The sequence below is a fragment of the Pseudomonas sp. WHRI 8519 genome (genome assembly GCF_040224055.2).
GTDB classification, from domain to species: Bacteria; Pseudomonadota; Gammaproteobacteria; order Pseudomonadales; family Pseudomonadaceae; genus Aquipseudomonas; species Aquipseudomonas putida_X.
Genome location: NZ_CP167996.1, coordinates 2,565,875 through 2,622,358, shown reverse-complemented (window position 1 = coordinate 2,622,358; position 56,484 = coordinate 2,565,875). Strand labels below are relative to the sequence as shown.

53 protein-coding genes and 1 pseudogene (2 of these 54 only partly in view) are annotated in these 56,484 nt (G+C 62.8%); 33 read left to right on the top strand and 21 right to left on the bottom strand.

Going from position 1 to position 56,484, the window contains the following annotated elements; genetic code table 11:
- The 3 genes in view from ABRP30_RS12035 to tssI are tightly spaced (at most 36 nt apart) and all read right to left on the bottom strand, a layout consistent with a single transcriptional unit that may run on beyond the window.
- Positions 1–185, bottom strand: partial view of a DUF1795 domain-containing protein gene (locus tag ABRP30_RS12035; RefSeq protein WP_349974186.1) — the 5' end (the start) only. It extends 283 nt beyond the left edge of the window; 185 of the gene's 468 nt are visible here — the first part of the coding sequence; the start codon lies at positions 183–185; its stop codon lies beyond the left edge, outside the window.
- Between the two features lie 36 nt (positions 186–221).
- Positions 222–812, bottom strand: a complete 591-nt coding sequence (locus tag ABRP30_RS12030; RefSeq protein WP_349974188.1) for a hypothetical protein — start codon at positions 810–812, stop codon at positions 222–224.
- Positions 813–822: 10 nt separating this feature from the next.
- On the bottom strand, positions 823–2,676 hold the full coding sequence (gene tssI, locus ABRP30_RS12025; protein WP_349974189.1) for a type VI secretion system Vgr family protein: 1,854 nt from the start codon (positions 2,674–2,676) through the stop codon (positions 823–825).
- A 211-nt stretch (positions 2,677–2,887) separates the two neighbouring features.
- On the opposite strand from tssI, the gene ABRP30_RS12020 reads away from it, so the two are divergent.
- On the top strand, positions 2,888–3,904 hold the full coding sequence (locus tag ABRP30_RS12020) for a hypothetical protein (RefSeq protein ID WP_241807112.1): 1,017 nt from the start codon (positions 2,888–2,890) through the stop codon (positions 3,902–3,904).
- 907 nt (positions 3,905–4,811) lie between these two features.
- On the opposite strand, the gene ABRP30_RS12015 is transcribed toward ABRP30_RS12020, so the two are convergent.
- Positions 4,812–5,435: a hypothetical protein gene (locus tag ABRP30_RS12015; protein WP_267823545.1), complete on the bottom strand. Its 624-nt coding sequence runs from the start codon at positions 5,433–5,435 to the stop codon at positions 4,812–4,814.
- 223 nt (positions 5,436–5,658) lie between these two features.
- Positions 5,659–6,774 (bottom strand): ADP-ribosylarginine hydrolase Tri1, encoded by a 1,116-nt coding sequence (tri1, locus tag ABRP30_RS12010; RefSeq protein WP_349974190.1) that lies wholly within the window; start codon positions 6,772–6,774, stop codon positions 5,659–5,661.
- Between the two features lie 130 nt (positions 6,775–6,904).
- On the opposite strand from tri1, the gene ABRP30_RS12005 reads away from it, so the two are divergent.
- The 20 genes from ABRP30_RS12005 to ABRP30_RS11910 all read left to right on the top strand — a co-directional run bounded on the left by ABRP30_RS12005 (position 6,905) and on the right by ABRP30_RS11910 (position 35,267).
- Positions 6,905–7,456, top strand: a complete 552-nt coding sequence (locus tag ABRP30_RS12005; protein ID WP_267823541.1) for a hypothetical protein — start codon at positions 6,905–6,907, stop codon at positions 7,454–7,456.
- A gap of 742 nt (positions 7,457–8,198) precedes the next feature.
- Positions 8,199–8,948: a hypothetical protein gene (locus ABRP30_RS12000; RefSeq protein ID WP_349974191.1), complete on the top strand. Its 750-nt coding sequence runs from the start codon at positions 8,199–8,201 to the stop codon at positions 8,946–8,948.
- Between the two features lie 61 nt (positions 8,949–9,009).
- Entirely contained in the window at positions 9,010–9,543 is a 534-nt protein-coding gene (gene tssB / locus ABRP30_RS11995) for a type VI secretion system contractile sheath small subunit (protein ID WP_012314370.1), read from the top strand.
- A 14-nt stretch (positions 9,544–9,557) separates the two neighbouring features.
- Positions 9,558–11,060, top strand: a complete 1,503-nt coding sequence (gene tssC, locus ABRP30_RS11990) for a type VI secretion system contractile sheath large subunit (protein WP_012314369.1) — start codon at positions 9,558–9,560, stop codon at positions 11,058–11,060.
- 26 nt (positions 11,061–11,086) lie between these two features.
- On the top strand, positions 11,087–11,569 hold the full coding sequence (gene tssE, locus ABRP30_RS11985; protein WP_012314368.1) for a type VI secretion system baseplate subunit TssE: 483 nt from the start codon (positions 11,087–11,089) through the stop codon (positions 11,567–11,569).
- Entirely contained in the window at positions 11,569–13,389 is a 1,821-nt protein-coding gene (gene tssF, locus ABRP30_RS11980) for a type VI secretion system baseplate subunit TssF (RefSeq protein ID WP_349974193.1), read from the top strand. Before tssE ends, tssF begins: the two co-directional genes overlap by 1 nt.
- Positions 13,353–14,423 carry a type VI secretion system baseplate subunit TssG gene (gene tssG / locus ABRP30_RS11975; protein ID WP_267823535.1) on the top strand — a complete coding sequence of 357 codons (1,071 nt, stop codon included), beginning with the start codon at positions 13,353–13,355 and terminating at the stop codon, positions 14,421–14,423. The genes tssF and tssG overlap by 37 nt, the downstream gene beginning before the upstream one ends.
- Entirely contained in the window at positions 14,420–17,017 is a 2,598-nt protein-coding gene (gene tssH, locus ABRP30_RS11970) for a type VI secretion system ATPase TssH (RefSeq protein ID WP_349974195.1), read from the top strand. The genes tssG and tssH overlap by 4 nt, the downstream gene beginning before the upstream one ends.
- Before the next feature lie 25 nt (positions 17,018–17,042).
- Positions 17,043–17,765, top strand: a complete 723-nt coding sequence (gene tssJ, locus ABRP30_RS11965) for a type VI secretion system lipoprotein TssJ (protein ID WP_349974196.1) — start codon at positions 17,043–17,045, stop codon at positions 17,763–17,765.
- Entirely contained in the window at positions 17,762–19,105 is a 1,344-nt protein-coding gene (gene tssK / locus ABRP30_RS11960) for a type VI secretion system baseplate subunit TssK (protein WP_267823529.1), read from the top strand. The genes tssJ and tssK overlap by 4 nt, the downstream gene beginning before the upstream one ends.
- On the top strand, positions 19,102–19,818 hold the full coding sequence (gene icmH, locus ABRP30_RS11955) for a type IVB secretion system protein IcmH/DotU (protein ID WP_241807102.1): 717 nt from the start codon (positions 19,102–19,104) through the stop codon (positions 19,816–19,818). The genes tssK and icmH overlap by 4 nt, the downstream gene beginning before the upstream one ends.
- A gap of 30 nt (positions 19,819–19,848) precedes the next feature.
- Positions 19,849–23,655, top strand: coding sequence for a type VI secretion protein IcmF/TssM N-terminal domain-containing protein (locus tag ABRP30_RS11950; protein WP_349974197.1), 3,807 nt, complete (start codon positions 19,849–19,851; stop codon positions 23,653–23,655).
- Entirely contained in the window at positions 23,652–24,560 is a 909-nt protein-coding gene (tagF, locus tag ABRP30_RS11945) for a type VI secretion system-associated protein TagF (protein WP_267823523.1), read from the top strand. The genes ABRP30_RS11950 and tagF overlap by 4 nt, the downstream gene beginning before the upstream one ends.
- Positions 24,557–27,052: a type VI secretion system membrane subunit TssM gene (tssM, locus tag ABRP30_RS11940; protein ID WP_349974198.1), complete on the top strand. Its 2,496-nt coding sequence runs from the start codon at positions 24,557–24,559 to the stop codon at positions 27,050–27,052. The genes tagF and tssM overlap by 4 nt, the downstream gene beginning before the upstream one ends.
- 143 nt (positions 27,053–27,195) lie before the next feature.
- A complete protein-coding gene (locus ABRP30_RS11935; protein WP_241807098.1) occupies positions 27,196–27,714 on the top strand; it encodes a type VI secretion system tube protein Hcp in 519 nt (172 codons plus the stop codon).
- A gap of 94 nt (positions 27,715–27,808) precedes the next feature.
- A complete protein-coding gene (tssA, locus tag ABRP30_RS11930) occupies positions 27,809–28,903 on the top strand; it encodes a type VI secretion system protein TssA (RefSeq protein ID WP_267823519.1) in 1,095 nt (364 codons plus the stop codon).
- Positions 28,904–28,966: 63 nt separating this feature from the next.
- Positions 28,967–31,483, top strand: a complete 2,517-nt coding sequence (uvrA, locus tag ABRP30_RS11925; RefSeq protein WP_349974199.1) for an excinuclease ABC subunit UvrA — start codon at positions 28,967–28,969, stop codon at positions 31,481–31,483.
- 243 nt (positions 31,484–31,726) lie between these two features.
- Positions 31,727–33,376 (top strand): MFS transporter, encoded by a 1,650-nt coding sequence (locus ABRP30_RS11920; RefSeq protein ID WP_241805707.1) that lies wholly within the window; start codon positions 31,727–31,729, stop codon positions 33,374–33,376.
- Positions 33,373–34,506: an HlyD family secretion protein gene (locus ABRP30_RS11915; protein WP_349974200.1), complete on the top strand. Its 1,134-nt coding sequence runs from the start codon at positions 33,373–33,375 to the stop codon at positions 34,504–34,506. Before ABRP30_RS11920 ends, ABRP30_RS11915 begins: the two co-directional genes overlap by 4 nt.
- Positions 34,507–34,634: 128 nt before the next feature.
- The gene (locus ABRP30_RS11910) at positions 34,635–35,267 is read left to right on the top strand and encodes a hypothetical protein (RefSeq protein WP_267823513.1); all 633 of its coding nucleotides are present in this window, start codon (positions 34,635–34,637) and stop codon (positions 35,265–35,267) included.
- A 35-nt stretch (positions 35,268–35,302) separates the two neighbouring features.
- Here ABRP30_RS11910 and ABRP30_RS11905 read toward each other — a convergent pair whose 3' ends face one another.
- Complete coding sequence (locus ABRP30_RS11905) at positions 35,303–36,178, bottom strand: AEC family transporter (RefSeq protein WP_241805710.1); 876 nt, start codon at positions 36,176–36,178, stop codon at positions 35,303–35,305.
- 438 nt (positions 36,179–36,616) lie between these two features.
- On the opposite strand from ABRP30_RS11905, the gene ABRP30_RS11900 reads away from it, so the two are divergent.
- The 5 genes from ABRP30_RS11900 to ABRP30_RS11880 all read left to right on the top strand — a co-directional run bounded on the left by ABRP30_RS11900 (position 36,617) and on the right by ABRP30_RS11880 (position 40,660).
- Positions 36,617–37,909 carry an MFS transporter gene (locus tag ABRP30_RS11900; RefSeq protein WP_267823511.1) on the top strand — a complete coding sequence of 431 codons (1,293 nt, stop codon included), beginning with the start codon at positions 36,617–36,619 and terminating at the stop codon, positions 37,907–37,909.
- A gap of 111 nt (positions 37,910–38,020) precedes the next feature.
- Positions 38,021–38,332, top strand: a complete 312-nt coding sequence (locus tag ABRP30_RS11895) for a hypothetical protein (RefSeq protein WP_267823509.1) — start codon at positions 38,021–38,023, stop codon at positions 38,330–38,332.
- Between the two features lie 48 nt (positions 38,333–38,380).
- Entirely contained in the window at positions 38,381–38,932 is a 552-nt protein-coding gene (locus ABRP30_RS11890) for a YbhB/YbcL family Raf kinase inhibitor-like protein (RefSeq protein ID WP_349974201.1), read from the top strand.
- A gap of 43 nt (positions 38,933–38,975) precedes the next feature.
- Positions 38,976–39,647 (top strand): class I SAM-dependent methyltransferase, encoded by a 672-nt coding sequence (locus tag ABRP30_RS11885; RefSeq protein ID WP_349974597.1) that lies wholly within the window; start codon positions 38,976–38,978, stop codon positions 39,645–39,647.
- A gap of 176 nt (positions 39,648–39,823) precedes the next feature.
- The gene (locus tag ABRP30_RS11880; RefSeq protein ID WP_012314347.1) at positions 39,824–40,660 is read left to right on the top strand and encodes a bifunctional allantoicase/(S)-ureidoglycine aminohydrolase; all 837 of its coding nucleotides are present in this window, start codon (positions 39,824–39,826) and stop codon (positions 40,658–40,660) included.
- 99 nt (positions 40,661–40,759) lie between these two features.
- On the opposite strand, the gene sodC is transcribed toward ABRP30_RS11880, so the two are convergent.
- On the bottom strand, positions 40,760–41,275 hold the full coding sequence (gene sodC / locus ABRP30_RS11875) for a superoxide dismutase [Cu-Zn] SodC (RefSeq protein ID WP_349974202.1): 516 nt from the start codon (positions 41,273–41,275) through the stop codon (positions 40,760–40,762).
- Positions 41,276–41,474: 199 nt separating this feature from the next.
- On the opposite strand from sodC, the gene ABRP30_RS11870 reads away from it, so the two are divergent.
- The 4 genes from ABRP30_RS11870 to ABRP30_RS11855 all read left to right on the top strand — a co-directional run bounded on the left by ABRP30_RS11870 (position 41,475) and on the right by ABRP30_RS11855 (position 44,850).
- The gene (locus tag ABRP30_RS11870; RefSeq protein WP_349974203.1) at positions 41,475–42,392 is read left to right on the top strand and encodes an AEC family transporter; all 918 of its coding nucleotides are present in this window, start codon (positions 41,475–41,477) and stop codon (positions 42,390–42,392) included.
- A 48-nt stretch (positions 42,393–42,440) separates the two neighbouring features.
- Positions 42,441–43,052 carry a cell wall hydrolase gene (locus ABRP30_RS11865; RefSeq protein ID WP_267823499.1) on the top strand — a complete coding sequence of 204 codons (612 nt, stop codon included), beginning with the start codon at positions 42,441–42,443 and terminating at the stop codon, positions 43,050–43,052.
- A 245-nt stretch (positions 43,053–43,297) separates the two neighbouring features.
- Positions 43,298–44,149 (top strand): CAP domain-containing protein, encoded by an 852-nt coding sequence (locus ABRP30_RS11860; RefSeq protein WP_241805719.1) that lies wholly within the window; start codon positions 43,298–43,300, stop codon positions 44,147–44,149.
- An 89-nt stretch (positions 44,150–44,238) separates the two neighbouring features.
- Positions 44,239–44,850, top strand: coding sequence for a LysE family translocator (locus ABRP30_RS11855; protein ID WP_267823497.1), 612 nt, complete (start codon positions 44,239–44,241; stop codon positions 44,848–44,850).
- 18 nt (positions 44,851–44,868) lie between these two features.
- Here ABRP30_RS11855 and ABRP30_RS11850 read toward each other — a convergent pair.
- Both ABRP30_RS11850 and ABRP30_RS11845 read right to left on the bottom strand, forming a co-directional pair.
- Positions 44,869–46,062 (bottom strand): annotated as a pseudogene (locus tag ABRP30_RS11850) (MFS transporter); the annotation flags it as partial.
- A 113-nt stretch (positions 46,063–46,175) separates the two neighbouring features.
- Positions 46,176–47,075: a LysR family transcriptional regulator gene (locus tag ABRP30_RS11845; RefSeq protein ID WP_349974204.1), complete on the bottom strand. Its 900-nt coding sequence runs from the start codon at positions 47,073–47,075 to the stop codon at positions 46,176–46,178.
- 117 nt (positions 47,076–47,192) lie between these two features.
- Between ABRP30_RS11845 and ABRP30_RS11840 the strand changes: the two genes are divergently transcribed.
- The 3 genes from ABRP30_RS11840 (at position 47,193) to ABRP30_RS11830 (ending at position 49,068) form a co-directional block, all read left to right on the top strand.
- On the top strand, positions 47,193–47,546 hold the full coding sequence (locus ABRP30_RS11840; protein WP_349974205.1) for a cupin: 354 nt from the start codon (positions 47,193–47,195) through the stop codon (positions 47,544–47,546).
- 41 nt (positions 47,547–47,587) lie between these two features.
- Positions 47,588–48,232, top strand: coding sequence for a DNA oxidative demethylase AlkB (gene alkB, locus ABRP30_RS11835; protein ID WP_349974206.1), 645 nt, complete (start codon positions 47,588–47,590; stop codon positions 48,230–48,232).
- A gap of 113 nt (positions 48,233–48,345) precedes the next feature.
- Positions 48,346–49,068 carry a hypothetical protein gene (locus tag ABRP30_RS11830; protein ID WP_349974207.1) on the top strand — a complete coding sequence of 241 codons (723 nt, stop codon included), beginning with the start codon at positions 48,346–48,348 and terminating at the stop codon, positions 49,066–49,068.
- Positions 49,069–49,157: 89 nt separating this feature from the next.
- On the opposite strand, the gene ABRP30_RS11825 is transcribed toward ABRP30_RS11830, so the two are convergent.
- The 12 genes in view from ABRP30_RS11825 to ABRP30_RS11770 are tightly spaced (at most 33 nt apart) and all read right to left on the bottom strand, a layout consistent with a single transcriptional unit that may run on beyond the window.
- Positions 49,158–50,009 (bottom strand): CsgG/HfaB family protein, encoded by an 852-nt coding sequence (locus tag ABRP30_RS11825; protein WP_241805726.1) that lies wholly within the window; start codon positions 50,007–50,009, stop codon positions 49,158–49,160.
- Positions 50,010–50,042: 33 nt separating this feature from the next.
- Complete coding sequence (locus tag ABRP30_RS11820) at positions 50,043–50,456, bottom strand: curli assembly protein CsgF (protein ID WP_267823484.1); 414 nt, start codon at positions 50,454–50,456, stop codon at positions 50,043–50,045.
- A complete protein-coding gene (gene csgE, locus ABRP30_RS11815) occupies positions 50,453–50,860 on the bottom strand; it encodes a curli production assembly/transport protein CsgE (protein ID WP_241805728.1) in 408 nt (135 codons plus the stop codon). The genes ABRP30_RS11820 and csgE overlap by 4 nt, the downstream gene beginning before the upstream one ends.
- Complete coding sequence (locus tag ABRP30_RS11810; RefSeq protein ID WP_267823480.1) at positions 50,857–51,384, bottom strand: type II secretion system protein; 528 nt, start codon at positions 51,382–51,384, stop codon at positions 50,857–50,859. Before ABRP30_RS11810 ends, csgE begins: the two co-directional genes overlap by 4 nt.
- A complete protein-coding gene (locus ABRP30_RS11805; protein ID WP_241805730.1) occupies positions 51,359–51,733 on the bottom strand; it encodes a type II secretion system protein in 375 nt (124 codons plus the stop codon). The genes ABRP30_RS11810 and ABRP30_RS11805 overlap by 26 nt, the downstream gene beginning before the upstream one ends.
- 5 nt (positions 51,734–51,738) lie before the next feature.
- Entirely contained in the window at positions 51,739–52,212 is a 474-nt protein-coding gene (locus ABRP30_RS11800; RefSeq protein WP_241805731.1) for a type II secretion system protein, read from the bottom strand.
- The gene (locus ABRP30_RS11795; RefSeq protein ID WP_349974209.1) at positions 52,209–54,086 is read right to left on the bottom strand and encodes a secretin N-terminal domain-containing protein; all 1,878 of its coding nucleotides are present in this window, start codon (positions 54,084–54,086) and stop codon (positions 52,209–52,211) included. The genes ABRP30_RS11800 and ABRP30_RS11795 overlap by 4 nt, the downstream gene beginning before the upstream one ends.
- Positions 54,083–54,580: a hypothetical protein gene (locus tag ABRP30_RS11790; RefSeq protein ID WP_349974210.1), complete on the bottom strand. Its 498-nt coding sequence runs from the start codon at positions 54,578–54,580 to the stop codon at positions 54,083–54,085. Before ABRP30_RS11790 ends, ABRP30_RS11795 begins: the two co-directional genes overlap by 4 nt.
- A complete protein-coding gene (gene pilO / locus ABRP30_RS11785; protein WP_349974211.1) occupies positions 54,580–55,143 on the bottom strand; it encodes a type 4a pilus biogenesis protein PilO in 564 nt (187 codons plus the stop codon). The genes ABRP30_RS11790 and pilO overlap by 1 nt, the downstream gene beginning before the upstream one ends.
- Positions 55,130–55,672 carry a PilN domain-containing protein gene (locus ABRP30_RS11780; protein WP_349974212.1) on the bottom strand — a complete coding sequence of 181 codons (543 nt, stop codon included), beginning with the start codon at positions 55,670–55,672 and terminating at the stop codon, positions 55,130–55,132. The genes pilO and ABRP30_RS11780 overlap by 14 nt, the downstream gene beginning before the upstream one ends.
- A 1-nt stretch (position 55,673) precedes the next feature.
- Entirely contained in the window at positions 55,674–56,468 is a 795-nt protein-coding gene (locus tag ABRP30_RS11775) for a hypothetical protein (RefSeq protein WP_349974213.1), read from the bottom strand.
- Positions 56,449–56,484, bottom strand: the end of a protein-coding gene (locus ABRP30_RS11770; protein WP_349974214.1) for a GspE/PulE family protein. It continues 1,644 nt past the right edge of the window; the window shows 36 of its 1,680 coding nt (coding positions 1,645–1,680); its start codon lies beyond the right edge, outside the window — the gene reads right to left on this strand; it ends in the stop codon at positions 56,449–56,451. Before ABRP30_RS11770 ends, ABRP30_RS11775 begins: the two co-directional genes overlap by 20 nt.

Here is a 56,484-nt window from a genome sequence, read left to right as displayed (position 1 = left end):
GACGAAAGCATTTTCACCTGCCGTTCGACGTAGGCTTTCAACGCCTCCCCCGGCAAAAGGTTGTCCCTGGAAACCGTGATACTCAAGGGAGCAGGAATACTGGCACCCAATACGAACATGTTGACGGTGCGGTCCTGAAAGCCCTCTGGCAACACGATGCCGCCTTCCTGCAGTTGATAGTCCATGTAATGAAAATTCCTGATAACGAAAAAGGTTGAGCCTCAGTTGCCGACAAGGCCTGCCAGCATGCTGTCAAACTGGATCAGCCAGAGGCTGAGCGCTGGCCTGGAGGGGTCGACCACACACGAGATGTCGACCCACTGCAATTTGTCCTGCCCTTCGACTGGGACCAGAGCCCCAACCAGCCTGCCGTGCCGTTGCTCTAGGCCGGCCGAAAAATGGAAATCCAGGACCTTGGCTGCATTGCCGGCAAGGCTGCAATCACGCTGCCGGATCACGCGCAATGTCGAGTTCGACTCACGCAGCGCCTGTATCGAGGCGTCGAACAATTGCTCCAAGGTTTGCTGCGCGGGCGCATCGCGGCGCCGTATTTTTAGCGAGACAGGTTCGCCTTCATGCTCGAGGGTGGTCTGGATGTCGCGAAAACGAAAGCCGGCCGGAAACTGCAGGTTGAAGCCACCGAAGGTAAACCCGCTGGCCACGTCCCGCAGCGCCACAGGTACCGGTTCGGGTTCCGGCTCAGGCTCCGGCTCGAGTACCGAGGATGCCTCTGCCAGTTTGGCCAGGCGCGCCTCCTCTTCCAGCGCTTCCCGCTTGGCGGAGATACGGTCGTAGATCGAGGGTTTGTACATGAGCCTGGCCTCAGTCGTTGATCCGCACCGGGGCGCCAGTGATCTTGGTGATGTCGGTACTGGTGGTGGTAATGACTTTGCCCTTGATCTGGATGCCTTCAGGGGTCAGCGTGATGCTGCTGTCGCCGACCTTCAGGATGATGTGCTGCTTGGCCGCCACCTGAATGAACTGGTTGTCGACCTGCAAGGTGTAGGAGCCCTCGGTCACTTTCACCACGGTGTCTTTCTTGACCGTTTCGTTGTGCGTACCGCCAACAGTGATCGTGCGGTTGTTCCCCACTTCATGTTTCTCATCCAGCTCGATCTCGGTGTCCATGTTCCGCTCGGCGTGCATGATGATCTGCTCGGCGCCGGCCTTGTCTTCAAAGCGGAAGAAGTTCGCGGTACCGCCGTCGCCCTTCATCGAACGGGTCAGGAAACCACTCTGGGTCTTGTTCGCTGGCAACGACCATGGGGGGGTGTTGCTGCTGTTGTACAGGCTGCCCATGATCAGCGGGCGATCTGGGTTGCCGTCGAGGAACACCACCACCACTTCATCGCCGACGCGGGGGATCTGGATGCTGCCGAAGCCGCCGCTGGCACCGGACTGGGCCACGCGGACCCAGCAGGAGCTCTGGTCGTTGAACTCACCGTTGCGGTCCCAGTGGAACTGCAGCTTCACACGCCCCAGTTCGTCGGTATAGATCTCTTCGCCGGGCGGGCCGACGACGATGGCCGTTTGGGGCCCGGAGATGCCTGCCCTAGGCGTGCTCAATGACGGGCGGAACGGGATTTTGCGCCGGATACAGGTAAAGCTGTTCCCGTAGCCTGCCTCACCGTCATTGGCGTAATTGTTACGCCCCCAGTGAGTGACGGATAGCAGAAGAAACTGGCGATCGTCCGGAGTGTCGTTGTCGTGATCGTAATGCTGGCTAAGCTCGAAGTAATGACCCGGCTCCATGGCGCGACAATTACTCTTGCCGTGGAATGTCTTGCCGTCCACCTCTATTGCCTCGAGCCGACGCCGAGCCTTGCGCAGGCCCTCATCTGAATCGGCGTAGCCGTAAAGGCCTTCGTATTCGAAGACTTCGTACTGGCCGACCTCGCCCTGCTGGTTGACGGAATTCAGCTGTACCAGATGCGGGTTGGCAGGTTGCTTGTAGTCGAACGACTTTAGAGCCAAGCGCGTTGGCTGCATCCGCCGCGCCGAAGACCACGCGGTGATCGAGTCTGCTGTTTCAGTTACCGACGCACTGTGGTAACGGATCAGCGGCTGGCGCTCCAACTGCGGAAGGATGCTGCTGTCATCGCTGATGATCATGCGATGGCCTTCCTGAGAATGCTCGAAAGTGAAGAACAGACCTTCATGTTCAAGCATACGCAGCACGAAATTCAGGTCGGATTCCTGATACTGCGTGCAGTAACTGATCGGTTTGAGCGGTTGGCTCAGGCGGAATTCATGGTCGGCCAAGGTCAGGTAGTAGTCGAAGACTTCCTTGACGATCTGCTCGGTGGTCTTGTCTTGGAAGATGCGCGAATCACGGCGACGGCTGAGAATCCAGAGCCATGGCACCAGCTCTGCGCTGTAGTTAGCAATCCCCCCGTCGGCACCGGTATGCACGAAGTCAGACGCATGCGCACTGAGGTATCTGGTACTCCCATCGGCAAGCGCGATGCCTACAGTTACCTTCTTGCCAATGAGTTTCTTGAGCTCGATCCGAGCATCCTGGGAGATGAGTTCTGCCTGGAAGCTGAAGAGTTCCGAAATCGCCTCGCGGCCGCTGAAACTAAGCAGTTGGAGCTCTTGTTCGGGAGGCAAAGGTGAGTCGAAGGTGAACAGGCGTTTATTCTGCGTGAGCATCGACTCGAGGGCGTCCGTAATCATTTCAATGCATCCTGCATCAAGCTGGAAATCTACCAATGAAAACGTGGTTCGCCGGTGCTGTCAAATGATGCCATTGAGCCATCTCCCTTTCACCCAAGCTGAAATCACATGACGTCATGACCATGAGTTTGCTCTGGCTGACGTCTGAGGTGTAGGCTCCCTGCGCATAGCCATGAGGCAGCACATAGCGAATTTTTCAGGGAGAACCGCGATGAGCGTGAGTGAGAGCCAACTCAGCCAACTTGACCGGGAGATGGATTCTAACCACATGGAAATGGTGATGATGCCGATTGAAGCTTTCCAGGCACAGGACCGCTCCACACCGCAAGCACACGCCGTAACACAGCCTCCGCAGGTATGCACTCGCACACAGGCAGACCTGCTGAGCGGCATCGGGCAAAGTGTCAAGTCTGCCTACAACGGGCTGCCTCATACGTTTGTGAATACCACATGGGGCGTTCCCGCAGCCATGGCCGCCTGGGATGCACGTAACGCGGCTTCTTTCGTTAGAGATATGGGTGGTTTACTCACCAAGATACGCTACACCTTTTACAAGGGTAAACAGTACGTAATTATCACGGGGTACCCTGGGTTACGTAAAACGCTCAATGCGCCGCGCTATGGTATTCAGAACGCAAAACTGATCAGCATGGGCATCGGCAAATACGGCATTCGCGGTTCCTCCCTCAAGGCGCTTAAGCTCTCTTGCTATGTAGCCGTCGGTATCGAAGTCGCGGAGTGGGCGTTTGGCGACGAGCACGTGATGAGTGACTTGTTTGGTGGTATCGGGGTGGAGTTGGTGAAAGCTGGGATTGCGACAGCAGTGGGATATGCTGTTGGACTTGCTATTGGCACAATGGCCACTTTCGCCGCCGCACCGGTGATCGCGGGTGCGGCTGTTGTGTTCGCAGTGGGCTGGGGGCTTAACGTACTCGACGCCGAATACGGGATAAAAAATTCTGTTAAAGCCGGACTCCGCTACGCCGTAGATAACATTCAATATCTACACCAGCAGGCCAGCCTCATCAGCGTTGAAGACATGCAAAAATACGCAGAAGAAACCGTCACGAACATTGTAAGTGAAATTGCGGAGAACCTGTACAGCGAGGCCAAGCGTTGGGCACTTAGAAAATTGCAGCCTGGAGACCTCAATTTACCTGGGTGGCCGTCATTGCCTGAGCTGCCGTCCATGCCCTCCGTCCCGACTTTCAATCTGCCAAAGTTCTAACAATGACCACACATCGCCCTTATGAATTTCACGAGCGCTCACCGTATATCTTCCGCCTCGTGGCTTTTAGTATTTGTCTATTGACCGCTGCTTTAGGCCTCCTTTCAGCCAACTGGTTTGTAAGCGACATACTGCCGCTATTCGGCAGCCTGTTTACAGACACACCCATTGTAGTCACACCCTATTTGGGCTTTATGCTCATCGCCATGTGCACCGTTAGCCCCATACTCGTCATAACCTCCGCTTACGCATGCTGGCGCGCCAAAAAGTTTGACCCGCCTATCAACTCTCGCCTTTATCGATTCCAGTATCAATCTTACAAATTGACATTATGGTCAATGATTTGCATAGCGCCGGCACTGGCTATACTTGTAACGCTTGGTTTGTGGGTAAAGGGGTACACGCCGTGTCAAAAATTGCTGATCTCCGGATCAGCATGGAAGGTATATTGGGTAAACGATGCGCGGTACTGCTTCAAGCCTGATTTCTACACTAACGACAACCAGCCCTGTAAGCGTATTGGGGACAAAAATGTATGCGTACAATTTGACAGTCGCTAACCAGCTGTAGAAAAGGAGCCACGAAATCTCTCTGCGGCTCCTTATTAAACGAGCTTGACCCTCTTGCAACATAGCGGAACGTTAAGCCCCCCTTTCAGATTTTGGATACTGACTGCATCACGCGTGGTGATATTCGGGGCGTGGCAACAGGTCAAGCACAATACTGTGGCGATCAAAAAACCATATATAACGACATGGTAATTGTGCAAACCACTTCTTCAGTCATGCCAGCCAGATAGTGACACCTGCGCTCCAGCCAGCGCCAACCCCAACGATGGCGGGACCAATCATGAAGATGCTACTAAAAGAACATCAGTCAGAATAATGACTCCCTGCAACAGTGAACATTAGCGCGCCCGCACGGCAAATAGCCTACCCAGCCACGAGGCAGCCCGCATGCTCTGAATAGCCTCAATGTCCATGAAAATGTAATGACCGTTTTCCTTCGCCTCGCGCGCTTTCAGGTCTCTGAGCGCACTGATCTTGTCGCGATTATAAAAAACCATATACACAGAGATGAGCATAAGGAAATAGATCAACCCGGTGGCCGGCACGTCATGACTTTTCATCAGGGGGTAAATTACGCTGCTCAAGCCCGCGGCCAAACCTGCCTGCCACCAACTAACTTGCTGAGGCGGCTCTATGGATTCAACGCGGCGCCCTTTGTATTGGAGAATGTCATTTTTGCTGCGCCAGTAATAAGCTGCCGCGTAGGCCAACAACACCAACACGACAGGCGCGAGGCCTAACATCAACGACGCTGGCGCACTCAGCTTCATTTTCTTGAACGTAATACCCAATATCAGCAACGACGCGAACATTGGCGCACACGACACATTGAAGAACACGCGCAAATTCGCGAAGCTTACAAAGTACTCAGTCCGATAAGCACAATGGATACACCACAGCGTCATTGCGACCACCACAATGAATGCTGGTATAGCGAAAAGCGTTGGGTTCAGACCGATCATAAGTACAGTGACTATTACGACCAGCGTCCAGGCCGACCAAATCTTTGCAAAAAATCTATCCGTGGTAAACATAAGTCTATTTGCTACCTACTAATAAATCACCCTATTCGCCCCCAACCCGAAGCCCCTTGTAGAAAGCAGCAAACCTGGGAGTGATTCGTACCTCAACGACGTGGCGCAAGATCCCGTTCTGCGAGCCGCTCACCAGAGGAAGGCTTGAGCATCAGTTGTCGGCATACACCAGCTCATCGAGTTCGTCAGTTGCCGGCGAATGCTCAAACAAGCGCCTTGCCAAGTGACCTATACGCTGCGACCAGGCCACCTTGGCTACCCACTCGGGCGGCATTCCCGATACCCCGTACAAGGCACCCGCCAACTGCCCCGCCGTGGCGGCCACGCTGTCGGCATCGTCGGCAAGGTTGGCCGCGAGCAGAATCGCATCCTTGAAATTGTCAGTGTGCCAAACCGCCCAGAGCGCTGCTTCGAGGGTGTCGACCACATAGCCAGAAGAGCGAATCTGCTCTCGAGATTTAAGCTTGTATTCGCCAGCATTGATGATCTGCGGCCGAGGCTTCAGCGGGCGCACTTTGGCTGCCAGCGCCTCGTGTTTGTCGGCGCCATTGAGTGCCAGATGCAACTGCGCGCCGAACAGGCTGCAGCACTGCAGCACTTCGGGCGCGCTGTGCGTGACCGTGCTCTGCGTGGCACTTTCTCGCCAAGTCGCCGAGAGCGAGTGGCGCCAAAAAATGGCAGTGGGCGCAAGCCTGATCAACGAACCATTGCCAGCGGTCGAGGGCTCGGCATTCCCTTGCCAAGCAAGGCCCTCAGCTTCCAACCCTTCGAGCGCGCGCCGAGTGACATTGCCGATGTCGAAACAGCGCCCATTGACGCTGTTCTCGCCCTGGCGGTACCAACGCACCAGTGCATCTGCAAAAGTCGCGAAATCGAACCTGCCCTTGGCCTCGTAAGTATCGGCCAGGCACAGCGCCATGCTGGTATCGTCGGTCCACTCGCCGGGCGCCAGACGGAATGGGCCACCACCGACCATGTCTGTAACCTGGCCCTGACCGCGGCGCTGAAACTCCAGTGTGGTCCCCACCGCATCACCGATTGCCAGGCCCAGCAGTGCGCCCTGTGCGCGGTCGAGTGCTTGTTCGCGTGAAAGCGTGCAAGGCCTGTCGCTAAGCCAGGCTGGCTTGATGCGTGGCAATGTAGGCGGGTCTGGATCGTATATGTACTCCATGCGCTGCTGTAACTGGGGGGATACGTCGGGGACCAGATCGATGTAGCGCTGGGCGTATTCGCTCAGGACTGCGTCCGGGCTTCTCAGGTCGATCATGCTGGCTCCTTGCAAAAGCTTGCTCTCATCCATTGGCCCATTTTGCTGACCTGGTCAGCCCCTGACAACAACGCCAGACAGGCTCTGGCAAAATCAACGATCAAGGACAGCAAGGAACGCTGACCTCATCATGAAATCTCATCCCGAACTCCATGTCAGATCCCCGCTGCTCTTTCGCTGCGTGGCCATCGGCTTTGCGCTGTGCATGCTAGCGGTGTGCGCACTTGCGTTCTACGTGCTGTGGACCGAACTGCTGCCGCTTTATGGGCGCCTCTACAGAAATGCACCCGTTGTGGAGACGCCGCTCATGAGTTTTTTCGTACTCGCGGCGATTCCGGGGACGCCCTACTCGCTCGTTGTCTGCGCCTTCGCGGTATGGACCGGTCAGAAATTCGACCCGCCCAAAAAGTCCAGGCTTCACACCTTCGAAATCCGGTCGTTGCAGTTGATGTTCGCGATAATGTGCTGCGCTGCCCCGGCCATGATCATTGCGACCACGGCCACACTCTCTGCGAAGGGCTACTGGTCTTGCCCAAAGCTCCGTATTTCAGGCTCCGCATGGCAGATGTTCTGGGTGAACGATGAGCGCATATGCTTTACGCCCGATTCCTACATCAACGACCATTGGCCGTGCAAAGTTGTGGGGGAGAAGACTATTTGCGTCCAGGTGGACGGTAGGTAGCAACGCCACGACCTGCCGCCGAACGGCACGGTCGAGGTGGGATGGCACCGGCTTTGCCGGTGATCGCCGGCAAGCCGGCTCCCACAGGGGTGGACTGCCCTTGGACAAATCTCATCAATACTGGAAAAGAACCAGGCAAGCGGTGCCACAATCGTCGGCGCACATGACGCTCAAGCGGTTGCGACCAGCGTGCCAATAGCGGCCTGGGTCAAATATCCAAAGCCCACACCTCACCCTCCTGTGGGCCGGCTTGCCGGCGATCAAGGGCGCAGCCCGTGCCAGTCATCCTGCCGAACACGCAGCTCAACTATGCGGTTGCTGGAGTATGAACACCTTGCTCCAGGCTGCCACATGCGGCGTATTCCGTCGCATTGCCATCATTGAAAGGCCCGTGGTAAAGCCCTCGCAGCACCACCAGGGCCACCCAGAAATGCGACCTGCTTCACCTTTTGCAAAATATTTTCCAATCTCTTTTTCAGCTGTTTTCACAGGCCTCAAGCCCCTTCCCCACGGGCCCGAGCCCAGATTTTACGCACTCAAAACCCCTGACCGATATCAATGCGACATCATTGCGCTGCGTCACAAACAGGGAAAAAATCGCGGCCCTCACAGGAACTTCTTCCAACGTGGGGTGCCCTACACGGCATTACTGGCAACACGATATTCATGTGCCAGTACCGAGTTTCCAGTCCACGCCAGCGGCGTATCAGGACGATTCAAAAGGCTCATGGACGATGTACCGATGACACAGACGTTTGATGTCGAAGCACTGATCAAGCTGCGTAGCCAAACGCGGGCAATTTCCGATGCGCTCAAGGCGCAGGCGGCCGATTACCTCGCTACTGTGGCGCCGCTGATCCGTCCGCAAACGCTGTTCGGCGAATACCTGCAGGGTGCGCAACGCAGCAGCGGGCGCGAAACCCAAGGCCACTTCCAGTCGCTTATCGAACTGTACGAACGCATCGGCTCGGCCACGCCTTTCCAGCTGGTCAGCGAGCTGGAAGTGCCGCTTAACCTCATCAGCACCACCCCCGAATTGTTCCCCCTGGAATACGACAAGGTCCTGGCCCCCAGCGGGCAGGTCATCCGCGTCACCAGCCCTGTGCGCTGGGTCGTGGGTTTTCAGGGCTTCGAGCTGGCGCGCTTTCGCAATGTCATCAGCGACCCCAACCGCAGTAGCGCCGAGCTGTACCGCTTCGTGGTGCACTACCTGATGCTGTTCTACTGCCTGAGCAAGTCGCCTGGCCTTGGCCGCCTGTTCGAAGGCTTGCGCTTTGGCTTGAGCTTCGAGCGCCTCAAAGGCATGGGCGACCTGCCCTTCTGCGTCATCAGCTCGCCGGTGCGTTCGGAACTTCCCGACGATTCGGTCATCCGTAGCAGCACGCAAATTGCCGGCAACACCAGTTTCGAAGAGCTGGTGGGCCGCGACAACATTCTGGAAATGAACGACGAAATCCGTCAGCGCCTGCTGCTGACGATCGAAGGACTGTAACGCGCAGGCCCCGCCGGGCCGCGCCATGATTCGCAGCGAATTGCTCGCACTGGAGAACACGATGGCGAAGAAGGAAAGTACCCAGCACAAACTCGACCGCGTTCGCGCGCCGCGGGTTCACATCACTTACGACGTGGACATCGGTGATGCGATCGAGAAAAAGGAGCTGCCCTTTGTCGTTGGCGTGCTGGGTGATTTTTCCGGCAACCCGCTGGAGCCCTTGCCCAAGCTCAAGGACCGCAAGTTCGTCTTCATCGACCGCGACAACTTCAACGGCGTGCTCAAAGGCATCAAGCCGCGCCTGACCTACCGCGTCGACAACACCCTGGCCAAGAACGGCACCCAGCTGGGCGTGGAGCTGAACTTCAACAGCATGGAAGACTTCGAGCCGCAGAACGTGGTGAAGCAAGTCGAGCCGCTGCGCAAGCTCTTGGAAGTGCGTAACAAGCTGGCCGACCTGCGCAACAAGATGGGCGGCAACGACAAGCTCGAAGAGCTGCTGATGGACGTGCTGCAGAACACCGAGAAGCTGAAAACCCTGGGCAAGGAATTCGGTCGCGAAGCCGCCGTCCCCGCCGCCGATGGCAAAGAGTAAGCAGGAGCCAGACGATGACCGACAAGCAAACACTGCCACAACAGGACACCGACCTGGTCGAGGTGGAAACCTTCGCCCCGCAGGCCTCGCTGCTCGACAGCATCATTTCGCAAAGCCGTGTGGCCCGCTCCGACACCGAGCGCAACCGCACCCGTGACCTGATCGGTGAGCTGGTCAACCAGGTGCTCGAGGGCGAGATGACCCCGAGCAAAGACCTGATCGCCGTGCTCGACGCGCGCATCGCCGAGATCGACTCGATGCTCTCCGAGCAGATGAACGAGATCATGCACGCCCGTGAATTCCAGCAGCTGGAAGCCTCCTGGCGCGGCCTGAAGTATCAGGTTGACCAGACTGAAACCAGCACCACGCTGAAGATCCACCTGCTCAACGCCTCGAAGAAGGACCTGGTGCGCGACCTCAAGGCCGCCAGCGAATTCGACCAGAGCGCGCTGTTCAAGAAGGTGTACGAAGAAGAGTACGGCACCTTCGGTGGCGCCCCGTTCGGCATGCTGATCGGTGACTACGAATTCAACCGCAACCCCGAAGACATGTACCTGCTCGAAGAGATCTCGCACGTGGCCGCTGCGGCCCACGCGCCGTTCATTTCGGCCGCCTCGCCCGAGCTGTTTGGCTGGGACTCGTTCACCGACATGTCCGGCCCGCGTGACTTGGCGAAAATCTTTGACACGGTCGAATACGCCAAGTGGAAGTCGTTCCGCGCCTCGGAGGACTCGCGCTATGTCGGCCTGACCCTGCCGCATGTGCTCGGCCGCCTGCCATATGGCCCTGATACCACTCCGGTGGAAGAATTCAACTTCGTCGAAAGCGTCGACGGCCGTGACCACAACAAATACCTGTGGATGAACGCCGCCTACGCCCTGGGCACCCGCGTCACCGATGCCTTCTCGCGCTACGGTTGGTGCGTGGCCATCCGCGGCGTCGAAGGTGGCGGCCTGGTAGAAGGCCTGCCAACCCATACCTTTAAGACCGATGACGGCGAAATCGCCCTCAAATGCCCAACTGAAATCGCCATCACCGACCGCCGTGAAAAAGAGCTGTCGGACCTTGGCTTCATCCCGCTGGTGCATTGCAAGGGCACCGACTACGCCGCGTTCTTCGGCACCCAGTCGGCGCAGAAGCAGAAGCAATACAACACCGACATCGCCAATGCCAACGCACGCCTCTCGGCTCAGCTGCAGTACATTTTCGCCACCTCGCGCATTGCCCACTACATGAAGGCGATCATGCGCGACAAGATCGGCAGCTTCGCCTCGCGCATGGACGTCGAGCGTTTCCTCAACCAGTGGCTGGCCAGCTATGTGCTGCTCGACGACACCGCCAGCCAGGAGGCCAAGGCCAAGTTCCCGCTGCGCGAAGCCCGTGCCGAGGTGTTCGAGGTGCCAGGCAAGCCAGGTGTGTACAAGGCCGTGACCTACCTGCGCCCGCACTACCAGCTCGACGAACTGACCGCTTCGCTGCGCCTGGTCGCAGAGCTGCCGCAAGGCGCTCGCGGCTAACCGGCCTGCGTGTTCAAGGATGACACATGAGTAATCAGGCCCGCCTGCTGCCCTCGCTGCTCGACCGGCTGCTGGACGACCGTCCGTTTCAGTCGGCCGAGCCGGCTGTGCAGCGCACCTGCTCGCTGGCCGAATACAAGGCGAGCATCGTGCGCGACCTGGAGGTGCTGGTGAATACCCGCCAGTCCCTGGTCGCCGAGCAGATCGAAGGTTTCAGCCAGCTCGGTGGGTCCATCCTCGAATACGGCATGCCCGATTTCATCAGCCGCAGCGTGCTCGACCCGCACGACCGGCGGCTGATCCAGCAACAGCTGGAGCGCGCGATCAGTACCGGCGACCGGCGTTTTCGTCGGGTGCGCGTACAGCTGCTGGCCCAGCAAAACGGCCATCGCATGTTGACCTTCCGCGTGGACGCAGTTTTGCGCCTGCAGGACATCAGCCGCCAGGTGTCGTTCGACGCCGTGCTGCAGGTCAACACCCAGGAATACAAAGTGCAGAACCTCAACTGATGCTCGACGAACTGCTGCCCTACTACGAAAAGGAACTGTCGCACCTGCGCTTCCTCGGCCAGGAGTTTGCTGCGCAGTACCCGAAAATCGCCTCGCGGCTGCTGATCGAGGGCGACAACTGCGAGGACCCGCATACCGAGCGCCTGATCGAGGCGTTCTCGTTCCTGTCGGCGCGGGTGCACAAAAAGCTCGATGACGAGTTCCCCGAGATTGTCGAGTCGTTCCTTGAGGTGCTGTACCCGCACTACCTGCGCCCTACCCCGTCGATGTCGATCGCCGAGCTCAGCCTTGGCAAGCAGGAGAAGGTCACCGAAGCCTACCGCGTGGCGCGCCACACCGAGCTGCACGCCAACGCCGTTGAAGGCGTCGTGTGCAAGTTCCGCACCTGCTATCCGGTGGAGCTGTGGCCGGTTGCCGTGCAACACGCCTCCTTCGCCGAGATGGAACGCTCGGCCTTCAACGGCCATAGCGCCGATCTGGTGGCGCGCTTGCGCATCCGCCTGGAAGCCACCGGCGACGCTTTGTTTGGCCAGATGGAGCTGGACCGCCTGCGCTTTTTCCTCGATGGCGAAGCAACACTGATGCACCAGCTCTACGAGCTGCTGTTCAACAACCTGGCCAAGGCCACACTCAGCTTCCAGGATGAAGGCCGCAGCCGGGAAGTCGCGCTGCCCGCCGACGCCCTGAAGGCGGTGGGCTATGCCCGTGACGAAGGCCTGGTGGATTATTCCGAGCGCTCATTCCTCGGTTACCGCCTGTTGCACGAGTACTTCACGTTTCCCGACAAATTCATGTTCTTCGACCTCTCAGGTTTTGCCCGCATCCTGCAGGGCAAAGCCATCGAGCAGGTCGAGATCAACTTCTACTTCAACGATTACGACCTTAGCGAGCGCCTGGCGCGGCTGGCCCAGAACATCGGTCGCAACAATTTCAAGCTCAACTGCACGCCGATCATCAACCTGTTCCGCCAACAGGCCGAGCCGATCAAGCTCACCCACACCCAGCACGAATACCCGGTCACCCCGGACATTCGCCTGCACAATGCGGCGGAAGTGGTCTCGATCGACCGGGTACGGCGCGTGCGCAAGCTCGGTGGCATCGACCACGTCGGCACCTGCCAGCCGTTCTTCGAGCCGCGTGGCGAGCAAGACCCGCACAACAGCTTCTGGATTGCCCGCCGGCGTAACCAGGGCGATGCCACGGCGATGAGCATTCGCGTGGTCGACCGCGACCTGGAACTGATCGACGGCAACAGCGACACCCTGAGCATCAGCCTGACCTGCAGCAACCGCGACGTCCCCCTGCTGCTGCCGTTCGGTGGCGAACGGGGTGATTTCAACATCCCGGCCAACTCGGTGATCAAAGATATCCGCTGCCTGCGCAAACCCACCGCCACGGTGCGCGTGCCGATGGGTAAAGGCCTGATCTGGCGGCTGATCGCGCACCTGTCGCTCAACCACTTGTCGCTGGTGAGCCAGGGCCGCGAAGTGCTGCTCGAGCTGCTGTCGCTGTACAACTACCGCAACGTGTCGGCCATCCGTAAACAGATCAACGGCATCAAGGCAATCAGCAGCGAGCCGGTGGTAGCGCGTATCGGCCACCCGCGGCCGAATTTCGTGCGTGGCGTGGGCATCACCCTGACCTTCGATGAAAGCCAATTCACCGGCAGCGGTGTGTTCCTGTTCGGCATGGTGCTGGACCACTTCTTTGGCCAGTACTGCTCGATGAACAGCTTCACCCAACTGACCTTGCGTACCCAACAACGAGAAAAGAGAGTCGTCCAATGGCCAGCACGTACTGGCGATCAGCCCCTGGTCTGATCGATCAAGCCAGAGCCGAGCCGCACCGATTCGAATTCTTTCAATTGGTGCGCCTGCTTCGCCTGCACTACAGCCGTACCGGGCGCATGGACCTGGCAACCCGGCCTCACGAAGACCCGCTGCGTTTTCGCACCCAGCTGTCGCTGGCGTTTCCGGCCAGCGAGGTCAGCGACCTGCAGTTCGAGCGTGAGGGCAAGGTATCGACGGCCGGCCTGCCGCTGTCTGAGGTGCAGGTCACTTTCATGGGCCTGGTGGGCCCGTCTGGCGTACTGCCTCGCCCGTACACCGAGCTGCTGCTCGAACGCCACGTGCAGTACCGAGACGATGCCGCCCACGCGTTTCTCGATATTTTCTCGCACCGCATGACCACGCTGTTCTACGAAGCCTGGCAAAAGTACAAATTCCATATCGAGCACGAGCGCAACGGTACCTCGGGCTTCGATGGCTACCTGCTCAACCTGGTCGGCCTGGGCCCGCGTGCCCAGCAGTTGAAGTTCGAACGACAGCAACCGGTGCTGCGCCGCGAGCTGTTCAGCTACTTCGCCGGGCTGCTCAGCCAGAAGCCACGCAATGCGCTGAACCTTGAGCGAATGCTCGGTTTTTATTTCGCCCTGCCGATCAAGGTCAGGCAGTTCGCCGGCCGCTGGTTGAACCTGCAGCCCGAACAGTGCACCCAGCTTGGCCGCAAGAACGCCCAGCTTGGCCAAAGCGCTGTGGCCGGCAACCGCGTGTGGGACTACCAGTCGTGCATCCGCATCGAGCTCGGCCCCCTGGCGCTGGCCGATTACCGTCGGTTCCAGCCTGGCACGGACGACTACCGCAAGCTGGTCGAACTGGTGCGCTTTTACGTGGGTGCCGAGCTTGATTTCGAAATCGCCCCGCTACTTAAACGCGAGGCCGTGCCCCGTGCCCAACTGGGCCGCAGCGGCAATGTCGCGCTGGGCTGGCTGGGCTGGCTCAAACGCCCTGGTCGTGACGCAGAGCCTTCGCGTTGCGCCGTCTTCCACATTCCTTACGATGGGGTCGCCTTGTGAACCTGAAGTCTCTGTTCGCCAAGCTTAACGAAACCAGCCGCACGGCCACTGAAAGCGCGGCGGCCCTGTGCCTGTCGGAGCACCACTACGATGTAGAGGTGGAACACCTGCTGCTGCAGTTGCTGGATAACAGCGACAGTGACCTGCCGCTGATCCTGCGCCACTACGATGTGGTCGCCGAGCGCCTGCAGGCGCAACTTGTGACCGCACTGGGTACCTTCAAGAAAGGCAACACCCGCACCCCGGCGCTGTCCCCGCACATCACCCGCATGATCGAGCAGGCCTGGGTGCTGGCGTCGATCGAGTACGGGGTGGGCCAGGTGCGCAGTGCGCACCTGTTGCAAGCATTGCTCGACGACGCCGAACTGCGCCGGGTGGTCATCGCCTCGGCACCTGAGCTTGAGAAGATCAACGCCGACGACCTGCGCCTGAACCTCAGCGCACTGGTCGAAAGCAGTGCCGAATCCAGGCTCGCCAGCCCTCTGGCCAGCCCCTCGGCGCCAGTGGCAGGTGCCGGCAAGGTTGGCGGCAAGACCCCGGCCCTGGACCAGTACACCGTCAACCTCACCCAAAGCGCCCGTGACGGCCGGATCGACCCGGTACTGGGCCGCGAGTTCGAAGTGCGGCAGATGGTCGACATCCTCACCCGTCGCCGCCAGAACAACCCGATCCTCACCGGCGAAGCCGGCGTCGGCAAGACCGCAGTGGTCGAAGGCTTGGCCTTGCGCATCGCCCAGGGCGATGTGCCGGCCCCACTCAAGGACGTCGCCGTGCACACCCTCGACCTGGGCCTGCTGCAGGCGGGTGCCGGGGTCAAGGGCGAGTTCGAAAACCGCCTCAAAGCGGTGATCGAAGAGGTCAAGCGCAGCCTGCACCCGATCATCCTGTTCATCGACGAGGCCCACACCCTGATCGGCTCTGGTGGCCAGGCCGGGCAGAACGATGCCGCCAACCTGCTCAAGCCAGCCTTGGCCCGTGGCGAACTACGCACCATCGCTGCCACCACCTGGGCCGAATACAAGAAGTACTTTGAAAAGGACGCCGCCCTCGCCCGTCGCTTCCAGGTAGTCAAGGTCGAAGAGCCTGACGAAGACAAGGCCATCCATATGCTGCGCGGCCTGCTGGGCAAGATGCGCGAGCACCACAAGGTGGCGGTGATGGACGAAGCGCTGGTACAGGCCGTACGCCTGTCCAACCGCTACATCACCGGCCGCCAATTGCCCGACAAGGCTGTCAGCGTGCTCGATACCGCCTGCGCACGCATCGCCTTGGCGCAGTCGTCGCAACCCGGCGCGCTGGAAGACTGCCGTCGGCATATCGACAACTTGCAGGCCGAAATCGCCGTGCTCGACCACGAAGCCGGCAAGGGCCACGACCATGCCCGGCGGCTGGCCGAGCTGCAGGCCGCCCTACAGGCCGAGCAGGAGCACGAGCAGCGCCTGAGCGCCCAGTGGCAGCAGGAGCTGGAACTGGTCGAACAACTCAAAGCCCTGGACAGCGCCAAGGACACCGACGCCGCCCAGCTCAACGCCCTGCGCGCCGAGCTTAGCAACGTGCGAGGCGACCAGCCCTTGGTCCACGCCTTGGTTGACGCTGGCGCCATCGCCCAGGTGATCAGCGGTTGGACCGGTATCCCATTGGGCAAGATGCTCCGTGACGAGATCGACACCGTGCAGCGCCTGCCTGCCCTGCTCGGTGAACGCGTGCTCGGCCAGGACCACGCGCTGCACGAAATCGGCAAGCGCATCAAGATTTCCCGCGCCCGCATGGAAGACCCGAACAAACCGATCGGCGTGTTCCTGCTGCTGGGCCCCAGCGGCGTCGGCAAGACCGAAACCGCGCTAGCATTGGCTGACACCCTGTACGGTGGCGAGCGCAACCTGATCACCATCAATATGTCCGAGTACCAGGAGGCCCACACAGTGTCGAGCCTCAAGGGCTCGCCACCCGGCTACGTCGGTTACGGCGAAGGCGGCGTGCTGACCGAGGCGGTGCGCCGCAAGCCCTACAGTGTGGTGCTGCTGGACGAGGTGGAAAAGGCTCACCCTGATGTGCTCGAGCTGTTCTTCCAGGTGTTTGACAAAGGCGTGCTGGACGATGGCGAAGGCCGCGAGATCAACTTCCGCAACACGGTGATCATCCTCACGTCCAACACCGGCACCGAGCGCATCATGCAGACCTGCCTGAATGCCCAGACGCTGCCTACCCCCGAGGCCATCGTCGAAGGCCTGCGCGACGAGCTGAACCACGTCTTCAAACCGGCCTTCCTCGGCCGCCTGAGCATCGTGCCGTTCTACCCCGTGCAGGACCAGATCCTCGAGCGCATCGTTGCCCTCAAGCTCGAGCGCATCGCCAAACGTTTCGCCCGCAACCACCAGGCCGAGCTGAGCTACGACGACGCCTTGGTCAAGGCCATCGCGGCACGGTGCACCGAGGTCGACAGCGGCGCACGCAACATCGACAACATCCTGTCCCGCACCCTGATGCCCGAGCTTGCCCAGCACGTTCTCGAGCGCATGGCCCAGGACGCGCCGATCGAGCGCTTGACGATCGAGTTGGGCAGCGATGGCGATTTCGCCTATCGCATGGCCTGAACGAGTACCCGGAGGTTTAGCCGTCATGTACCACACACACACTGCCCTCAAGCGCCTGACCGTCGCAGCCCTGCTGCTGGCGCTGGCGGGTTGCGGCGTCACCGACCGCATCGGCAAGCGCATGGAAGACAGCTGGGCGGCCGACATGCTGGCCGACAGCGAGAAGGTCATCCTGACCTCCGACGGAGGCAACCAGCTCAACCCCGACGCTGAAGGCAAGCCGTTGTCGGTGGTGATGCGCGTGTACCAGCTGACCGACCTCGAGCGCTTTGCAGCCACCGACGCCGAGACACTTTGGGACGCTCCGGAAAAAGCCTTGGGCAACACGCTGGTAGAAGCCCGCGAGCTCACCCTGCTGCCAGGTATCGGCCAGACCGACCAATGGCCACTGGCCAAGTCCGCCCGCTATGTCGGCGTGGCGGCGTTTTTCCGTGATGAGCACGATGCCCGCTGGAAGGTCGCCTTCGATGCCGAGTCGCTGCGCAAGGACGGTATCTGGTTCTCTTCCGATGGCCTGTGGGTACTGGTGGACAACACCGAAATCAGCGCCCTGCGTGGCGTCGATGTGTTGAACAAGCCGCCCACCGCTGACCAGTTGGCTGCTGCGCAAAAGGCCGACGAAGCGCCGTCTGCTCTCACCGAAAAAGTGCAGGACGCTGTGATCGAAAAGGCCACCGACGCTGCCGGCAAATCGGCCAGTAACGCCATGGATTCAACCTTCAATTCTTTAGTGGATAGCGTCAAATGAGCAAGCAGAGCCGGGTGATGTGGTCGGAAGGCATGTTCCTGCTGCCCCAGCACTTCCAATACCAGGACGAGTTCCACCAGCACCAGTTGGCCGAGGCCACATTGCGCGGCACCCCGTTTCATTGGGGGGTACAGGCGCTGCAGGTGGACGAGGATGCCCTGGCCAACGGTTCGCTGCAGCTCAAGCGGCTGAAACTGGTGTTTCCGGACGGCAGCCTGTACGACGCGCCGCAGCACGACCCGCTGCCGGCCGCGCGCGACCTCAAAGACCTCCTCAAGGCTAACGACCTGAAGGTTTACGCCGCACTCAAACTGCCCGAGCCATTCGGCCTGAACTATGTCGAAGATGGCCAAGAGCACAAGGCAGCGCGGCGCTTTCGCAAACAGTTCGATACCCTGCCCGACCTCAACGAAGGCGAACTGGAAAACGAAATCACCAGCCTGCGCCTGAATGTCGTGCTGCTGGTCGATGGCGACAGCCTCGATGGCTACAGCCATTGCCCGCTGGCCAAACTCACCCGCAACAGCATGGGCGGCTTCAACCTGGACCCGCACTTCGTCCACCCTACCCTGCACCTGGGCAGCCATGAGACGCTGGCCGGCATCGGCAAGCGCTTGCTCGGTGCCCTGCAGGCCAAGAGCAAGGCGTTGTCGGGCCGGCGCCGCGAGCGCGCCGACCAGATCGCCGAGTTCGGTTCCAGCGACGTCACACTGTTCTGGTTGCTGAACACGGTCAACCGTGCGCACCCGCAACTGGCCCACCTGCTGGCCCATCCGCGGCTGCATCCGGAGCGCCTGTACCTGTTCCTGGCCGACCTTGCCGGCGGGCTGTTGACGTTCACTCTCGATACCCAGCTAAGTGATGTCCCCGAATACGATCACCACGACCCGGCGGCGTCACTGGTCAAACTGGACGAGATGATCCGGGTGATGCTCGACAACGTCGTGCCCAACCAATGCATCATCATCAACCTCACCCAGACCAAGCCGTCGTACTGGCAGGGGCAACTGCGCGACCCGCGCCTGGTCGAGGCCGACTTCTATATCTCGGTACACGCCGACATGCCTGGTGCCAGCCTGCTGGAGCTGGTGCCGCGTGCGTTCAAGGTGGGCTCGCCGGAAGACATCGAAGTGGTGGTCAACAGCGCCATGCCTGGCGTCACCCTCAACCATGCCGCCCGGTTGCCCAACGCCATCCCAGTACGCCTGGACAACCAGTACTTCGCCATCGAGCCACATGGCCATGTCTACGAGCGAATGATGAACGCCCAGACCATCTGCTTCTATGCGCCCAGCGCCTTTACCAACCTCAAGCTTGAACTGATGGCGGTGCTCAAATGACCGAAGCCGTATTGCAACAGGGCGCCGTCGCGCCCGCCACCGACAAACCGACCCTCAAGAGCCTGGTACAGGACTTCATCAGCATGGCGCTGATTGTCCGCCGTGGCCGTCAGGTGACCTCGGTACAAGCCTTCGAAGCCAGCGTCGACCGCTTCTTCGCCAACCTGGAGCGCGATGCCCGCGCGGCCAACTACAGCGTCGAGCAGGTCAAGGACACTCAGTACGCCTTGTGCGCCTTCCTCGACGAAAGCGTGCTGCGCTCCGGCGACAACGAGCTGCGGGGGCACTTCGAGCTGCAACCGCTGCAGTTCCGCTATTTCGGTGTGCACCTGGCCGGTGAAGGCTTCTTCGAGAAGGTCGAAACGTTGCGCGGCGACGTCAAACAGAACCTCGATGTACTGGAGGTCTACCACCTGTGCCTGGCACTGGGCTTCGAGGGCAAGTTCAGCCTCGGCCAGAAAGACCAGCTGCGCTACCTGGCCAACGCCCTGGGCCAGGACATCGCGCGCTACCGCAAGCCACCCAAAACCCTCTCGCCGGACTGGGCCCTGCCCGATCAGGTGTCGCAGATGCTGCGCCACGAAGTGCCGCTGTGGGTGTACCTGGTGTTGATTGCGCTGGTCTGCGTCGCGGTGTACCTGACGCTCGACTGGTTGCTGGACAAGGATGTCGCCGCCCTTTCCGAACAAATCCGCCAGCTGTTCAGTGCCTGAGCACACCTCAGGTAGCCGAGTCAGGAAGACATGAAAACATTACTGCGTCTGTTGAAGAGTTTCTGGATTCTCCTGCCACTGCTGTGGTTGGTGACCCTGTTGATCTGCTGGTTGGTGGCCCCGATGGTGCCCTGGCTGCGCCACCATGTGCCTGAAGCGCTGGCCATCATCAGCGCCTGCTTCTTGCTGGTGATCGTACTGCGCCAGTACCAGCGCATCCGCGCCGAGCATAACCTGGAGAACCTGCTGCAGATCGAGGTCGATCGCTCGTGGAACGCCACGGGTGAATTCCGTGACCAGCAGGTGCTGCGCGAGCGCCTCAAGCATGCCATCGCCATGCTGCGCACCGACCGCTCCGCCGGTGGTGGTGGCAAGGCAGCCCTGTCCGACCTGCCCTGGTACCTGGTGATCGGCATGTCGGCTGCAGGCAAAACCTCGCTGCTGACCCACTCGGGCCTTTCGGCCAGCATCGCCACCGCCAATGACAGTGAAAGTGGCACCCAGCACTGCGACTGGTACTTCAGCCCCGACGCAGTGATGATCGACACCGCAGGCCGTTACCTGCGCGACGATCAGTCTGCCAGCGAGTTCTCAGCCTTCCTGCGCATGCTGCGCAAGCAACGCGGTAAGGCAGCGATCAACGGCCTGGTGCTCGTGGTCAGCCTGCCTGAACTGCTGGCGGCCAACAGCGACGGGCGTAATGCGCTGGCCGCGCAGTTGGTAGCGCGCGTGGCGGAATACGCCGAGTGCCTGGGCACTAACCCACCTGTGTACCTGATGCTGAGCAAGACCGACCAGTTGCCCGGCTTCAACCAGGCCTTCGAAGGGCTGGACCTGCACCAGCGCCAGCAGCCGCTGGGCATGACCTTCGGCCTGTCGGAAATCCGCAACAACGGTTTGCAGGCGGTGCTCAACACCCGCCTGAAAAACCTGCAGAGCCACGTTCGCCGCCACGTCGATGCGCAGATGATCAGCCTCGGCGCAGACGCCGACAGCACACTGCTCAACTTCCCCCAGTACTTCGCAGAACTCAATGGCGTGCTGGAGCAGTTCCTTGAACACTTCACCCGCGGCCAGGGTGGCGGTGCGCCGCTGCTGTTGCGCGGTTTGTACTTCACCAGTGCCCTGCAAACCGAGCAGCAACTGGGCCAGGTGTACGAAGACGCCATCGCCGACAACTTTGCCCTGCAAGCGGCCCACGACGATAGCGCCCAGCCGGCCAGCCACCCGCAAGGCAACCGCAGCTACTTCATCACCGACACGTTCCGCCAGGTGATCTTCCCCGACCGCGACCTGACCCTGTATCAGTCGCGCCTAGGCCGCCAGGCTGGCTTCAGCCCCCTGTTGCTTGGCCTTGCGGCTGCCGCCGGGGTGGCCTTCATCGGCTGGCAGGCGCTGTCGTTCGCCAACAACCGCCAATGGCTGGACAGCCTGCGTGGGCAACTGGCCGAGATCGAACGCGCCGATGACCGCGCACAACTGCTGGCTGCTGGTAAAGGCCTGGAAGTGCTGCGCGGGCAGATGGCGACGGTCGAAGCCCATCGCCAGGAGGGCGTGCCGCTGCAATTGAGCGCTGGCCTGTACCACGGTGAGGCGATTCACCAGGTGGCCCGCGACGCCTACCTGGCGCAACTGCGCAGCCAAGCACTGGAGCCGATCGCCCGCAGCCTGCAGGTGCAGATGCGTGCATTCAACACCTTTGCCAGCGGCATCAACCAGGAGTTGGAGTTCACCCCGACGCCGAAAAGCCGCAATGGCAAGCCGTTGGCGCCACGCCTGGCGGCCAAGGCCCAGGCGGCCCTGACCAAGACCCGTGCCGGCGCCTACGCCGCCAAGGTCAACCTGGCCACGGCGAGCGACGCGGCCGAACTGTCCGCCACCACCGGTGGCCTGTCGCTGTCCGAAGAGATGCTCGGGCGCCTGGACGAACAGCAGGTGGCGTCGATCATCGAGGCCTACAACACCCTCAAGCTGTACCTGCTGCTGACCGAACCGCAAGCCCATCCGGACCCAGCTTTCGTCGCCGCCAGCCTGCCACAGGCCTGGGCAGGCGCCGCAACCCAAGGTTCCCCCACCGACGAAGCCGTCATCAGCGAAAACGCCCCTCTGTACGTTCAATTGCTGGAGCAAGGCCAGGCGCCGTCGCTGCCGCGTAACCAACAGCTGATCGACGAAACCCGGCAGAACCTCAAGGCATTCATGATTTCCAGTTCGCTGGTGGATCGCGAATACCTGCGCCTGCAGTTGGAGTCCAGCCGCCAGTTCCCCGCGCTGAGCCTCAACGACCTGGTGCCAACGCCTGGCCGTAACCTGTTGTACAGCTCTGCCGGCGTGCCGGCGATCTATACCCGCCAAGGCTGGGACACCTTCGTCAAGCCCGAGCTGATCAAGCTGGTGTCGGGCAACCTGCGCAACGAGTCGGACTGGGTGCTCGATGGCGAAGGCGGCGATGCCATCGTGCAGAAAGCCAACTTCGTGCGCGAGTTCATGGCCCGCTACAAACGCGATTACACCCAGGCCTGGTACAAGATGGTCAGCAGCGTGGGCGTGCGCCACTTCGCCGACCTGGCCTCGGCCACCGAACACCTCGGGCTGCTCAGCGACGTGCAGAACTCGCCGGTGAAGAACCTGCTGGCAGCGGTCAATGACAACACTCAGTGGGACTTACCGGTCAAGCGTGACGCCACGCCTACGGGCAATGCCCGCGCGGACAGCTTCTGGAGCAAGGTCACCGGCCTGATCGACGAAGCCAAGGATGTGGCGCCTGAAGCCCTGGCCCCTAGCCTGCCGGCCGTGGACGACGGCAGCCTGGCCAAGCGTTTCGAGCCGGTCGCCCGTGTGTTCGCAGCCAACAACGCCGAAGGCGCCGACAGCACCATCATGGACCGTTACCTGGCGGCGCTGCGCAAGCTCAAGGTGCGCATGAACAACATCCAGCGCTCGCAGGATGTCGGTAAAAGCAGTAAGCAACTGATCAGCGAAACCTTGGAAGGCCAGCCAAGCGAAGTGACCACCGTGCGCAACTACGTGGAAACCAGCGTCGACACCAGCCAGGACGGCCTGTCGCGTTCGCTGCAGAGCCTGTTCAGCCTGCCGATCCAGTACGCCTGGGAAACCCTGCGCGACCCGGCCGGCCAGCAGATCGCCAAAGCCTGGAAGCAGCAGATCTCCAAGCCCTGGGAGCAGGTCATGGCGCACCGTTACCCGATCGCCACCGGCAGCCGCAACGAGGCTTCGGTCAAGGACCTGCAGCGTTTCGTCGACCCCGAAAGCGGCCTGCTGCCGACCTTCAAGCGCAATGAGATCGGCAACCTGTCCGGTGGTGAAGGCCTGGGGCTGAGCAACGGCAAGGCGCCTGCGCTGGTCAACCCGGGGATGCTCAACAGCATCGACAAGGCCAGCAGCGTGGGCCAGGTGATCGCCAGCCTGTCGGACCGCGATAACGGCTTCGAGATCATGCTTGAGCCGTCGGCCAACTTTACCGACATCGTGTTCACCCTTGATGGCCAAGAGCAGCACTATCGCAACGGCCGCAGCAGCTGGAGCCGTTTTGCCTGGCCTGGTACCAGCAATGCGCCGGGCGCGCGCCTGGACGTGGTCACCCTCAGCGGTGCACGCATCACCGTGTTCGACTTCCCGGGGCGCTGGGGCCTGCTGCGCATGAACGAAAGCGCCCGGGTCGATGACCTGGATGGCATTCAGCAGCGCTTCAGCTGGAACACCGCCAATGGTCGCGTCAGCCTGGTAGTGCGCAACTTCGGTGGGGTCAAACTCACCGACCTGGGCGACGTCAAGGCGCTGAGCGCCCTCAACGACGCTGGCAGGGGCGCACAATGATCGGCTGCTTCGGCAAGTTGCCGTCGAGCGCAGACTTCGTCAGCCTGCATGGCGCGGCAGAAGAAGTCTGCGAGTTCGACGCCTGGCTGCAGGCCTCGTTGGCGGCAATGCGCCACCGCGAGGACTGGCAGGCGTTGTTCGATGCACTGCCGATGTGCTTCTTCTGCTACCGCGCGCGCAATGGCAACTGGCTGCTGGGCGGCCTGCTCAGCTCCCGCGATGCCAGCGCCCGACGTTACCCTTTCTTCATCTTCCAAGTGCTCAAGGGCCAGGAAGGTGAAACGCTGCTCAACCCGTTCACCCTCGGCGAGTTGTTCAGCGCGCAAATCAAGCCGTTGCTGCATCAGGCAGTGCAAGGCGCCGAGCGCGCCAGCCTGTTCGAACGCATCAAGGCCCTGCGCCCACTGCAAACCCAGGACCTGGACCTGTTCCGGCGGGTACACGGCAAGTTCCTGCATGATTTCAGCTTCAGTGACGTCGCCCGTGCGTTGCACGGCTCCTGGCCGGCCTTCGACAGTGCTACCGCACTGGCACGCTTGCAGGCTACGCAAGCGGTGCTGCACGGCGACTTCGACGGCGGCATCGAGCTGCCACTGCCGGCTGAGCGTGGCCTGAAAAACCCTACCGCCGACCTGTGGCTGACCTGGCTGGCACGCATCGGCAGGCGGCATGACGTACCGGCGGTGAGCCTGCTTGCCGACGACTTCATGCACCCGCGCCTGTACTGCTTCCCGTCGCGCCATACCGGCACAGCGTACCGCCTGCTCAGCGGCACGGCTGCAGCCGGCCAGCGCCTGGACCTGCTCGACCCATTGCCGCCAAAAGCGCCCGTGCACGATTACGACCGACCCCTACAACACGTTATCGACCGCTTTGTCGATGCGTTGGATGCGACGCCTGTATGAACAAGATCAAGTACTACTGCCTGCGCTATCAACCCTACCTGCTGGGGCTGGCCTTCTTCTTGGCGATCTTCGTGGTCTGGGCCCTGGGCCGTGCCCTGGGCTTTGCCTCGCTGCACAGCCTGCTGGCAGGCATTGGTGTGTTCCTGCTGCTGTCGGCGGGCTATGTACTACTGCTTTATCGTGGCGCAGGCCAGCACCACAACCTTGAGGCGCTGCTGCGTGATGACGCAGACCAAGCGGTACTCAACGCCACCCCGGCCGACCGCGAAGAAATCAGCCTGCTGCGCGAGCGCCTGCTGCAGAGCATCGAACGCCTGCACAGCAACAAACCACGCGGCACCCCAGCGAAGGACGCCCTGTACGCCCTGCCCTGGTACCTGGTGATTGGCCAACCGGCCGCCGGCAAGAGCACCATGATCCTGCAATCCGGGCTCAATTTCCCTTACGCCGAGCGTGAAGGTGCGCGGGTTGCAGGGCTGGGTGGCACGCGCAACTGCGACTGGTTCTTCAGCTCCGAAGCGGTGCTGCTGGACACCGCCGGCCGCTACATGAACAGCCCTGAGGAAGCGGGCAAGTGGCGCGGGTTTTTGCAGCTGCTCCGCCAGCACCGCCAGCGCCGCCCACTCAACGGGCTGATCGTCAGCGTCAGCATCGCCGATATCCTGCACGGCTCGGCTGAAGACCAGGAGCGCGTGGCCAAGCGCCTGCGCGAGCGTATCCAGGAAAGCTGCGCCCTGCTGGAGGTGCGCCTGCCCATCTACCTGGTGTTCACTAAATGCGACCTGATCCCGGGCTTCATGCCCTTCTATCGCCAGCTGGATGACGCAGCGCGCGGCGAGGTAATGGGCAAGACGTTCTCGCACAAAGGCTACGAACAAGCCGACTGGGGCCAGCGCTTCGGCAAAGCCATGGACGAGCTGACCGGCTACTGGCAGCAGGTAGCGAGCCAGCAACTGATGCAGCAGGATATCCAGGTAACCCGCCAGAACAATGCCGCCTACCGCTTCCCCCTCGAACTGGCTGCGCTCAAGCCGCGCCTGCAGCAATTCGTCTACAGCCTGCTGCGGGCCAACCCGTACCAGAACGCCGAACTGCTGCGTGGTTTCTATTTCACCGCCGCGCTGGAAGCCGACGACGCCCTGTGGGGCAGCCATGGCCAGCACGTCGCCGAGCGTTTCGCCCTGGCCCACGGCCAGGACCATAGCGCGGGTAACAGCCAGCCGGCACCGCTGTTCATCAATAGCCTGTTCCGCAAGGTGATCATCCCCGACCAGCATCTGGTGGCCGTATACACCAGCAACCGGCGCGAACGCCAGCGCAAGGCCGCCTGGGTGGGTGCTGCCAGCCTGGCGGGCCTGCTGCTGTGCAGCTTGTGGGGCTGGTCGTACATCAACAACCGCAACACCCTCGATACGATGGCCGCCGAACTGGCCCAGGCCAAGCGTGAGGACCAGGCCAACCCTGGCCAATACGCCCCATGGCACAGCCTCGACCGCCTGCGTTTCTGGGCCGCGCACTACTACCAGCAGCACCACGACCAGGCCGTGCCGCTGGGCATGCGCCTGGGCTTGTACCAGGGCCATGCGGTGGAACCGGTACTGCGTGCGCGCTACTTCGCCACCCTGCAAAACGTGATGCTCAAGCCTACAGCAGACAACCTGACACGCACCCTGTACCTGCTGACCACGCTAAAGGTCTACCAGCGCAATACCCGAGAGTTGCAGCCGGTGACCGGTGTCGACAGCGTCGAGGCCGAAGCCCTGCCGCATGACAACCGCGCCCAGTCGATCGCCGACTTCGGCAAGGCAGCGTTGGACACTTACGTAATGCTGTCGCCTGCCCAGCGAGAAAAGGCCGACCCGGCATTGCTCAAGGCCAGGTTGCCGGACTACTGGTACCCGGCCATCGCCCGCCACACCGGCAAGCGCATGGGCGCCACTGGCAGCGAAACTGCCGGCAACCAGGACTACCTGTACGCCAGCCGCCAGATCGTGTTCTACAGCGACCAGATTCGCGAGCCCGATGTGCCGCGCATTCTCGACAATGCCTTCCTGATGTCCAGCTCGCGCAACTACATCAACAGCCTGCTGACCCAGTCGCTACGCTCGATCGAAACCATCACGCTGGAGTCCGACACCCTGTTCGCCTTTGCTCGCGCCGACTTCCAGAGCCTCAAGAGTGAAGGCCAGAACCAGTTGAGTGCCATCGCCAGCAAACTGCTGAACACACCGAACATTGGCAAGATCATTATCTCGGGCCACGCCGACCAGCTCGGCGATGCGCAAGGCAACCTGCAGGTTTCCCGGCAACGGGCGCAAACCATCCGCACCTACCTGGTCGGCAAGGGCGTACCCGCCGAGCTGGTGAGTGCACAGGGCGAAGGCAGCCGCAAACCGCTGGTCAACTGCGACATGCAACAACCGCGGGCGCAGCTGATCAAGTGCCTGGAGCCCAACCGGCGGGTCGAAATCGAAGTGCGCGGGCTGAACTGAGCGCGCGCTGCACGAACCGGCCACCGGGGCCTCACAGGAGGAGGCCAAGGTGGCGGCAAGCTACCTCTGCTGACGCGTTCAGCGAGGTCAACACGAAGGGGCGCATGAGCGGCCTTTAATTGATGTTAATGGAGAGTTTTACAATGGCATTTGACGCGTATATCCAAATCGACGGCATCCCGGGCGAAGTTCTGGATGAAAAACACAAGGACTGGATCGAAGTGCTGGGCTACGAGTACGGCGCCACCCAGGCCACCTCGGCCACTGCCAGCTCCTCGGGCGGTGCGTCGTCCGAGCGCGTGTCGCTGACCGACTTCAAGATCCGCAAGGCAGTCGACAAGGCCTCGGCCAAGCTCTTCGAGCACTGCTGCACCGGCAAGCACATCGCCAAGCTGAAGCTGAACGTCAACCGTGCCGGTGGTGACAAGGTCACCTACCTGACCATCGACATGGAAGAAGTGGTGGTGTCCTCGGTCAGGTTCGTCGCCGGTGGCAACCAGGGCGGTGAAGACAAGGCGGTCAGCGACCTGCCGATCGAAGAAATCAGCTTCAACTTCGCCCGCATCAAAACCACCTACACCCAGCAGAACCGTACCGACGGCCAGGCTGGTGGCAACATCGTCGGTGGCTGGGACCGCACCGCGAACAAAGTGTTTGCCTAAGCACTTGTTTGGCCTGGGCCGCGCGAGCGGCCCATACCCTGTGGCGTGCCGGGCTTCCCGGCACGTTGCTCTATACCCCTGATCAGAGTGTTTTATGCCTGAATTCCTCAACGGCCTTTCGCTGGCCGCGCTGGCCGCGCCGATCGACGGTGGCAGCGGCGAAGACTTGAGCTTCTCTGCCTTGTTCGACCAGATCAAGGAGGCGCGCCGGGCAGACCCTGACTACCTGACCCAGGGTGACTGGCAGACCGACCTGAAAACCGCCGACTGGGAAAAGGTCATCAACCTGTCGGCCCAAGGGCTTGAGCAGCAGAGCAAGGACCTGATGCTGGTCGCCTGGCTTAACGAAGGGTTGGCCCAGCGCGATCACTTCCAGGGCATCACCTTCGGCCTGAACCTGTGCGAACGCATCCTAGAAACCTTCTGGGAGACCGCCTACCCGTCGCTCGAGGACGGCCTGGACGAGCGCGCCGCGCGGCTGTCCTGGCTCAAGACCACGCTCACCGACATCGTCGGTGGCTTGCCCATTACCCAAGGGCAGAATTTCGGCGTGCTGCGTTACGACGAATCACGCCATGTAGAAAACCTTGCCTTGCAAAACCCCAAGGCGATGCAAACCGCGCTCAGCGAGGGCAAGATCAACGCCGAGATCTTCCAGCGCTCGGTGGTGCTCAGCGACACCGAGCACCTGCAGGCCAAGGCCGTGCAAATTGCCGCGAGCCTGCAGGCCTGCCAACGCCTGCAAGCGACCACCGACCGCCTGTTCGGTACCGAAGCGCCAAGTTTTGCCAGCCTCGCCGACATGCTTTCGCGGGCCAGCCAACTGGCAGAGAAACTGCTCAAGGACCGCGGCATTGAATTGCATCCTGCCGCCGCAGAGCCAGAGCCTGCCGTCACCCTCAGCGCAGCCAGCGAGCCAGGTGAAGCGATGAATACGCCCGTTCAGACCACAGCGCCTGCGCCCATGCGCACCACCCCGCTGACCCGAGACGAAGCCTTTACGATGCTCGCCGGCATTGCCCAGTTCTTCAAACAGACCGAGCCGCAAAGCCCGGTACCGTATCTGATAGAGCGCGCCATCAAGTGGGGCAACATGCCGCTCGAGGGCTGGCTGAGCGATGTGATCAAAGACAGTAATGTGGTGGACAACATCCGCGACGTGCTGGGGACACGCGAGCAGCGCTCCTGAGGCCTGCACTGCCGGCACAAATGGTGCAAACTTGTGGCTTGCCACCCCGCCAAGGACCACCCCATGCCACCCCGCCCCCCGACCCCGCCAGGCTTCATCCGCGTACGTGGCGCCCGTGAGCATAACCTCAAGAACATCGACGTCGACATCCCCCGGGACGCCTTGGTGGTTTTCACCGGCGTCTCTGGCTCCGGCAAGTCCTCGCTGGCCTTCTCCACCCTGTACGCCGAAGCCCAGCGCCGCTACTTCGAATCGGTCGCGCCCTATGCCCGGCGCCTGATCGACCAGGTCGGCGTGCCGGATGTCGACGCCATCGAGGGCCTGCCGCCAGCGGTGGCCCTGCAGCAGCAACGTGGCACCCCTAGCGCACGCTCGTCGGTGGGCAGCGTCACTACCCTTTCCAGCTCGATCCGCATGCTTTACTCGCGCGCCGGCAGCTACCCGGTGGGGCAGCCGATGCTGTATGCAGAGGACTTTTCGCCCAATACGCCCCAGGGCGCCTGCCCCGAATGCCATGGCCTGGGCCGGGTCTATGAGGTGACCGAGGCGACCATGGTCCCCGACCCGTCGCTAACCATCCGTGAGCGGGCGGTGGCAGCCTGGCCGATGGCCTGGCAGGGGCAGAACCTGCGCGACATCCTCGTGACCCTGGGCTATGACGTCGACATCCCCTGGCGTGAATTGCCCCAAGCGCAACGCGACTGGATCCTCTACACCGAAGAGACACCCACCGTCCCGGTGTATGCCGGCCTCACCCCGGCGCAGACCCGCGCCGCGCTCAAGCGCAAGCTCGAACCCAGCTACCAGGGCACCTTCAGCGGCGCCCGGCGCTACGTGATGCACACGTTCATGCATTCGCAGAGTGCGCAGATGCGCAAACGGGTCTCCCAGTTCATGCGCCCCAGCCCATGCCCGCTGTGCCAGGGCAAGCGCCTGAAGCGTGAGGCGCTGGCTGTAACCTTCGCCGGCCGTGACATCGGCGAGCTGTCGCGCCTGCCGCTGCAGGCACTGGCCGAGGTGTTGCGCACAGTGGCAGCGCCCGGTTATCTGGAGCAGCATGAAGACACCCTGACCCTGGAAAAACGCCTGGCGGCCCAACGCATCGCCCACGAATTGCTGGAGCGCATCGCGCCGCTGATCGACCTGGGGCTCGGCTACCTGGCCCTGGAGCGCAGCACACCGACGTTGTCTTCGGGCGAATTGCAGCGCCTGCGCCTGGCCACCCAGCTCAACTCTCAGCTGTTTGGCGTCATCTATGTGCTCGACGAGCCGTCGGCCGGGCTGCATCCGGCCGACAGCGAGGCGCTGTTCGAGGCGCTGCAGCAGCTGAAGCAGGCGGGTAACTCGGTGTACGTGGTGGAGCACGACCTGGACACCATGCGCCGGGCCGACTGGCTGATAGATGTCGGGCCGGCGGCAGGTGAACACGGCGGCCAAGTGCTTTACAGCGGCCCGCCACCAGGCCTCGCACAGGTCGCGGCGTCGCGCACCGGCGCCTACCTGTTTGCCGGACAACAGCCGACCCGCCGCACGCCGCGCCCAGCGCAGGCCTGGTTGCGGCTTGAAGGCATCACCCGCAACAACCTGCGTGAGCTCAGTGTGCAATTTCCCTTGGGCTGTTTCACGGCGGTCACTGGCGTCTCTGGGTCGGGCAAGTCGAGCCTGGTCAGCCAGGCCTTGCTGGAGCTGGTGAGTACACACCTGGGCCATGCCGAACAGCTGTCCGAACCCGAGGAGCAGAGCCTGGAGGACGAGCCTGAACTGCCCAGCAGCGGGCGCGTGAGTGCGGGGCTGGAGCGCATCAAGCGGCTGGTGCAGGTCGACCAGAAGCCCATCGGCCGCACGCCACGGTCCAACCTGGCCACCTACACCGGGCTGTTCGATCATGTGCGCAAGCTGTTCGCCGCAACCGAGCAGGCCAAGGCCCTTGGCTTCGATGCCGGGCGCTTCTCGTTCAACGTCGCCAAGGGCCGCTGCGCGACCTGCGAAGGCGAAGGCTTCGTCAGTGTCGAACTGCTGTTCATGCCCAGCGTCTATGCGCCCTGCCCGACCTGCCACGGCGCACGCTACAACCCGCAGACCCTGGCCGTGACATGGCAAGGCATGACCATCGCCCAGGTACTGCAATTGACGGTCGACCAGGCGCTTGAAGCCTTTGCCGAACAGCCCCCGGCCCGGCGCTGCCTGCAGGTGCTGCAGGACATCGGCCTGGGCTACCTGCGGCTGGGCCAGCCGGCCACCGAACTGTCCGGCGGCGAGGCGCAGCGGATCAAGCTGGCCACCGAACTGCAACGCACCGCCCGCGGCGCTACGCTGTATGTGCTGGATGAGCCCACCAACGGGCTGCACCCGCAGGACATCGATCGCCTGCTGGTGCAGCTGAACCGGCTGGTAGACGGCGGGCACAGTGTGGTGGTGGTCGAGCATGACATGCGCGTGGTCGCGCAGAGCGACTGGGTGATCGACATCGGGCCAGGGGCTGGGGATGCGGGAGGTACGGTGGTGGTGAGTGGTACGCCCGGGGATGTGGCGAGGTGTTCTGCTAGCCGCACAGCCGAGTTTCTGGCCAGAGCTCTTTAGTTTTTTAGACCTTTGGCTTTTTTTGCGCCTGCACTGGCCCTATCGCCGGCAAGCCGGCTCCCACTGGGGTCGCGCCAGCTTTTAGCAGTTGAGCAAGACAGTTGCGCCCAAAGGTATAGGGGTTGCTCCTCAAAAATGGACAGATTCAAGCTGCAGTATGAGCTCTGTACTGCTCGGGGCTGAGCCAACACTGGCGCTGCCGGCGGCTTGCCGGACATAGGGCCTGTGGGTACAGTCTGCGCCATGGATAAATACACCCCTCACCAGTGGCTCCCGCACGAAAAGCCCAGCCTGCCCGGTTCCCCTTCCACGCCTCTGCATACACCGGCCAAACGCCTGGCCTTCGGCATGGTCGGGCTGCTGGTGGCGATCACCGGCGGCCTGGGCAGCGCGCTGGTCACCGCCAACCTGGTGTTTCTGCAAGGGGCCCTGGGCGCGACCACGGCGGAAATGGCCTGGTTACCCGCCGCCTATGTCATGACCAACGTGTCGATGAACCTGCTGCTGGTCAAGTTTCGCCAACAGTTCGGCCTGCGCGCCTTCACCGAAGTATTTCTGGTGCTTTACGCACTGGTCACTTTCGCTCACCTGTTCGTCAACGACCTCAACTCGGCCATCGCCGTGCGGGCCGCTCACGGCATGGTAGGGGCCGCGCTGAGTTCGCTGGGCCTGTACTACATGATTCAGGCGTTCCCCGCGCAGTGGCGGCTCAAGGCCATGGTGCTTGGCCTGGGCGCCTCGCAGCTGGCCCTGCCGCTGGCGCGGATTTTCTCAGAAGACCTGCTGCAGATCGCTGAATGGCGCGGCCTGTACCTGTTCGAGCTGGGCCTGGCACTGGCCGCGCTCGGTTGCGTACTGCTGCTCAAGCTGCCCCCCGGCGACCGCTTCAAAACCTTCGAGCCGCTGGACTTTCTGACCTTTACCCTGATGGCCAGCGGCACCGCCCTGCTCTGCGCCGCCCTGTCCCTGGGGCGCATCGACTGGTGGCTGGAAGCGCCGTGGATAGGGGTCGCCCTGGCCGCGTCGATCGCCTTGGTGTTCAGCGGCCTGGCCATCGAGCACAACCGCCAGAACCCGCTACTGATGACACGCTGGCTGGGCAGCGGCGCGATCATCCGTCTGGGCCTGTGCGTGATCCTGATTCGCATGGTCACCTCCGAGCAGTCCACCGGCGCCGTGGGGTTTCTGCAGGTGCTGAACATGGGCAGCGAACAGATGCGCACGCTGTACTGGGTGATGCTGTTCGGCGCAGTGGCGGGCCTGGCCACCAGCGCCCTGACCATCAGCCCCAACCACCTGGTGATCCCGCTGTTCATCTCGTTGCTGGCCATGGCCACCGGGGCGTTCATGGACAGCAGCTCGAGCAACCTCACACGGCCGGCGCAGATGTACCTCAGCCAGTTCCTGCTGGCCTTTGGCAGTACCTTCTTCCTCGGCCCGTCCATGGCCCTGGGCATCAGCCACGTGCGCGCCAACCCGCGCAACCTGGTGAGTTTCTCGGTGCTGTTCGGCATCTGCAACAACCTCGGAGGCCTGATCGGCGCCGCGCTGCTGGGGACCTTCCAGACCTGGCGCGAAAAATTCCACTCCAGCCACCTGGTCGACCGCCTGAGCTACCTCGAACCGCTGGTCAACGCCCGCGTGCAAAGCGGTGGCAGCGGTTATGCCGGTATCCTCGCCGACCCGGCCCTGCGCAGCGAGGCCGGCCTGCGCGTATTGGCCAACGCGGCCACGCGTGAGGCCAACGTCATGGCCTACAACGATGTGTTCATGCTGATCGGCAGCATCGCCATCCTCACCATGATCTGGATTTGCATCCGCGGTTCCTGGCTGTGGTACACAGCCCGCCAGGCCGCTTCACCCGATTCCTCCAGCGGTACTACCAACCGATGACCGACCAAAGCCGCACTACCACCACCACTGCGCTTGCTGAAACCCCGGAAGGCGCCACACCGCCCAGCGAACCCACCAGCCCGGTGCGCACGCGACGGGTGCGTATCCTGTCTTCGATCATGTTTGCCTGCGTGGCCCTGGCCGGCATCCTGCTGGTGCTCTATGCCTGGCGCCTGCCGCCGTTCGGCAGTGCCATCGAAAGTACCGAAAACGCCATGGTACGCGGCCAGGTCACCATCATCGGGCCGCAACTGAGCGGTTATGTGGTCGCTGTGCCTGTACATGACTTCCAGTTCGTCAAGGCCGGTGATTTGCTGGTGCAACTGGACGACCGCATCTACAAACAACGCCTGGCCCAGGCCATCGCCCAATTGCAACAGGAGCAAGCGGCGCAGGCCAACAACCTGCAGCAGCGCAACAGCGCCGAAGCCACCATCGCCCAACGTCAGGCCGCCATCGGCGATGCCAAGGCCCAGGCGGACAAGGCCCGCGCCGACCTCAGCCGCAACCAGGCGCTGGTCAGCGATGGCTCGGTGTCGCGCCGCGACCTGGACGTCACCCGTGCCAGCCAGGCCGCTGCCGTCGCCACCCTGGCCCAGGCCAAAGCCGCGCTGGCCATCGCCCGTCAGGACCGCGAGACGGTCATCGTCAACCGCGCCGCGCTGGAGGCCTCGGTGGAAAACGCCAAGGCAGCCGTGGAGCTGGCGCGCATCGATCTGGACAATACCCGGGTCACAGCCCCGCGCGATGGCCAACTGGGGCAGATCGGCACGCGCCTGGGTGCCTACGTCAACTCCGGCGCTCAACTGATGGCGCTTGTGCCCGATACCGTGTGGGTGATTGCCAACATGAAGGAAACCCAGATGGCCAATGTGCGTATCGGCCAGCCGGTGACCTTCACCGTCGACGCCCTCAACCACCTGAAGCTGCGGGGCCATGTGCAGCAGATTTCACCGGCCACAGGCTCCGAGTTCGCTTTACTGCAAGCCGACAACGCCACCGGCAACTTCGTCAAGATCGCCCAGCGAATACCCGTGCGCATTACCGTCGATGCCGACCAGCCAGCGGCCAGGCGTCTGAGCCCTGGGATGTCGGTGGTGGTGAGTATCGATACCCAGGATGAAAGATGACTGGACCGGCCCGCGGTGAATCTGAGAACTACGTCGAGATGCCGTCTTGCCACGATTGCGCCGCTCTAGCCCGTGGGTTCTAATTCTGACCCACCGGTTTTATCTTCGCCATCCAAGGACGCTTGATCATGTACAGGAAGCTCGTACCGCTGGCGCTGCTGGCCACTGTGGCTGGCTGCTCGGACACCACGGACACCCGCGAAACCCATTTCCAGAACGCCGCGCAAGCCTACCTCGACACCCAGTACCCCCACTGCTTCGTAGTCACTTCTTTCCCCGCCAAGACCCAGGATTTCGACACCACCGGCACCAACAAGGCGCTGCACGCGCTGGCGCAAGTCGGCGTGGTCAGCGAGAAGGAAATTTCCCGCACTGAAGTGCCGGAACGCCTGTGGCAGCCAGCACGCACCGACATCTATTACGCCTACGACCTTACCGATGAAGGCCGCAAGTACTACAAGGCTGACGCGCAGAAAACGCTCAACGGCAAAACCCGCGGTGGGTTGTGTTTCGGCAAGGCGCAGGTCACTGCGATCGAGCGCTTCACCGAACCGGGTGAGGTGATGGGCCAGACGATTTCCAATGTCACCTACGCCTACAAGATCACCGGCCTGCCGGCCTGGGCGGCGGACGACGAAGTGCAAGCGAACATTCCCACGCTGCATGAGGCCGTGGCCACCAACCAGGCGCCGGTCAAGGAAACAACAGCGATGGTGCTGACCGACAAGGGCTGGGTGCACGAGCGCTTGTTCGATAAGTGAGGGTGACTACCGGCCCCTTCGCGGGGCCGGTCGAGTCAAAGCCACCAGGCCAGCACCAGCGGTAACCAGGCAAACGACAACACGGTCGAGCACATCACCAGGTTGGCCACCTGCTCCGGCTCACGGTTGGCGCGCACCGCCATCAAGTAGTTGAAGACCGCCACCGGCATGGCCGACTGCAGCATCAGCACCGCCCGCTCCATCTGCTCCAGCCCCAGCGCCATGCCCACTGCCCAACCCACACCCGCCCCCAGCACGATGCGCACGCCGCCCAGCACCAGGCCGCTGGCGATGTGCTGCGCGCGGATGCTCGCCAGCGATACGCCCAGGGTCAGCAGCATCAGCGGAATCGACATGCCACCGAGCAGGTCTGCCGTATTGGCCAGCCAGCGCGGCAGTTCGAAGTCCAGGAAGATGATCGGCATGGCCCCAGCCAGGCTGATGACGATGGGGTTGCGCAGCAGCGCCTTGAACGAGGCTGCCGTACCGGAGATGGCCATGCCCAGCGTGAACTGCACGATCGACAGGGTAAGGAAGAACGCTACCGCCAACGCCAGCCCATGCTCACCGAAGGCATACAGGCTGATGGGCAGGCCCATGTTGCCGGTGTTGGGGAACATGAACGCCGGCACCAGCACGCGCCAGTGATGGCCCGAGGCGCGGCACACCAGCCAGCCGCCCACCGCCATCGCCAGGGTGCACAGCAGGCAGGCCATTGCCATGCTGGTGAAAGCTGCCGGGTCCAGTTCGGTACGGCTGAGGGTCGACAGCACCAGCGAAGGCGTGCCCACGGTCATGACCATGCGCGCGACGAATGCGGTGGGGTAATCCAGGCCTTTGCGGGCCCAGGCGTAGCCGATGCCGGCGACGATGAAGACCGGGGCCAGAACGGCGAACAGTGAAGCGAGCATTGGGTAAGCCTTCCTTGGAAAGGGTGCAGGGCGACATTATGCAGCAGGCGTCAAGGCCCTGCGGCTGATTTGCTGCTCTCTTGAATACCGGGTAAGGCTCAAAATGGCCCCCTTCCGACCTGCGGCGTCGCGTCGCAGCCCCTGGCCCCTTGGGTAAATCGTGCGCAGGCCGTAGAATCGCGCCTCCTTTTCGCCCGTCGCCTTGAACGGTGGCAACCGGCAGCAACGACAGAGTCCGTGCCTGACCACATGCCCGTCATGTGAAATAGGCTCAACCGACCCCGCCCGGCCCAGCGCTTCATGCTGCCAGCGGTTGAGTCTTGCCCAGGTCGCATCCATCCCAGGCACACCCGTGCAACCTCGCGGCCCTCATTGGGCCTGTTTGGCGTGCGCGTTCGAAAAGGCGCTCTCTCACCGCCACTCCAACTTGAGGTTTGTATGTCTGCGCGTTTGCTGGCCATGGCGCTGGCGCCCCTGCTCGGGCTGTTCATCATTGCCCTGGGCAACGGTTTCATGTCTTCCCTGACTACCCTGCGCCTCGGCGCTGCCGGTGAATCGGCAACGATGATCGGTATCGTTTCGTCGAGCTACTTCCTGGGCCTGACCCTGGGCGCAATCTTCAACGACCGGCTGATCCTGCGCATCGGCCATATCCGCGCCTACTCCAGCTTCGCCGCGCTGATCGCCGCGACCATCCTGCTGCAGGGCCTTTTCTACGACACCACCTGGTGGTCGATCCTGCGCCTGATCAACGGCTGGGCTGCGGTGGGCGTGTTCCTGGTGATCGAGAGCTGGCTGCTGCTGGCGGGCGACGCGAAAATCCGCGGCCGGTTGCTGGCGCTGTACATGATTGCCTTCTACGGCGCCGGGGTGATTGCCCAGGCCGGTTTGGGCGAAATCACGCACCTGGGTGACAGCGCACCGTTCATGCTGGCCGGCATGCTGGCCGCGTTGTCGGTGCTGCCGATCGTGATCCTGCCGCGGGTATCGCCGCTGCTGGACCAGGTCGAGCCGTTGAAGCCACGCCAGTTGCTGGGTGTGGCGCCGTCCGGGCTGGTCGGCTGCTTCGGTTCGGGCGTGGCCATCGCCGGGATCTACGCCTTGCTGCCGCTGTACCTGCAGCGCATCGGCCTGGACGTGGGCGAAGTCGGCAACATGATGGCCTGGGTGATCCTGGGCGCCATGCTGTTGCAGTATCCGGTGGGGCGCTGGTCCGACCGCAAGGACCGCCAGGATGTGCTGATCGCCCTGGCAGCGCTGTGCGTGGTGCTGTCGTTGATCACCGTGTTCCTGCCCTCCCAGTCACCGCTACTGCCGGTGATGCTGTTCCTGCTCGGTGGTGGGGTGTTCGCGCTGTACCCGGTTGCGGTCAGCCATGCGGCCGACCGGGCCCCGTCCGATGCACTGGTGCCGATGATCCAGGGCCTGCTGCTGATCAACTCGCTGGGGTCGGCCATGGCGCCGCTGGCGATTTCGCCGGCGATGACCGAGTTTGGCGAGGCGGGGCTGTTCTGGGCCTTTGCCGTGGTCAACCTGGGCATGGTGTGCTTTTTCCTCTGGCGCCGCGGCAAACGCCCAGCGGCGGAGCACCCGGCACCGTTCACCGCCTCGACCACGTTCTCGCCGACTGGCGCAGAATTGCGCGTGACCGAAGACCTGAAGCAGGCGGCGCAGGAGCACCCGCCGCTGGAGCCAACAGAGGCTCCGGCCCCAGGCGTCAACGCCCACTGAAGCCAGGGGGCTGCCGGGCGGCCCGCAGGGTGACCGCCCGTCGCCCCAAGGGCACCCGGCCATCATTGGCCAGCCAAACGAATGACAGATCATCCCCACAGGAGATTCGCCATGATCCGCATTCGCCCCCTCCCCCTGCTTTTCACGCTCGCCCTGGGCCTTGGCTCGGCTACCAGTTTCGCCGCTTCTGACACCTCCAATACCAACACCGACGCCTACCCGAAAACCGACCAGCAAGGCGGCAAGACTGCCGGTGAAGGCAGCAGCGTCAACAGCCCCGGCAGCAGCCGGGACAACGACAGCGCCAACACTGGCGGCGATGCCGCCGATGGCGCCGCAGGCGGTTCCAACAGCACTGGCGAAGCGACGGGGTCTGGCGCTGGGCATACCGGCGGCACTGCCGAGGATCAGGACAGCCGCTGACGGCAGCCTGGGCTACACTGCGGCGAGTCGCCCTGCCAAGGAATCGCCATGAACCTCAAAACCTGGCTGCTCGCCGCGCTGCTGCCCTGCACCGCCCTGGCTGCGGGCAGCGACTCCGGTGCGCTGTCGATCAGCTCATCGTCGTTCACCGATGGGGGCGTCATCGCCCTGCAGCAGGTCGGGCCCGACCCGGCCTGCGGCGCGGGCGAGGAGCGTACCCCGCAGTTAAGCTGGATGAATTTGCCTGCTGGCACGCGCTCGCTGGCTTTGGTGATGTTCGACCCGGACGGCGCCAAGGGTATCGGGGTGGTGCATTGGGTCGCTTATAACATCGACCCTGAGCTGGGTAGCCTCAAAGAAGGCAAGTACGCCTTGACCACCAAGGGTGTGACCGTGGGCCGTAATTCGCGCGGCACCCTCACCTACCGCGGGCCGTGCCCACCAGCCGGGGACAACCCGCACCACTATGCCTTGACCCTGATAGCCACGGACATACCCATCGGCATCTTGCCCGAGGGGCTGGATCGCAATGGCCTGATGGAGTTGCTGCAAGGTCATGCATTAGGTGCGCAGAGCCTGGTTGGCAAGTATGGACATTGAGGTTGAACGTACCGGCGTTGTCGCAGGCAATCCGGTGGCCACCATGCCCTCACCTGAAGCAGCCCTGCGCCTTAGCTGGCAGCAAAACGCCCAGCGCTGGATCGAGGCCGTGCGCAGCGGGGCTATCGAAAGCCGGCGGCAAGTCACCGATCAAGCCATGCTGTTCGCGATACTGGGCCGCCAGCCTGAGCGCGTTCTGGACCTGGGTTGTGGTGAGGGGTGGCTGCTGCGCGCCTTGGCCGACCGCGGCATCGATGCCACCGGGGTGGATGGCGACGCCGCGCTGGTTGAGGCAGCACGCAAAGCAGGCTCGCCGAAGGTGCACCTGGCCAGCTACCAGCAACTGTGCGATGGCGCGGTCCAGATCGGTACGGGTTACGACCTGATCTGCAGCAACTTCGCCTTGTTGCATCAGGACATCATCCCGCTGCTGGTGGCGATCAACGCGCTGTTGGCCCCTGGTGGCGCACTGGTGCTCCAGACGCTACACCCCTGGAGTGAGGCGCACGGGGATTACCAGGATGGCTGGCGTGAAGAGTCGTTTGCCGGGGTAGCCGGGAAGTGGCAACCCATGCCGTGGTATTTCCGCACCTTGGCCAGTTGGTTGAACGCGCTGGAAATGTCAGGTTTCAAGGTGGTGAACTTACAAGAGCCGCAACACCCACAAAGCACAGCGCCGCAGTCATTGTTACTGGTGGCTGATCGGGCGGGTTGACTCTGGACCAGGCAGGCACAGTGAAGCAGCCTGCCATTCAGCAATCAAATACTGCGCATTCCAACATTTAATTTGTGGATGTGCAGCGCTGGCCCCTATGCTGTCCGTGCATCCCCTGCACGCACCGGCCGGTGTGGTCCAAGGCATGGGGAGAGAACAACAAGTCGAGATCGTTCATGTCGAATCACTCCTACTTCGCCCCCCACGGTGGGCACCCGGCTCAAACCGAGCTGTTGACTGACCGTGCCATGTTCACCGAAGCCTACGCCGTGATCCCTAAAGGTGTGATGCGTGACATCGTCACCAGCCACCTGCCGTTCTGGGACAAGATGCGCATGTGGGTCATCGCACGCCCACTCACCGGCTTCGCCGAAACCTTCGCCCAGTACATCGTCGAAGTGGCCCCCGAAGGCGGCAGCGAGCGCCCTGAGCTGGACCCTAACGCCGAAGCCGTGGTATTCGTCGTCGAAGGCGAAATCGACATCACCGTCGAAGGCAAGCATCATACCCTGGGCCAGGGCGGTTACGCGTTCCTTGCCCCGGGCGCCGAGTGGAGCCTGCGCAACAACAGCAAATCCAACGTCACCTTCCACTGGCTGCGCAAGCACTACCAGAAGGTCGAAGGCCTGGACATCCCTGAGTCGTTCGTCACCCACCGCGACAACGCCACCGTCATCGAAATGCCGGGTACCGAAGGCCGCTGGGTCACTACCCGCTTCGTCGACATGGCCGACATGCGCCACGACATGCACGTCAACATCGTCACCTTCCAGCCCGGCGGCGTGATTCCGTTCGCTGAAACCCACGTCATGGAACATGGCCTGTACGTGCTGGAAGGCAAGGCGGTGTACCGCTTGAACCAGGACTGGGTCGAAGTGGAAGCGGGCGACTTCATGTGGCTGCGTGCATTCTGCCCGCAAGCCTGCTATGCCGGCGGCCCAGGCAAGTTCAGCTACCTGCTGTACAAAGACGTCAACCGTCACGTGCACCTGACCCTGAACCCGCAGCGTTAAGCCCTCGAGGCTGTCGCAAAGCCCGCCACCTGGCGGGCTTTGTGTTTGCGGCACACTGGGTCAAGGCATGCCGACGTCGCCCTGCACGCTTCAGGCAGCCTACTGAACCACCCCGCAAGCCACCCGCGCACCACCGCCACCGAGCTTCTCGGGGTGGTCACTGTGGTTATCGCCCCCTGCATGTACCATCAGCGCGTGCCCTTTGAAGTCCGACGCCTTCAGGCGTGGGGCCAGTACCGGGTAGGTGGCCTTGCCATCTGCGCCCACATACAGCGCCGGCAGGTCACCGCGGTGGCCGCTGTCGTCGTAAGGGCCCTTGTGTGCATTGGTCGAGTCCGGATCCCAGTGGCCGCCCGCTGCACCTGCAGGCACAGGCTTGCCATTTTCCTCGGCAGGTGCGCATGAAGGCTTCTGGTGCAGGTGGAAGCCGTGGATACCCGGTGGCAAGTCTTTGAGGTCTGGGGTGAGCACGGCGCCGTACTTGCTCTGTTCGATGCTGACGGTGCCGATCGCTTTGCCTGGGCCATCCGGGGTGGCCAGTTGCAGTTCCACGGTCTGCGCAGCCTGGGCCAGGCCAGCCGTGGCCAGCAAGACGCTGAATACCACTGCTTTCATGATGTATCTCCATGGTTTGAGGTGAACGGTTACCCACATAACAGGTGGGACTGCACAGGTTGGCAGGCATTCAATCCGGCCACAGAATGAAATACTTCCACCCAAACCCAACAGCGCACCTTCAAAGCCGAAACAAGCGTTTCATCCAACCCGCCAGCCACGCTAACCTGTGGCCGTTACCCGACCACGGATCCCGCCCATGCTCCACCTGCTGCTGACCACGCTGGTTCCCATCATCCTGCTGATCGCCCTGGGCACATTCCTGCGCGTACGCGGTTTTCTTACCGAAACCTTCTGGCCTGGTGCCGAACGCCTGAGCTACTACGTGCTGCTGCCATCGCTGTTCCTTCATGGCCTGGCGACCGCCAACCTCGAAGGTGTGCCGGTGCTGGGCATGGTCGGTGTACTGATGCTCTCCACCGTGCTCGGCGCCGCGCTGCTGGTGCTGTATCAAGGTGCGGTGAACCACGATGGCGCAGACTTCACCTCGGTGTTTCAGGGTGGTGTGCGGTTCAACAACTATATTGGCGCTACCCTGGCCGCCGGACTCTACGGCAGTGCAGGCATTGCCCTGGCAGCGGTGGCCAATGCCGCCATCGTGCCGTTGGTGAACCTGCTCTGCGTGTTGGTATTTGCCCGCTTCAGCGCACGCCACAGCTCCCCGGCCACCGTGCTGCGGGCGATCTTCGCCAACCCGCTGATCGTTGGCTGTGCCGGCGGGCTGCTGCTGCGCGTCACGGGGCTGGGGCTACCCGCGGGCATCGAGCCGACGATCAAGGCGCTGGGCCAGGCCGCCCTGCCCCTGGGCCTTTTGTGTGTCGGCGCGGCACTGGGCGGCGCCAGCGTGGGCCAACAGGTGCGCCCGCTGCTGGCGGCGGCGACCTTCAAGTTCCTGGTCATGCCGCTGACCACCTGGGGCCTGTGCCGCCTGCTCGGCCTGAGTGGCCAGGCGGCGGTGGTGGCGGTGTTGTTCCAGGCATTGCCTACAGCATCGTCGTCCTATGTCATGGCGCGGCAAATGGGCGGCAACGCGCCGTTGATGGCGACCATCATCGCCTTGCAGACCGTAGCCGCCGCGGTAACCCTGCCTTTGGTGTTAATGCTTTCGCTCAATTGAATACGCTTGGCTAGACTGAGGATCAGCACACACTTCGGAACCTGCACCATGCGCCTATCGTGGATGGTAATCGGCTTCACCTCAGCCCTGCTCGCAGGCCCATTGAATGCTGCTGACACTGCCAAGGCCACCGTTGCCGAGGACAAAGCCGAGGTGCTTGAAGAGAAGGTGGTCGAAGATGCGCCTGCACCGAAAAAAGCCGAAACCCTGACGCCCAGTGAGGTCAAGGCAGTCGACCCCGCAGGCCAGGCACCGCTGGACGACAGCATCACCTGCCTGGCACGCACGATCTACTGGGAAGCCAAAGGTGCCGATGAACAGGACATGAGCGCTGTGGCCAGCGTGGTGCTCAACCGCCTGGGCAAGGACGGTTTCCCCGACACCATCTGCGGTGTGGTCAAGCAAGGGGTGGAGAGCAAGTCCTGCCAGTTTTCCTGGTGGTGTGACGGGCGCGCCGACCAGGTCGAGGAGCCGCAACGCTACGACATCGCCAAAGAGATCGCGCGCAAGGCGCTCAACCAGCAGCTCAAGGACACCACCGGCGGCGCGCTGTACTTCCACGACCGCACGGTGCACCCCGACTGGGCCAAGGCCTACCGCAGGACCGCCCAGACAGGGCGCTTCTTGTTCTACAAACCCAACCAGGCGTTGGCACGCTGAGCCGGGGGATCGTGGCGCCCTGACGCCAACGAACGTTTACCCACGCCGTGCAGTCAAACTCAAGCCCCGACAATGCGTGGCAACTCATCGCACTTTTACGGCGGCCCGCGGTCTACCACCTCTTTTGCCGCCTGCAAGCCATTGCTGGTGTATTCATTGCTTTGCACGACACCGGGCCAAAAGCCTTGGGCTTGTGTAGGATGAGCAGCGCATACCAAGACGCTGCCAGCCACAGGGAGATCCACATGCGCGTCCTGTCATCCGTTGCCGCCTTGTCGTTAAGCCTGGCCGTTTCGACTTCTAGCCTGGCTGCCAACGGCGAAGAAGCGCAACTGATCGATTCGATCAATGCCTACCGCAGCCAGGCCCAACCCTGCGGCGATGAAGCATCGCTTGAGCTGCCGCCGTTGAACAGCGATACCCGCCTGGCGCTGTCGCCCGAAGGTACGCGCGACCTCCAGCAGGCCATGACCCGCGCGGCCTACCCCATGGTCAACGTTCAGGCCATCAGCCTGTCCGGCCCGCGCGATGCGCGCGCCGCCATGCATGCCATCCAGGAAAGCTTCTGCCAGGTGGTGCTCGACCCACAGTTCGTCGACATCGGCGTCAGCCAGGAAGGCCGTGACTGGCGCATCGTACTGGCGCGCCCATTGCTAAGCGGGCGCCTGGGCGACTGGCAGGCTGAGGGGCAAAAAGTCCTGCAGGCGATCAACACTGCGCGCAAGGCACCCCGGCAATGCGGCGGCCAACCTTTTGCCCCGGCACCCGCGCTTGGCTGGAGCACTGTGCTGGCGGGGGTGGCGGCCAACCATACCAGGGCCATGGCCAACCAGAATTTCTTCGACCACATCGACCGCGACGGCCGCACCCCAGGTGACCGCGCTGAACTGGCCGGCTACCTGTACCAGCAGATTGGTGAGAACATCGCAGCCGGGCGCGACTCGGCGCAGAAGGTAGTGGATGGCTGGTTGGCCAGCCCCGGGCATTGCGCAACCTTGATGAACCCAGACTTCCGCGAAATGGGGGCCGCCTATGCAGTGGACCCAAAAAGCGATGCGGGCATCTATTGGACGGGGTTGTTCGGCACACCGCAGTGAGCCCTGTTATGCAGCACCTACGCGTTGCGGCTGGCGAACGGTCGCTGGACTGAACAGCTGAACACACCGATAAGCAAAAGGCGCACGACATGGCTCTTGATACCTGGCTCATTTACCTGCTGGCAAGCATCGGCCTATCGCTGACCCCAGGGCCGAACAGCTTGCTGGCACTGACCCATGGCGCGCTGTATGGCGCTCACCGCACCTTGTTCACCATCGTTGGCGGCGTGTTCGGCTTCAGTGCGCTGATCGCCCTGGCCATGTTCGGGCTGACGGCCCTGCTGCAAACGTCAGCGGCGCTGCTGACGGTGTTGAAGTGGGTCGGTGGCGCCTACCTGGTGTGGTTGGGGATCGCGCTCTGGCGCAGCCCGGCGTTGCACCTTGAGATGGACGCGCGAGCCGCGCAGTTGAGCAATGCCGGGCTGTTCCGCCAAGGCCTGCTGTCGGCCATGGCCAACCCCAAGGTACTGCTGTTCTATGGCGCGTTCCTGCCGCAGTTCATCGACCCCCAGCGCGGCTTGCTCATGCAGTTCCTGATCATGGCCGCCACCTTCGCCAGCGTGGAATTCATGGTCGAATACCTGCTGGCGCGGTTGGCGTTTCGTATCAGGCCCTGGCTGGCCAGAGGTGGCAAGGGTTTCAATCGCTGCTGTGGGGGTATGTTCGCGTTGATCGGGGTGGCACTGCCGCTGGGCCGCTAGGGCTGAACGGGCAGGTTCGCGGCGTTCCACCAGAAGGAAGACCAGCAACGCCAGGCCAGGTAACGCAGCCCCCAGCACTGCCACACCCTGCCAGCCATAAACGGCAAACACCGCGCTGGCCGCTGCCGAACCCAATGCACCGCCGAGGAAAATGCTCGTCATGTACAGCGCATTGAGCCGCCCACGGCTGGCCGGGTCCAGCGCGTAGACCTCGCGCTGGCCGATGACCATGTTCATCTGCACGGCAAAATCCAGCAGTACCCCGGTCGTTGCCAGGCCGATGACGCTATAGCCCGGTGCGGTCAACCCCAGCAGCAACGCCACAGGCGCCAACACCAAGGCCAGCAGTGAAGCGGCGCGGGCATGGCCGGCATCAGCCAGGCGCCCGGCCAGTGGCGCGGCAATGGCCCCGACTGCACCCACCAGGGCAAACAGCGCGATCTGGCTTTGCGAAAGGCCATGCTCTGCCACCAGGAACAGCGGAACCGCCGTCCAGTAAAGGCTGAACGCCGCGAACATCAACGCTTGGTACAGCGAGCGCTGGCGCAACACCGGGTACTGTCGCAGCAGTGCGCTCAACGAGCGCATCAGTGCCGCGTAGCTGGCCTTGTGGTCGGGTACCCGGCGCGGCAGGGTCAGCACCAATAGCAAGATGATCGCCAGCATCAGGCCCGCAGCACCGATGAACACCATGCGCCAGCCGAAATGGTCAGCCACCAGGCTCGACAGCGGCCGCGCCAGCAGGATGCCCAGCAACAGGCCGCCCATGATGTTGCCGACCACACGCCCGCGCTGCTGCTCCGGTGCCAGGTGCGCTGCCAGCGGAATGAGCATCTGCACGGCGACCGAACTGAAACCGATCAGCAGTGCGTACCCCAGGAACAGCAGCCCCTGGCCAGCGCTGCTGGTCCCTGCCAACACCAGGCTTGCGAACGCGAGCGCGGCGGTGAAAATCATCAGCCGGCGGTTTTCGACCAGATCGGCCAGCGGTACCAGCAGCAGCAGGCCCAGCGCATAACCCAACTGGGTCAATGAGACGATCAGGCTGGCGCGCTCTGCCGACAGCCCAAGGTCCGGGGCAATCAAACCGACAATCGGCTGGGCGTAATAGATATTGGCGACGATAGCACCGCAGCAGAACGCCAGCAGGGTGATCAGGCCACGACTCAGTACTGGAGCTGTAGCCTGCGCAGCGGCTAGGGAGGGATTCATGCGAGGTTCCTCGGCATCAGTTGGAATATGCAGGGCACCTTAGCGGTAGATCCCCGGCAGGAGAATCCGGCCTGGGCGCAACGGGGCTTTGCACCCTGCGCAACGCCAGTGCCTCAGGGCACCAGCAGCTCCTCGCAGAACCTGACGAAGGCCTGCACGCGGCGCGAACCGCGATGGTTGGGCAGGTACAAGGCATTGATGCTGGCGTTGGCGGTACCTGGGCTGACCTGCCAGGTATCGAACAGCCGTTGCAAGCGCCCGGCCGCGACATCCTCGCGCACCAGCCAGTCAGCCAGCAGCGCGATGCCGCTGCCGGCCAGCGCAGCTTCACGCAGCAGATCCGCGTTGGTGCTGCGCAGTGGGCCCCTGACATCCAGTTCCAGCACCTCATCGCCCAGCCGCAAGCGCCAAGGCCGCACCACCTGCCCATAGCTGAAGCGCAGGCAGGCGTGCTCGAGCAACTCACCGGGGTGCTGCAAGGGCTGGCGACCGGCCAGATAGTCAGGGCTTGCTACCAGCCAGCGCTCGAAGCGGCCCAGTTGCCGGCACACCAGTTCATCGCTGGGCGCAGGGTCGCCCAGCCTGATGGACACGTCGTAACGGCCGCCCAGCAGGTCATCGACCCGGTCACTCATGTCGATGTCCAGCTCCAGAGCGCGATGGCGCGCCAGAAACTGCCCCAGGTGTGGGGCAATCACCCGGCGGCCGAACTCAACCGGCAGGCACAAGCGCAGCACACCCACCGGTTCCTCGCCCCGGTCGGCGACACTGGCATCGGCTTCATCCAGCGCGTCGAAGATTTCACGTGCACGGGCGTAGTAACGGGCACCTGCTTCAGTCAGGGTGACCTGGCGCGTGGAGCGGTTGAGCAAGGTGGCCCCCAACGCCGACTCAAGCGCATCGACCAGCCGGGTGACCGACGAAGTGGCAACGCCAAGCTGGCGCGCTGCGGCGGAAAAGCCCTGGGCGTCGACGGTGGCAGCGAACATCCTCATTGCCAGAAGCTTGTCCATATGAGTCCTTTGGCGTTTTGTCTCAGAAAAGTCTTACATTCGAGATAGGTGGTCAAGAAGCGCGCCGCATTTCGATCCAGTCCATAGTGCACCACCTCCCCTACAGCGAGATCTGCCATGACACCTGCCAACGTCCTGACCCACCTCCCGCCGTGTGACCCTGGCGCACCGGAATGGGTCGATGACCTGCTGAAACGCCCGGGCCTGCGCATCGAACGTATCGTTTCCAGCGGCCAGTGCAGCCCACCCGGGTTCTGGTACGACCAGCCCGAAGGCGAATGGATCGTGCTATTGAGCGGCAGCGCCGGCCTGCGCCTCGAGCACGAAGCCTACACACGGTTACTGGCGCCGGGAGATTGCCTGGACATCCCGGCCCATTGCCGCCATCGCGTGGAATGGACCGCCAAAGGCACGCATACCGTGTGGCTGGCCGTGTTCCATAGCAGTGAAAAACCCTGGCCGGCCTGCTGAGCGCGTTAGAATGGCCACACACATCCCTCGACGTCACGACCATGATCCAGTCCGATCTCGACCTGTTCGGCCCCCAGCCACAACGCTTGGCCAGCCACACCATGCTGCTGCCCGGCTTTGCCCTTGCGCACGTCGAGCAGTTGCTCGACGCCCTGCGCCCGGTGCTTCGCGCAGCCCCCTTCCGGCACATGCGTACGCCCGGCGGGCTGCACATGGCGGTGGCGTTGACCAACTGCGGTTCCCTGGGTTGGGTCAGCGACGCCCAGGGTTACCGATACAGCCCGACCGACCCCGTCAGCGGCGAGCCCTGGCCAGCCCTGCCTGAAGCGCTGCTTCAACTGGCCGGGCGCGCCGCGGCCGCAGCAGGCTTCGACGGGTTCGTGCCTGATGCCTGCCTGGTCAACCACTACCTGCCCGGCACCCGCCTGAGCCTGCACCAGGATCGCGATGAAGCGGACTTCGGCCAGCCAATCGTGTCGGTATCGCTGGGCTTGCCGGCAGTGTTCCTGCTGGGTGGTTTCCAGCGCTCGGACAAGACCAGTCGCATAGCGTTGAGCCATGGCGATGTGCTGGTCTGGGGCGGTGAGGACCGCTTGCGCTTCCATGGGGTATTGCCGATCAAGCCGGGCGTGCACCCACGGATGGGCGAGCGGCGGATCAACCTGACGTTGCGCAAGGCGGGGTGATGCAGTCAAAAAGCCACCCGATATTTCTGCCAGTAGACGCGTGCCGTCCTGCTCCCGGTTAATTGTGCTGACGCCGCCACTCCCCGGGCGGCCTGGTTCAAGGGAGCGAACCCATGCGTGTGATGACAACCACCCTGCTACTGCTGACCTTCGTCGGGGCAACCCGCGTCATGGCGCTGGATCGCAATGAAGAGGCCTATGTCGATGCACCGCCCTCCAAGTACCTGGTCTACTCCGTTACCTGGCAACCCACGTTCTGCATCATGCGGCCCTCGACAGCAGGGTGTGAACAGGCACCGCAACGCTTTCTCACCCACGGTATATGGCCCTACAGCGAAAGCATCGGCAAACTCACCAACCGTCACCCCCAATACTGCACCCAGTCCCCTGACTGCACCGACGGCGAAGCCTGTGCAATGAGCGCCGATGACATGAATGCAGTGCTTGCCAACAAAGCCCTGCGGGACATCGTTACCCGCGAGCCCAAGGGCATGTTCGCGCATGAGTGGCGAAAACACGGTACCTGCTCAGGCAAGGGTATGCAGGCGTACTTTCAGGACTTCGTCGACTTGAGAAAAGTCGTGCGTTTTGACAATGAAGCCTTCAATGCGATGGTGGGGAACGCTACCGCGTTCTCGAAGATTCGCGACGCCTTCCCTGAAAACACGGCGTTCAGATGCTACCAGGATCCGCAGGGCAAACAGTACCTGCACGAGGTGTTTTACCTGGTCGACGACAAGGGCACCCCATACACGGAAGAAAAAAACCTGCAGATCGGCGTTCAATGTGAAGCGAAGCAAACCTGGATCCCGGCGGGTACCAAGCCTGCGTCCTGAAACCAAGGGTCAGGTGGGCAAAGAAGCCAATCCCAAGGTACAGCGCGCTCGTGGCGCTGTACCTGTGAAGGTCGGGACGGAGTGCATGGTCATTTCGCCTGCGACTGGCTCAGGTACTTGTCCACCTCAGCCTTGCCCTCCCCTGCATCCCCTGCCACCTGCCACAAGCGCCGCTCGATGCCTTGTGCCAGCAAATGCCCTACCGCCGACTCGATAGCTGACAGCACGCACAACTGCGCCGGTTCGTTGGTGGTGTAGCCCACTTCTGCCTCGAGCAGTTTCTTGAACTCGATGAACTTGAACACCCCAGCGCTACGCCCCACCGAGTAGATGGTCTTGCTGGTCATCACGTTGGCCAGTACCTGCCCGGTGCGCACGTCCACCGCCCGCAGGTTGACCGTGACCTGATCGACACGGTACTCGCGGGAGATATCGATGCCCAGGTAGCGCGCCCCTTCCCCGCCGCTGCGCACATTGGTGTCATAAGCGATGATGCCGCCTTCGAGCATCAGATTGGCCGCTTGCAGCGGCGGCAGCTCGGTCTGGATGTTCTCGGGTACGTCGGCCTTTTTCTGCGAGGCGCGGATGATCTTGCGTTCGGTCAGCAGGTTCTGCAGGCCTTCACGCTCCAGCACCACGAACCAGCCACTGGCATTGAGGGCATCCATCAGCATGCTCGCCGCCCCTTGGGTGACGCTGGTGGAGAACGAGCTGGCCGGGGTCGGCTTGTATTGCCCCGTCTGGTCACGGAAGCCGTACACCACCGCCATCAGCCGGCCCTTGGGGCGTGGCATGTTGATCAGGTCATAGTAGGTCGAAGCGCGCGGGGTCAGGGTCGGGCTCTCCGAGTCCTGTTCAGCCGACATCGGCTCGCGCAGGCTGCAACCTTGGAGGCCTTGCAGGGCGGCGAGGATCAGCAAAGTGCTCAGCAGACGTTTCATGGTGTTCTCTCCCCAGATAACAACCCTTCCCTCTCAGGGGTTCAGGCCGCTGACCTCAATGATCGAAATTTCGCCTGTGACGCGGTCGGTGACCTTGATGCTCAGGGCACCGGAGTCATCGATCACATCGATCAGGAAGGCATCGGTGGCCATGCTGCCGGTCTGGCCATTGCTGATGTTGTCCAGCAGCTGCGACAACATCCGCGACTCCAGCTGGTTGCTGAAGCGCTCCAGGGCCGAGGTGCCGCCAAAAGCGGAGGTGCGGTCCTTGAGGTCGGGGTCGTCATAGTCGTTCTGCGCCTGGGCGTTGTTCAGCAGCCAGGTGCCGTTGAGCGGGTTGCCGCCGAACGCCGGGTTGACCGGGGTATACACCAGTTCAGTGGCCTGGGCGGTAACGGCGCAGGCCACGAAACAGGCGGCGATGCAGTGGGGAATACGCGTGTTCATAGCTCGTCCCTCTCCAGATCAGTGGTGTCCTGGAGCAGGCGTTGCAGCTTGCGCTGAATGACCTCCTGCTTGACCAGGTCGGCGGCCGCGACGGCCTCTTCTTTCAATTGGGTGACGTTGGGTGGCAGAAAGCGGCGGTACAGCACGTCGCGCTCGAACTCCACCGTGATCAGGCTGCCCCAGCGGGCATCCGGGCGTTCGCGCACCACCAGGTTGAAATCCAGGCGGCTGGTGGCGCGCAGGCGGTCGGCGAAGTAGTAGTAAAAGTCGTGCCCGATGTGCGAGATGGTGTTGTCGACGATGAAACCCTTCATCTCGTCTTCGGCATTGGCCCGCACCACATTGGGCACTCCGGCGGCCAACAGCAGGCCAAGGCTCAGGCAAAACACGTTCAGGCGTTTCATGGCGTGCCCCCCGGGCTGCTGTGGGTTTGTGCGTCAGTGGCGCTTTGGCTGAAGGCCTGCTCGGCGACGAACTGCCAGTCGCTGTAGCGCTCGAGGCCTTCGAAGCCCGACCACTGGGTGTCGAACCCACTGCGTTTGAACGCAGGGGCGTCGGAGCGGCTGTGCACACCCGTGATGCGCCCGTCGATCGAACGCAGCAGCCCCCATTCATCACTGCCGGTGACCGGGTCCGGGTACAACCGGCGGATGTGCCGTTTCGGCTCGGGGAAACGGTTGTCCTCCACCAGTTCGGCCAGCGCCTGCGGGTACTGCGCCAGGCCTGGCGAAGCGCGGTAGTAACTGCGCAGGGCCTGGGCATACTGGCCCCCCACCCACAGCAACTGGCGCTCCTTTTCGCGCTGCGCCGCGCTGGCCCACAGCGTGCCGCTGGACGCCAGGGCCACGCTGCTGGCTGCGATCAGCAGCAATACACCCAGGTAGGTGAAGCCTTCGCAGGCCTTACCATTCAGCGAAGTGGCTGCCATCACGTGCCCTCCCTGTTGCACCGCTCTTGATGTCGGCCACGCCACCGGCCACGCCTTCAGGCGGCGGCAGCAGTTGCCAGGCATCACCGCGTTCGGTGATCGGGTCGACCGGGGTGTTGCGCAGGTAGCGCTGCTCGACCAGTTGCTCCAGCGAGTCCGGGTAGCGACCGGTGTCGCCGTAGTAGTGGTCCAACGCCTCGCGCAGTACCGCCAGGCTCTGGCGCAGGGCAGCTTCACGGGAGCTTTCCAGGCTGTTGAAGTAACGCGGCATGGCAATGGTCATCAGCGTGGCGATGATTGCCATCACCACCAGCAGTTCGATCAGCGTGAAACCTCGGCTGCGCTTCATGGCCGTCACCATTGCCCGTAGGGGATGTTGTTGAGGCCTTTGCCGCGGGCCTTGGAGTACACGTCGTAAACGTCTTCGCCTTCACGCGGGTCGTCCGGCCCGCTGTCATAGGCGCGCACGCCCCAGCCACCGCCGTCATCGTCTTTTGCCGCCACCAGCGGGTCGTGCGGGATGCGCCGCAGGAAGTAGAACTTGTTGCCCTTGGCGCTGCGCACATCGCGCACCCCGTCGACCAATACCTGCAGGTTTGGCGGGTAGCCACTGGCGTCCAGGCCTTTCTCGATGAAACCTGCGTCGAAGGCACGCTTGTAGGCATCGATGGCATCGCGGATCTGGTACAGCGCCTGACGCAATTGTTGCTCCTTGGTGCGGCGCACCACGGTTTCGGTCAGCGGTGCCGCCATGCTGGCGAGCAGCCCGAGCAATGCCAGGGTCAGCACCACCTCGATCAGGCTGAAGCCTTGCACGCGGCGTTTCATGGCCGTGGGCCCTTGCTGGCAGGCACCACCGCCATCTGGCTGTCGACAACCGGTGCATCGCCAGGCGCTTGGCCCGGCTCATCGGCCGGCAGCACGCCGGCCGGCAACGGCTGGGCCAGTTGGCGCACCTGCATGCTCGATTCGGTACCGGTGGCGAACTCCATGTCCGAGGGGCTCTGGTAAGGCAGGTTGCGCACGATCCGCGGGGTAATCGCCAGTACCAGTTCGGACTTGCTCATGTCATCGCGGTTGCTGCCGAACAGCCGGCCCAGGCCAGGGATATCGCCCAGCCCCGGGATCTTGTTGCCGCTGGAGGTCTTGTCGTTGCGCACCAGCCCCGCCAGCACCTGGGTTTCGCCGTCGTGCAGGCGCAGGCTGGTCTGGGCATTGCGGGTGTCGACCTGGACCGGGATGGTGCCCTGGCGGGTAGGCTCCAGCGGGGTGGCGTTGCTGACCTCCAGCGCCACCTTGATCGCCACCTCGTTGTTCAGGTGCACGGTAGGCTGCACTTCAAGCTTCAGGCCGACATCCAGGTAGGTGACGCTTTCGGTGATCACCGGCCCTTGGGTGGAAGGGACCGAGGTGGCGCTGATGATCGGCACACGCTGGCCGATGTGGATGCGCGCCTGCTCGCGGTTGCTGACGCGGATCACCGGGCTGGCCAGGGTGTTGATGTCCTTGTCCTGGGCGTTGATCTTGGCCTGGGGCGCCGGCGAGATGCTGATACGCCCGGAGTTGATGCCGCGCAACTGGTCCAGCACGCTCACCGGGTTGCCCTCATCGCTGAGCACCCCGAAGGTATTGGGCCATTGCAGGCCAAGGTCGAGGATGCGCGAGCGGGCCACCTCCATCACCTCCACTTCCAGCACCACCTCGGGGTTGGACTGGTCCTGCGACTGCAGCAGTTTCTCGGCCATGCGCACGGCGTCGGGAGTGTCGCGCATGGTCAGGGTATTGAGGCGCTCGTCAACGAATACATCGCGGGTCTTGAGCATGGTCTTGACCATGTTCAGGGCGGTATTGGCATCGATGCTGGTCAGGTAGAAGGTGCGCATGACCAGTTCCTGGTAGTCCTTGGTCTTCTGCGGCGAGTCGGGGTAGACCAGCAAGGTGTTGTCGTTGACGATCTTCTGGCGCAGCTGGTTCTGCTCCAGCAACAGGGCGATCGCATCCTCGATACGCACCTCGCGCACGAAAATGGTGGCCTTCATGTCCGGGCGCAGGTCCTTATCGAAGATGAAGTTGATGCCGGCCACCTGGGACAGCACTTCGAAAATGATCTTCAGCTCGGCGTCACGAAACTCCAGGGTCACCGGCCGTTCCAGCTTGCTGCGCAGTTGCGGGAAAGGCTGCGCCGTACGCGCCTGGACGTTCTCGATATCGCTGCGCAGCATGATGCCCTTCTGGTTTTGCGGGTCCAGGCGCAGGACTTCACGCATGTAGCGCTCGGCGCCGAACAGGTCGCCCTGGCGCAGCGCAGCCTGGCCCAGCGCAACGCGGTCATCGAGGGTGCGCATCAGTTCCAGCTGGCGGATGCCCTCCTGGGCGCGGCGGTTGTTCGGTTCCAAGGTGAGCACGCGGCCGTAACCCAGGCGCGCACTCGCAAAGTCGTGGCGCATGCGGTCGCTGTCGGCCTGGCTCAGCAGCGCCTCGACCGCTTGCTGGCGGCCTTGGGCCAAGGCGATGTTCAGTTCGGTGTCGCGTGGGTCGTCGCGCAGCGCCTCTTCCAGGCGAGCGATACCGGCCTCGTACTGGCCTTCTTTCATCAGCGCCTGGCTGTCTTTGCGCACCGCGCTCGACCCGCAGCCGGTAATGGCCACGCAGAGCGCCAGCAGCATGAACGGAGCAGGCTTGCACAACTTCGATGGCTTCATGGTGCGCTCCCGACAGACAATGTCTGTGACTGGTGCAAAGGCAGGTAGACCAGGCCCAGCTCATTGGCCGAAACCCGATCGAGGCGGTAGGTGTCGTCAATCACATCGCCCTGGCGCACGACGTAGAGTTTTTCGCCGCTGCGCAAGAAGATCTGCAGGTCGTCGCGATCACCCAGGCGGCCGACGAACTGGAACGGCAGCGCCGGCGCTGCTGGGGCAGCGGCGACCACCGCGGTGGCGACCACAGGTTTTTCGGTGACAGTGGTCACGGCCTTGGGTTTGCTCCACTGCTGGCGCGGGAACAGGTCACGGGTGGCCTGTTGTGGCTTTGTCGCTGGTACGCTCGCCCCCTCGGCAACCGTTTGTGTGGGCGCCTGCTTGCCAGCGTTCAGGGCTACCTCGCTGTCCTCGCCGAACCAGTGCCCCGGCGCCCAGGCCAACGCACCGGCAAGCCCCAGAAACCCCACCCACACCACTGCACGCTGAGTGTTCATCACGACCTCGACAGGTAAAGGGTCATGCGCAGGCGGCCATTGAGCTCACTGTCGCCAATGCGCTTGCGCTGCAGCTCCATGTCTTCGAGCACCAGGGTCGGCAACTGGCCCAGCAGGCCGCGCACGAAACCGCGGATCTGCGGGTAGCTGCCGCGTACCGGCAGGACGATCTGGTAGCGCGCCAGCTGGGTCTTGGGGTCGACACCCAGGGCGTACTCACCACGGGCCAGGCTGATGCGTTCGGCGCTGGCCAGGCGGTACAGGCGCTCGATCAGTTCGCTGGCTTCAGGTTGCCCTGGCAGTCGCTGACGCAGGCTGTCCAGCGCCTGCTGCTCTGGCTTGACGGCGATTTTCAGCTCGCCGCGCCGTACCCGCTCGACCTGGGCGCTGGCATCGGCCTCGCTGGCGCGCAGCTCGCGCAGGGCCTGCCACTGCGGCAGCACCCCGGCCAGCGCCAGGGCGACTGCCAGCACGGCCACTGCGGCGCCGGCCAGGCCGACCGGGCCGATACGGCGCAGCTGCTCCTGCAGGATCAGGGGGCTTATCGAGTCAGGGGCGCGCATGGCCGGTCTCCCAGGTGGCAGTCAGGGTGAAGCGCACCGGGTGCTCGGGTTGGCCCGCCACCACCTCATGGTTGAGCAGCGATACATCGCTGAGCTCGGTGCTCTGCTCCAGGCGGTGGTGGTATTGCAGCATCGCTTCCAGGTTACGGGCCTCGGCGGCAATGCGGACCTGGCCCTTGCGGGCATCAGGGGTCAGGCTGAGCAGGGCCACGTCCGCCTGGGGTTGCGCTTCAAGCATGGCGAACAGCTGCTGCCAGGGCCGTTGCAGTTGCTGGGAAACGCTACGCATCTGCGCCAGGCGTTCGGCCTGCTCGCGGCTGGCGGCGCTGCTCTGCGGGGCGCCCGTGGCCGAGCGGCGGCCCAGTTGCAGCTCCAGGCTGTGCAGCCGGGCCTCAAGGTGGACCTGCTCGGCTTGCAGGTGCTGTTGCAGTAGCACCAGCACGGCCACCACGGCGCCGCCCAGGGCCAGCAGTGACCAGGCCAGCGGGCTGCTGCGCCGGGGCTGGAATTCCAGATCGAGGCGGCGCATGTCAGGCCACCGCCCGCCACATGGCGCACAGCGGGTCGGTTTCGCTGGCCGGCTGGCACAGCTGCACCGCCGCCAGTTGCGGCACGTCGCCCCGCCCAGGGGCATGCAGGTAGACCTGCGGCATGTGCTCGCCATACAGCTCGCACGTCCGCTCGATCAGCGCCTGCAGGGCTTGGTCGCTGTCGGCGCAGCCCTGGGTCAGCACCTGCTGCCAGGCACCACCGGCGGCCAGCAGCAGCACGCTGCGCCGTGGCTCGGCGAGAACAAACAGGAAATCCCCTGCCTGCAATTGCGCTGAGCAGCGGTTGTAGGCAGCCATCAGGTACGGCTGCACCGAGCGCAGGCGCAAGCGGTTGTCCTGGGCCAGTGCCTGCAGGCCCTGCAGCAATGCCTCGGGCAACGCCGTGGCGATACGCGCGGCACCGGCTGGCTCGGGCGAGAGGACGATGCGCCAGCCGTCGAGCGGCTGGGCGTAGAGGTTCTCGAAGCAGGCTTGGGCGTAGGCCTGCAGCTCGCGTGGATGGCTGATGGCAGCGCTCCATGGCACCAGGCAGAAGCGGCTGTAACGCGCCGACAGCAGCACCTGGCATTGGCCTGCGCGCACGGCATGCTCGCCCAGCAGCGCAGCCAGGGCCGGCAAGGCCGCTGCCCAGGCCGGTTCGTTGGCGTCACTGGTGAAGGCGCGGCTGCCCAGCCACTGGTGCTGGTTGCCGTGCCAGCGGCCCACACCGACGCCTTCGGCGCCGAGCACGATGCAATAACGGGTAGAGGCATGATCACGCAATGAATGTGACACGGTTGATCTCCTCAAG

Excerpts from the sequence above, each read along its gene's own strand:
- pilO (WP_349974211.1), bottom strand. The coding sequence starts at position 55,143 with ATGCGCGCCCCTGACTCGATAAGCCCCCTGATCCTGCAGGAGCAGCTG.
- tssB (WP_012314370.1), top strand. The coding sequence starts at position 9,010 with ATGGCGAAGAAGGAAAGTACCCAGCACAAACTCGACCGCGTTCGCGCG.
- ABRP30_RS11870 (WP_349974203.1), top strand. The coding sequence starts at position 41,475 with ATGCTCCACCTGCTGCTGACCACGCTGGTTCCCATCATCCTGCTGATC.
- ABRP30_RS11880 (WP_012314347.1), top strand. The coding sequence starts at position 39,824 with ATGTCGAATCACTCCTACTTCGCCCCCCACGGTGGGCACCCGGCTCAA.
- ABRP30_RS11905 (WP_241805710.1), bottom strand. The coding sequence starts at position 36,178 with ATGCTCGCTTCACTGTTCGCCGTTCTGGCCCCGGTCTTCATCGTCGCC.
- uvrA (WP_349974199.1), top strand. The coding sequence starts at position 28,967 with ATGCCACCCCGCCCCCCGACCCCGCCAGGCTTCATCCGCGTACGTGGC.
- ABRP30_RS11885 (WP_349974597.1), top strand. The coding sequence starts at position 38,976 with ATGCCCTCACCTGAAGCAGCCCTGCGCCTTAGCTGGCAGCAAAACGCC.
- tssK (WP_267823529.1), top strand. The coding sequence starts at position 17,762 with ATGAGCAAGCAGAGCCGGGTGATGTGGTCGGAAGGCATGTTCCTGCTG.
- ABRP30_RS12005 (WP_267823541.1), top strand. The coding sequence starts at position 6,905 with ATGAAATCTCATCCCGAACTCCATGTCAGATCCCCGCTGCTCTTTCGC.
- ABRP30_RS11935 (WP_241807098.1), top strand. The coding sequence starts at position 27,196 with ATGGCATTTGACGCGTATATCCAAATCGACGGCATCCCGGGCGAAGTT.
- ABRP30_RS12030 (WP_349974188.1), bottom strand. The coding sequence starts at position 812 with ATGTACAAACCCTCGATCTACGACCGTATCTCCGCCAAGCGGGAAGCG.
- ABRP30_RS11855 (WP_267823497.1), top strand. The coding sequence starts at position 44,239 with ATGGCTCTTGATACCTGGCTCATTTACCTGCTGGCAAGCATCGGCCTA.
- ABRP30_RS11915 (WP_349974200.1), top strand. The coding sequence starts at position 33,373 with ATGACCGACCAAAGCCGCACTACCACCACCACTGCGCTTGCTGAAACC.
- ABRP30_RS11845 (WP_349974204.1), bottom strand. The coding sequence starts at position 47,075 with ATGGACAAGCTTCTGGCAATGAGGATGTTCGCTGCCACCGTCGACGCC.
- icmH (WP_241807102.1), top strand. The coding sequence starts at position 19,102 with ATGACCGAAGCCGTATTGCAACAGGGCGCCGTCGCGCCCGCCACCGAC.
- ABRP30_RS12000 (WP_349974191.1), top strand. The coding sequence starts at position 8,199 with ATGACACAGACGTTTGATGTCGAAGCACTGATCAAGCTGCGTAGCCAA.
- tssJ (WP_349974196.1), top strand. The coding sequence starts at position 17,043 with ATGTACCACACACACACTGCCCTCAAGCGCCTGACCGTCGCAGCCCTG.
- ABRP30_RS11840 (WP_349974205.1), top strand. The coding sequence starts at position 47,193 with ATGACACCTGCCAACGTCCTGACCCACCTCCCGCCGTGTGACCCTGGC.
- ABRP30_RS11830 (WP_349974207.1), top strand. The coding sequence starts at position 48,346 with ATGCGTGTGATGACAACCACCCTGCTACTGCTGACCTTCGTCGGGGCA.
- ABRP30_RS11890 (WP_349974201.1), top strand. The coding sequence starts at position 38,381 with ATGAACCTCAAAACCTGGCTGCTCGCCGCGCTGCTGCCCTGCACCGCC.
- ABRP30_RS11820 (WP_267823484.1), bottom strand. The coding sequence starts at position 50,456 with ATGAACACGCGTATTCCCCACTGCATCGCCGCCTGTTTCGTGGCCTGC.
- tssG (WP_267823535.1), top strand. The coding sequence starts at position 13,353 with ATGGCCAGCACGTACTGGCGATCAGCCCCTGGTCTGATCGATCAAGCC.
- csgE (WP_241805728.1), bottom strand. The coding sequence starts at position 50,860 with ATGAAACGCCTGAACGTGTTTTGCCTGAGCCTTGGCCTGCTGTTGGCC.
- ABRP30_RS11895 (WP_267823509.1), top strand. The coding sequence starts at position 38,021 with ATGATCCGCATTCGCCCCCTCCCCCTGCTTTTCACGCTCGCCCTGGGC.
- tagF (WP_267823523.1), top strand. The coding sequence starts at position 23,652 with ATGATCGGCTGCTTCGGCAAGTTGCCGTCGAGCGCAGACTTCGTCAGC.
- tssC (WP_012314369.1), top strand. The coding sequence starts at position 9,558 with ATGACCGACAAGCAAACACTGCCACAACAGGACACCGACCTGGTCGAG.
- tssA (WP_267823519.1), top strand. The coding sequence starts at position 27,809 with ATGCCTGAATTCCTCAACGGCCTTTCGCTGGCCGCGCTGGCCGCGCCG.
- ABRP30_RS11920 (WP_241805707.1), top strand. The coding sequence starts at position 31,727 with ATGGATAAATACACCCCTCACCAGTGGCTCCCGCACGAAAAGCCCAGC.
- tssE (WP_012314368.1), top strand. The coding sequence starts at position 11,087 with ATGAGTAATCAGGCCCGCCTGCTGCCCTCGCTGCTCGACCGGCTGCTG.
- tri1 (WP_349974190.1), bottom strand. The coding sequence starts at position 6,774 with ATGATCGACCTGAGAAGCCCGGACGCAGTCCTGAGCGAATACGCCCAG.
- sodC (WP_349974202.1), bottom strand. The coding sequence starts at position 41,275 with ATGAAAGCAGTGGTATTCAGCGTCTTGCTGGCCACGGCTGGCCTGGCC.
- ABRP30_RS11950 (WP_349974197.1), top strand. The coding sequence starts at position 19,849 with ATGAAAACATTACTGCGTCTGTTGAAGAGTTTCTGGATTCTCCTGCCA.
- ABRP30_RS11810 (WP_267823480.1), bottom strand. The coding sequence starts at position 51,384 with ATGGCAGCCACTTCGCTGAATGGTAAGGCCTGCGAAGGCTTCACCTAC.
- ABRP30_RS12015 (WP_267823545.1), bottom strand. The coding sequence starts at position 5,435 with ATGATCGGTCTGAACCCAACGCTTTTCGCTATACCAGCATTCATTGTG.
- ABRP30_RS11910 (WP_267823513.1), top strand. The coding sequence starts at position 34,635 with ATGTACAGGAAGCTCGTACCGCTGGCGCTGCTGGCCACTGTGGCTGGC.
- ABRP30_RS11805 (WP_241805730.1), bottom strand. The coding sequence starts at position 51,733 with ATGAAGCGCAGCCGAGGTTTCACGCTGATCGAACTGCTGGTGGTGATG.
- ABRP30_RS11790 (WP_349974210.1), bottom strand. The coding sequence starts at position 54,580 with ATGAACACTCAGCGTGCAGTGGTGTGGGTGGGGTTTCTGGGGCTTGCC.
- tssM (WP_349974198.1), top strand. The coding sequence starts at position 24,557 with ATGAACAAGATCAAGTACTACTGCCTGCGCTATCAACCCTACCTGCTG.
- tssI (WP_349974189.1), bottom strand. The coding sequence starts at position 2,676 with ATGATTACGGACGCCCTCGAGTCGATGCTCACGCAGAATAAACGCCTG.
- ABRP30_RS11795 (WP_349974209.1), bottom strand. The coding sequence starts at position 54,086 with ATGAAGCCATCGAAGTTGTGCAAGCCTGCTCCGTTCATGCTGCTGGCG.
- ABRP30_RS11860 (WP_241805719.1), top strand. The coding sequence starts at position 43,298 with ATGCGCGTCCTGTCATCCGTTGCCGCCTTGTCGTTAAGCCTGGCCGTT.
- alkB (WP_349974206.1), top strand. The coding sequence starts at position 47,588 with ATGATCCAGTCCGATCTCGACCTGTTCGGCCCCCAGCCACAACGCTTG.
- ABRP30_RS11800 (WP_241805731.1), bottom strand. The coding sequence starts at position 52,212 with ATGAAACGCCGCGTGCAAGGCTTCAGCCTGATCGAGGTGGTGCTGACC.
- ABRP30_RS11865 (WP_267823499.1), top strand. The coding sequence starts at position 42,441 with ATGCGCCTATCGTGGATGGTAATCGGCTTCACCTCAGCCCTGCTCGCA.
- ABRP30_RS11825 (WP_241805726.1), bottom strand. The coding sequence starts at position 50,009 with ATGAAACGTCTGCTGAGCACTTTGCTGATCCTCGCCGCCCTGCAAGGC.
- ABRP30_RS11780 (WP_349974212.1), bottom strand. The coding sequence starts at position 55,672 with ATGCGCCGCCTCGATCTGGAATTCCAGCCCCGGCGCAGCAGCCCGCTG.
- tssF (WP_349974193.1), top strand. The coding sequence starts at position 11,569 with ATGCTCGACGAACTGCTGCCCTACTACGAAAAGGAACTGTCGCACCTG.
- ABRP30_RS11900 (WP_267823511.1), top strand. The coding sequence starts at position 36,617 with ATGTCTGCGCGTTTGCTGGCCATGGCGCTGGCGCCCCTGCTCGGGCTG.
- ABRP30_RS12020 (WP_241807112.1), top strand. The coding sequence starts at position 2,888 with ATGAGCGTGAGTGAGAGCCAACTCAGCCAACTTGACCGGGAGATGGAT.